This window comes from Anaerobacillus sp. ABA4_114 (assembly GCF_056159065.1).
Genome location: NZ_JBSWUM010000001.1, coordinates 1,782,895 through 1,840,565 on the forward strand (window position 1 = coordinate 1,782,895; position 57,671 = coordinate 1,840,565).

61 protein-coding genes, 8 tRNA genes, 1 pseudogene and 1 riboswitch (1 of these 71 running past the window's edge) are annotated in these 57,671 nt (G+C 38.4%); of the genes and pseudogenes, 59 read left to right on the forward strand and 11 right to left on the reverse strand.

The genetic code is table 11. The features are described from left to right. The 5 genes from ACXAEY_RS09000 to ACXAEY_RS09020 form a co-directional block, all read left to right on the forward strand. Nucleotides 1-537, forward strand: the end of a protein-coding gene (locus tag ACXAEY_RS09000; protein ID WP_474811447.1) for a pyridoxal phosphate-dependent aminotransferase. Its footprint begins 657 nt before the window's first position; only the last 537 of its 1,194 coding nucleotides appear in the window; the start codon falls outside the window, past its left edge; it ends in the stop codon at nucleotides 535-537. A gap of 114 nt (nucleotides 538-651) precedes the next feature. Beyond that, nucleotides 652-1,944: an asparagine--tRNA ligase gene (gene asnS, locus ACXAEY_RS09005; protein WP_270179020.1), complete on the forward strand. Its 1,293-nt coding sequence runs from the start codon at nucleotides 652-654 to the stop codon at nucleotides 1,942-1,944. Nucleotides 1,945-2,100: 156 nt separating this feature from the next. Continuing rightward, entirely contained in the window at nucleotides 2,101-2,814 is a 714-nt protein-coding gene (locus ACXAEY_RS09010; RefSeq protein WP_474811450.1) for a DnaD domain-containing protein, read from the forward strand. A 64-nt stretch (nucleotides 2,815-2,878) separates the two neighbouring features. Further along, nucleotides 2,879-3,541, forward strand: coding sequence for an endonuclease III (gene nth / locus ACXAEY_RS09015; RefSeq protein WP_474811452.1), 663 nt, complete (start codon nucleotides 2,879-2,881; stop codon nucleotides 3,539-3,541). After that, entirely contained in the window at nucleotides 3,531-4,037 is a 507-nt protein-coding gene (locus ACXAEY_RS09020) for a YpoC family protein (protein ID WP_270179017.1), read from the forward strand. The genes nth and ACXAEY_RS09020 overlap by 11 nt, the downstream gene beginning before the upstream one ends. A 19-nt stretch (nucleotides 4,038-4,056) precedes the next feature. On the opposite strand, the gene ACXAEY_RS09025 is transcribed toward ACXAEY_RS09020, so the two are convergent. Both ACXAEY_RS09025 and recU read right to left on the reverse strand, forming a co-directional pair. Next, a complete protein-coding gene (locus ACXAEY_RS09025; protein ID WP_474811454.1) occupies nucleotides 4,057-6,744 on the reverse strand; it encodes a PBP1A family penicillin-binding protein in 2,688 nt (895 codons plus the stop codon). Between the two features lie 75 nt (nucleotides 6,745-6,819). Next, the gene (recU, locus tag ACXAEY_RS09030; RefSeq protein WP_474811456.1) at nucleotides 6,820-7,428 is read right to left on the reverse strand and encodes a Holliday junction resolvase RecU; all 609 of its coding nucleotides are present in this window, start codon (nucleotides 7,426-7,428) and stop codon (nucleotides 6,820-6,822) included. A 94-nt stretch (nucleotides 7,429-7,522) separates the two neighbouring features. Between recU and ACXAEY_RS09035 the strand changes: the two genes are divergently transcribed. The 5 genes from ACXAEY_RS09035 (at nucleotide 7,523) to ACXAEY_RS09055 (ending at nucleotide 10,695) form a co-directional block, all read left to right on the forward strand. Then, the gene (locus tag ACXAEY_RS09035) at nucleotides 7,523-8,485 is read left to right on the forward strand and encodes a DUF2515 family protein (RefSeq protein WP_270179014.1); all 963 of its coding nucleotides are present in this window, start codon (nucleotides 7,523-7,525) and stop codon (nucleotides 8,483-8,485) included. Nucleotides 8,486-8,819: 334 nt separating this feature from the next. After that, nucleotides 8,820-9,326, forward strand: a complete 507-nt coding sequence (locus tag ACXAEY_RS09040) for a MerR family transcriptional regulator (protein ID WP_474811459.1) — start codon at nucleotides 8,820-8,822, stop codon at nucleotides 9,324-9,326. Between the two features lie 111 nt (nucleotides 9,327-9,437). Then, on the forward strand, nucleotides 9,438-9,797 hold the full coding sequence (locus ACXAEY_RS09045) for a YppE family protein (RefSeq protein ID WP_474811461.1): 360 nt from the start codon (nucleotides 9,438-9,440) through the stop codon (nucleotides 9,795-9,797). 91 nt (nucleotides 9,798-9,888) lie between these two features. After that, a complete protein-coding gene (locus ACXAEY_RS09050; protein WP_270179011.1) occupies nucleotides 9,889-10,137 on the forward strand; it encodes a DNA alkylation repair protein in 249 nt (82 codons plus the stop codon). 54 nt (nucleotides 10,138-10,191) lie between these two features. Further along, nucleotides 10,192-10,695, forward strand: a complete 504-nt coding sequence (locus ACXAEY_RS09055) for a hypothetical protein (protein ID WP_270179010.1) — start codon at nucleotides 10,192-10,194, stop codon at nucleotides 10,693-10,695. 49 nt (nucleotides 10,696-10,744) lie between these two features. On the opposite strand, the gene ACXAEY_RS09060 is transcribed toward ACXAEY_RS09055, so the two are convergent. Continuing rightward, entirely contained in the window at nucleotides 10,745-10,948 is a 204-nt protein-coding gene (locus ACXAEY_RS09060) for an alpha/beta-type small acid-soluble spore protein (protein ID WP_270179009.1), read from the reverse strand. A gap of 172 nt (nucleotides 10,949-11,120) precedes the next feature. On the opposite strand from ACXAEY_RS09060, the gene ACXAEY_RS09065 reads away from it, so the two are divergent. Both ACXAEY_RS09065 and ACXAEY_RS09070 read left to right on the forward strand, forming a co-directional pair. Then, a complete protein-coding gene (locus tag ACXAEY_RS09065; RefSeq protein WP_270179008.1) occupies nucleotides 11,121-11,285 on the forward strand; it encodes a hypothetical protein in 165 nt (54 codons plus the stop codon). Nucleotides 11,286-11,447: 162 nt separating this feature from the next. Continuing rightward, complete coding sequence (locus ACXAEY_RS09070; RefSeq protein ID WP_474811465.1) at nucleotides 11,448-12,650, forward strand: D-alanyl-D-alanine carboxypeptidase family protein; 1,203 nt, start codon at nucleotides 11,448-11,450, stop codon at nucleotides 12,648-12,650. Nucleotides 12,651-12,698: 48 nt separating this feature from the next. Here ACXAEY_RS09070 and ACXAEY_RS09075 read toward each other — a convergent pair whose 3' ends face one another. The 7 genes from ACXAEY_RS09075 to kynU all read right to left on the reverse strand — a co-directional run bounded on the left by ACXAEY_RS09075 (nucleotide 12,699) and on the right by kynU (nucleotide 18,199). Beyond that, on the reverse strand, nucleotides 12,699-13,613 hold the full coding sequence (locus ACXAEY_RS09075) for an NAD(P)/FAD-dependent oxidoreductase (RefSeq protein ID WP_474811467.1): 915 nt from the start codon (nucleotides 13,611-13,613) through the stop codon (nucleotides 12,699-12,701). Nucleotides 13,614-13,623: 10 nt separating this feature from the next. Next, nucleotides 13,624-14,166, reverse strand: a complete 543-nt coding sequence (locus tag ACXAEY_RS09080) for a 5' nucleotidase, NT5C type (RefSeq protein ID WP_270179005.1) — start codon at nucleotides 14,164-14,166, stop codon at nucleotides 13,624-13,626. A 455-nt stretch (nucleotides 14,167-14,621) separates the two neighbouring features. Continuing rightward, on the reverse strand, nucleotides 14,622-14,780 hold the full coding sequence (locus tag ACXAEY_RS09085; protein ID WP_270179004.1) for a YjcZ family sporulation protein: 159 nt from the start codon (nucleotides 14,778-14,780) through the stop codon (nucleotides 14,622-14,624). A gap of 106 nt (nucleotides 14,781-14,886) precedes the next feature. Further along, a complete protein-coding gene (locus tag ACXAEY_RS09090; RefSeq protein ID WP_474811470.1) occupies nucleotides 14,887-16,266 on the reverse strand; it encodes an alanine/glycine:cation symporter family protein in 1,380 nt (459 codons plus the stop codon). Nucleotides 16,267-16,377: 111 nt separating this feature from the next. After that, nucleotides 16,378-16,635, reverse strand: a complete 258-nt coding sequence (locus ACXAEY_RS09095; RefSeq protein ID WP_270179002.1) for a spore coat protein — start codon at nucleotides 16,633-16,635, stop codon at nucleotides 16,378-16,380. Between the two features lie 13 nt (nucleotides 16,636-16,648). Next, the gene (locus ACXAEY_RS09100; RefSeq protein WP_270179001.1) at nucleotides 16,649-16,834 is read right to left on the reverse strand and encodes a hypothetical protein; all 186 of its coding nucleotides are present in this window, start codon (nucleotides 16,832-16,834) and stop codon (nucleotides 16,649-16,651) included. 63 nt (nucleotides 16,835-16,897) lie between these two features. Beyond that, nucleotides 16,898-18,199: a kynureninase gene (kynU, locus tag ACXAEY_RS09105; protein ID WP_474811473.1), complete on the reverse strand. Its 1,302-nt coding sequence runs from the start codon at nucleotides 18,197-18,199 to the stop codon at nucleotides 16,898-16,900. Between the two features lie 144 nt (nucleotides 18,200-18,343). Here kynU and ACXAEY_RS09110 point away from each other — a divergent pair. The 15 genes from ACXAEY_RS09110 (at nucleotide 18,344) to ACXAEY_RS09180 (ending at nucleotide 28,139) form a co-directional block, all read left to right on the forward strand. Next, a tRNA-Leu gene (locus ACXAEY_RS09110) sits at nucleotides 18,344-18,428 on the forward strand. Nucleotides 18,429-18,436: 8 nt separating this feature from the next. Then, a tRNA-Arg gene (locus tag ACXAEY_RS09115) sits at nucleotides 18,437-18,513 on the forward strand. A 22-nt stretch (nucleotides 18,514-18,535) separates the two neighbouring features. Next, nucleotides 18,536-18,612 (forward strand) — tRNA-Pro (locus ACXAEY_RS09120). An 11-nt stretch (nucleotides 18,613-18,623) separates the two neighbouring features. Beyond that, nucleotides 18,624-18,700: transfer RNA gene (locus ACXAEY_RS09125), tRNA-Met, on the forward strand. Between the two features lie 14 nt (nucleotides 18,701-18,714). Continuing rightward, nucleotides 18,715-18,799, forward strand: a tRNA-Tyr gene (locus ACXAEY_RS09130). A 3-nt stretch (nucleotides 18,800-18,802) separates the two neighbouring features. Further along, nucleotides 18,803-18,877: transfer RNA gene (locus ACXAEY_RS09135), tRNA-Gln, on the forward strand. 4 nt (nucleotides 18,878-18,881) lie between these two features. Then, nucleotides 18,882-18,955, forward strand: a tRNA-Gly gene (locus tag ACXAEY_RS09140). A gap of 83 nt (nucleotides 18,956-19,038) precedes the next feature. After that, nucleotides 19,039-19,112 (forward strand) — tRNA-Arg (locus ACXAEY_RS09145). 181 nt (nucleotides 19,113-19,293) lie between these two features. Continuing rightward, nucleotides 19,294-19,376, forward strand: a riboswitch (ZMP/ZTP riboswitch). 39 nt (nucleotides 19,377-19,415) lie between these two features. Continuing rightward, the gene (locus ACXAEY_RS09150) at nucleotides 19,416-20,261 is read left to right on the forward strand and encodes a bifunctional 5,10-methylenetetrahydrofolate dehydrogenase/5,10-methenyltetrahydrofolate cyclohydrolase (protein WP_474811475.1); all 846 of its coding nucleotides are present in this window, start codon (nucleotides 19,416-19,418) and stop codon (nucleotides 20,259-20,261) included. Between the two features lie 126 nt (nucleotides 20,262-20,387). Beyond that, the gene (locus tag ACXAEY_RS09155) at nucleotides 20,388-21,128 is read left to right on the forward strand and encodes an SDR family oxidoreductase (RefSeq protein ID WP_474814776.1); all 741 of its coding nucleotides are present in this window, start codon (nucleotides 20,388-20,390) and stop codon (nucleotides 21,126-21,128) included. A 368-nt stretch (nucleotides 21,129-21,496) separates the two neighbouring features. Further along, entirely contained in the window at nucleotides 21,497-22,987 is a 1,491-nt protein-coding gene (locus ACXAEY_RS09160; protein WP_474814778.1) for an AbgT family transporter, read from the forward strand. 21 nt (nucleotides 22,988-23,008) lie between these two features. Further along, nucleotides 23,009-24,193 (forward strand): M20 metallopeptidase family protein, encoded by a 1,185-nt coding sequence (locus ACXAEY_RS09165; RefSeq protein WP_474811477.1) that lies wholly within the window; start codon nucleotides 23,009-23,011, stop codon nucleotides 24,191-24,193. Beyond that, complete coding sequence (locus ACXAEY_RS09170) at nucleotides 24,190-25,509, forward strand: amidohydrolase (protein ID WP_474811479.1); 1,320 nt, start codon at nucleotides 24,190-24,192, stop codon at nucleotides 25,507-25,509. The genes ACXAEY_RS09165 and ACXAEY_RS09170 overlap by 4 nt, the downstream gene beginning before the upstream one ends. Next, entirely contained in the window at nucleotides 25,503-26,750 is a 1,248-nt protein-coding gene (locus ACXAEY_RS09175) for a M20 family metallo-hydrolase (RefSeq protein ID WP_474811481.1), read from the forward strand. The genes ACXAEY_RS09170 and ACXAEY_RS09175 overlap by 7 nt, the downstream gene beginning before the upstream one ends. A gap of 84 nt (nucleotides 26,751-26,834) precedes the next feature. Continuing rightward, entirely contained in the window at nucleotides 26,835-28,139 is a 1,305-nt protein-coding gene (locus tag ACXAEY_RS09180; RefSeq protein ID WP_474811483.1) for a hypothetical protein, read from the forward strand. A gap of 24 nt (nucleotides 28,140-28,163) precedes the next feature. Here the strand turns inward: ACXAEY_RS09180 and ACXAEY_RS09185 are convergent, their stop codons facing one another. Beyond that, nucleotides 28,164-29,231, reverse strand: coding sequence for a DUF3900 domain-containing protein (locus ACXAEY_RS09185; protein WP_270182356.1), 1,068 nt, complete (start codon nucleotides 29,229-29,231; stop codon nucleotides 28,164-28,166). Nucleotides 29,232-29,452: 221 nt separating this feature from the next. On the opposite strand from ACXAEY_RS09185, the gene ACXAEY_RS09190 reads away from it, so the two are divergent. The 32 genes and pseudogenes from ACXAEY_RS09190 to ACXAEY_RS09345 all read left to right on the forward strand — a co-directional run bounded on the left by ACXAEY_RS09190 (nucleotide 29,453) and on the right by ACXAEY_RS09345 (nucleotide 57,506). After that, entirely contained in the window at nucleotides 29,453-30,940 is a 1,488-nt protein-coding gene (locus ACXAEY_RS09190; RefSeq protein ID WP_474811485.1) for a UDP-N-acetylmuramoyl-L-alanyl-D-glutamate--2,6-diaminopimelate ligase, read from the forward strand. Nucleotides 30,941-31,043: 103 nt separating this feature from the next. Continuing rightward, the gene (locus tag ACXAEY_RS09195) at nucleotides 31,044-31,646 is read left to right on the forward strand and encodes a trimeric intracellular cation channel family protein (protein WP_270182355.1); all 603 of its coding nucleotides are present in this window, start codon (nucleotides 31,044-31,046) and stop codon (nucleotides 31,644-31,646) included. A gap of 321 nt (nucleotides 31,647-31,967) precedes the next feature. After that, the gene (locus tag ACXAEY_RS09200) at nucleotides 31,968-33,737 is read left to right on the forward strand and encodes an ATP-dependent nuclease (RefSeq protein ID WP_474811488.1); all 1,770 of its coding nucleotides are present in this window, start codon (nucleotides 31,968-31,970) and stop codon (nucleotides 33,735-33,737) included. Continuing rightward, a complete protein-coding gene (locus tag ACXAEY_RS09205) occupies nucleotides 33,730-35,370 on the forward strand; it encodes a UvrD-helicase domain-containing protein (protein WP_474811490.1) in 1,641 nt (546 codons plus the stop codon). The genes ACXAEY_RS09200 and ACXAEY_RS09205 overlap by 8 nt, the downstream gene beginning before the upstream one ends. A 52-nt stretch (nucleotides 35,371-35,422) precedes the next feature. Further along, on the forward strand, nucleotides 35,423-36,106 hold the full coding sequence (locus ACXAEY_RS09210) for a hypothetical protein (protein ID WP_474811492.1): 684 nt from the start codon (nucleotides 35,423-35,425) through the stop codon (nucleotides 36,104-36,106). 624 nt (nucleotides 36,107-36,730) lie between these two features. After that, nucleotides 36,731-37,165 (forward strand): YhfM domain-containing protein, encoded by a 435-nt coding sequence (locus ACXAEY_RS09215; protein WP_474811494.1) that lies wholly within the window; start codon nucleotides 36,731-36,733, stop codon nucleotides 37,163-37,165. Between the two features lie 1,005 nt (nucleotides 37,166-38,170). Beyond that, nucleotides 38,171-38,521 carry a hypothetical protein gene (locus tag ACXAEY_RS09220; RefSeq protein ID WP_270182336.1) on the forward strand — a complete coding sequence of 117 codons (351 nt, stop codon included), beginning with the start codon at nucleotides 38,171-38,173 and terminating at the stop codon, nucleotides 38,519-38,521. Nucleotides 38,522-38,666: 145 nt separating this feature from the next. Next, nucleotides 38,667-39,455 carry a GNAT family N-acetyltransferase gene (locus tag ACXAEY_RS09225; protein WP_474811496.1) on the forward strand — a complete coding sequence of 263 codons (789 nt, stop codon included), beginning with the start codon at nucleotides 38,667-38,669 and terminating at the stop codon, nucleotides 39,453-39,455. Nucleotides 39,456-39,611: 156 nt separating this feature from the next. Next, nucleotides 39,612-39,857: a hypothetical protein gene (locus ACXAEY_RS09230; RefSeq protein WP_474811498.1), complete on the forward strand. Its 246-nt coding sequence runs from the start codon at nucleotides 39,612-39,614 to the stop codon at nucleotides 39,855-39,857. Nucleotides 39,858-40,100: 243 nt separating this feature from the next. Continuing rightward, the gene (locus ACXAEY_RS09235; RefSeq protein WP_474811500.1) at nucleotides 40,101-40,667 is read left to right on the forward strand and encodes an ATP-binding protein; all 567 of its coding nucleotides are present in this window, start codon (nucleotides 40,101-40,103) and stop codon (nucleotides 40,665-40,667) included. A gap of 63 nt (nucleotides 40,668-40,730) precedes the next feature. Continuing rightward, the gene (locus ACXAEY_RS09240) at nucleotides 40,731-40,973 is read left to right on the forward strand and encodes a hypothetical protein (protein ID WP_474811502.1); all 243 of its coding nucleotides are present in this window, start codon (nucleotides 40,731-40,733) and stop codon (nucleotides 40,971-40,973) included. 113 nt (nucleotides 40,974-41,086) lie between these two features. Next, on the forward strand, nucleotides 41,087-41,362 hold the full coding sequence (locus ACXAEY_RS09245) for a hypothetical protein (RefSeq protein WP_474811504.1): 276 nt from the start codon (nucleotides 41,087-41,089) through the stop codon (nucleotides 41,360-41,362). A 526-nt stretch (nucleotides 41,363-41,888) separates the two neighbouring features. Next, the gene (locus tag ACXAEY_RS09250; RefSeq protein WP_474811505.1) at nucleotides 41,889-42,161 is read left to right on the forward strand and encodes a hypothetical protein; all 273 of its coding nucleotides are present in this window, start codon (nucleotides 41,889-41,891) and stop codon (nucleotides 42,159-42,161) included. A gap of 179 nt (nucleotides 42,162-42,340) precedes the next feature. Beyond that, nucleotides 42,341-42,604 carry a hypothetical protein gene (locus ACXAEY_RS09255; RefSeq protein WP_474811507.1) on the forward strand — a complete coding sequence of 88 codons (264 nt, stop codon included), beginning with the start codon at nucleotides 42,341-42,343 and terminating at the stop codon, nucleotides 42,602-42,604. A 126-nt stretch (nucleotides 42,605-42,730) separates the two neighbouring features. After that, nucleotides 42,731-43,174, forward strand: a complete 444-nt coding sequence (locus ACXAEY_RS09260; RefSeq protein WP_474811509.1) for a hypothetical protein — start codon at nucleotides 42,731-42,733, stop codon at nucleotides 43,172-43,174. Nucleotides 43,175-43,765: 591 nt separating this feature from the next. Beyond that, on the forward strand, nucleotides 43,766-44,011 hold the full coding sequence (locus ACXAEY_RS09265; protein WP_474811511.1) for a hypothetical protein: 246 nt from the start codon (nucleotides 43,766-43,768) through the stop codon (nucleotides 44,009-44,011). Nucleotides 44,012-44,279: 268 nt separating this feature from the next. Further along, the gene (locus ACXAEY_RS09270; protein ID WP_474811513.1) at nucleotides 44,280-44,675 is read left to right on the forward strand and encodes a hypothetical protein; all 396 of its coding nucleotides are present in this window, start codon (nucleotides 44,280-44,282) and stop codon (nucleotides 44,673-44,675) included. Between the two features lie 275 nt (nucleotides 44,676-44,950). After that, nucleotides 44,951-45,418: a DinB family protein gene (locus ACXAEY_RS09275; RefSeq protein WP_474811515.1), complete on the forward strand. Its 468-nt coding sequence runs from the start codon at nucleotides 44,951-44,953 to the stop codon at nucleotides 45,416-45,418. A gap of 80 nt (nucleotides 45,419-45,498) precedes the next feature. Next, nucleotides 45,499-45,866, forward strand: a pseudogene (locus ACXAEY_RS09280) (HIT domain-containing protein). Nucleotides 45,867-45,932: 66 nt separating this feature from the next. Beyond that, the gene (locus ACXAEY_RS09285; RefSeq protein WP_474811517.1) at nucleotides 45,933-47,168 is read left to right on the forward strand and encodes an aminopeptidase; all 1,236 of its coding nucleotides are present in this window, start codon (nucleotides 45,933-45,935) and stop codon (nucleotides 47,166-47,168) included. A 194-nt stretch (nucleotides 47,169-47,362) separates the two neighbouring features. Then, nucleotides 47,363-47,512, forward strand: a complete 150-nt coding sequence (locus ACXAEY_RS09290; RefSeq protein ID WP_474811519.1) for a hypothetical protein — start codon at nucleotides 47,363-47,365, stop codon at nucleotides 47,510-47,512. 739 nt (nucleotides 47,513-48,251) lie between these two features. Next, the gene (locus tag ACXAEY_RS09295) at nucleotides 48,252-49,772 is read left to right on the forward strand and encodes an AbgT family transporter (RefSeq protein WP_474811521.1); all 1,521 of its coding nucleotides are present in this window, start codon (nucleotides 48,252-48,254) and stop codon (nucleotides 49,770-49,772) included. Between the two features lie 747 nt (nucleotides 49,773-50,519). Continuing rightward, on the forward strand, nucleotides 50,520-51,002 hold the full coding sequence (locus ACXAEY_RS09300; protein WP_474811523.1) for a hypothetical protein: 483 nt from the start codon (nucleotides 50,520-50,522) through the stop codon (nucleotides 51,000-51,002). 135 nt (nucleotides 51,003-51,137) lie between these two features. Next, nucleotides 51,138-51,533: a hypothetical protein gene (locus ACXAEY_RS09305; RefSeq protein ID WP_474811525.1), complete on the forward strand. Its 396-nt coding sequence runs from the start codon at nucleotides 51,138-51,140 to the stop codon at nucleotides 51,531-51,533. 522 nt (nucleotides 51,534-52,055) lie between these two features. Then, a complete protein-coding gene (locus ACXAEY_RS09310; RefSeq protein ID WP_474811527.1) occupies nucleotides 52,056-52,298 on the forward strand; it encodes a hypothetical protein in 243 nt (80 codons plus the stop codon). Nucleotides 52,299-52,695: 397 nt separating this feature from the next. Beyond that, nucleotides 52,696-53,124: a DUF4362 domain-containing protein gene (locus ACXAEY_RS09315; protein WP_474811529.1), complete on the forward strand. Its 429-nt coding sequence runs from the start codon at nucleotides 52,696-52,698 to the stop codon at nucleotides 53,122-53,124. Between the two features lie 300 nt (nucleotides 53,125-53,424). Beyond that, complete coding sequence (locus ACXAEY_RS09320) at nucleotides 53,425-53,844, forward strand: rhomboid family intramembrane serine protease (protein ID WP_474811531.1); 420 nt, start codon at nucleotides 53,425-53,427, stop codon at nucleotides 53,842-53,844. 144 nt (nucleotides 53,845-53,988) lie between these two features. After that, a complete protein-coding gene (locus tag ACXAEY_RS09325) occupies nucleotides 53,989-54,378 on the forward strand; it encodes an NUDIX hydrolase (protein ID WP_474814780.1) in 390 nt (129 codons plus the stop codon). An 80-nt stretch (nucleotides 54,379-54,458) separates the two neighbouring features. Next, complete coding sequence (locus tag ACXAEY_RS09330) at nucleotides 54,459-54,860, forward strand: VOC family protein (protein WP_474811533.1); 402 nt, start codon at nucleotides 54,459-54,461, stop codon at nucleotides 54,858-54,860. Nucleotides 54,861-55,075: 215 nt separating this feature from the next. Then, a complete protein-coding gene (locus ACXAEY_RS09335; protein WP_474814783.1) occupies nucleotides 55,076-56,335 on the forward strand; it encodes an L-lactate MFS transporter in 1,260 nt (419 codons plus the stop codon). 69 nt (nucleotides 56,336-56,404) lie between these two features. After that, nucleotides 56,405-56,908, forward strand: coding sequence for a GNAT family N-acetyltransferase (locus ACXAEY_RS09340; RefSeq protein ID WP_474811535.1), 504 nt, complete (start codon nucleotides 56,405-56,407; stop codon nucleotides 56,906-56,908). 142 nt (nucleotides 56,909-57,050) lie between these two features. Beyond that, a complete protein-coding gene (locus ACXAEY_RS09345) occupies nucleotides 57,051-57,506 on the forward strand; it encodes a GNAT family N-acetyltransferase (protein ID WP_474811537.1) in 456 nt (151 codons plus the stop codon). The last annotated feature ends 165 nt before the right edge of the window (nucleotides 57,507-57,671 follow it).

A 57,671-nucleotide genomic window follows, 5' to 3' on the forward strand; every position in this document is an offset into this window, starting at 1 on the left:
CAGCTTTCAGACGAGTTAAAAGAGCAAACGGTCGTGATCAACGGTGTTTCGAAATCTCATTCGATGACAGGTTGGAGAATTGGATATGCAACAGGAAACAAACAGATTATCAAAGCGATGACGAACCTTGCTAGTCACTCTACTTCTAATCCAACGTCTATTTCTCAGTATGCAGCTCTTGCCGCTTATGAAGGAACGCAAGAACCTGTTGAGACGATGAACAAAGCATTCGAAGAGCGACTCAATATCGTCCATGAACGGTTGAGTGACATCCCAGGGTTCACATGTGTCAAACCAAAAGGTGCATTTTATCTTTTCCCGAATGCAAAGGAAGCTGCTAGAATGACTGGATTCGATTCAGTCGATGCATTTGTTAAAGGGTTATTGGAAGAAGAAAAAGTAGCGCTCGTTCCTGGGTCTGGGTTCGGATCACCAGATAATGTGCGTCTTTCGTACGCAACGTCATTGGATGTTATCCTTGAAGCGATCACGCGTATCGAACGCTTCGTGAAGTCAAAACAAACGTCTGCTGTCTAATGTTGTTCCACACGCTTAGGACAGGTATAATACAAAGTGATGATGAAAAAGAGGCTATGGAATAACAAAGTGTTTAGCCCGCACGTTTTTATATAAGTTGGAGGGAAATAAGTAGTGAAAACGACGATTTCAAACGTAAGTAAAAAAGTCGAACAAACAGTTACGATCGGAGCTTGGCTACATAACAAGCGTTCTAGTGGAAAGATTCAGTTCTTACAGCTTCGAGATGGAACTGGATTTATTCAAGGCGTTATGGTAAAGAAAGAAGTCTCAGAAGAAGCGTGGGAAGCTGCTAAAGGACTTACCCAAGAATCTTCTGTATGGGTTACTGGAATCGTTAGAGAAGACGATCGTTCACAATCCGGGTATGAATTAACAGTAACGGATATCGAACTGATTCATGAAGCTGTCGATTATCCGATCACACCGAAAGAGCATGGAACAGAATTCCTAATGGACAACCGTCATCTTTGGATTCGTTCACAGCGTCAGAATGCGATCCTTCGTATTCGTAACGAAATCATTCGAGCAACTTACCAATTTTACAATGAGAATGGGTTTGTGAAAATCGATCCTCCAATTCTTACAGGTAGCTCAGCTGAAGGGACAACAGATCTCTTCCATACAAAATATTTTGAAGAGGATGCGTATCTTTCTCAAAGCGGTCAGCTCTACATGGAAGCAGCTGCGATGGCGTTCGGCCGAGTTTTCTCATTCGGACCTACGTTCCGTGCAGAAAAATCAAAAACACGTCGCCATTTGATCGAGTTCTGGATGATTGAACCTGAGATGGCATTTATGGACCACGAAGAAAGTCTTGAAGTACAGGAACAGTATGTGAGCTTCCTCGTGAAGTCTGTTCTAGAAAACTGTCAGATCGAGCTAAAGACACTTGGTCGTGATGTATCCAAGCTAGAAGCGATTCAAGCGCCATTCCCTCGTATTTCTTATGACGATGCGATTTCTCTATTGAAGGAAAAAGGATTTACAGATATCGAGTGGGGAGAAGACTTCGGTGCACCACACGAGACAGCAATCGCAGAAAGCTTTGAAAAACCTGTGTTCATAACGAACTATCCAAAGGATATCAAAGCATTCTATATGAAACCTGATCCAGAACGCGAAGAAGTTGTGCTTTGTGCTGACTTGATCGCTCCTGAAGGGTATGGAGAAATTATTGGTGGAAGTCAGCGAATCGATGACCTTGCTCTTATGGAGAAGCGTTATGAAGAGCATGGCTTAACTGACGATGCTTACAAATGGTATTTAGAACTACGTAAATATGGATCTGTTCCACATTCAGGCTTTGGACTAGGTCTTGAGCGAACAGTAGCTTGGCTCTCAGGCGTCGAGCATGTTCGTGAGACGATTCCATTCCCTAGACTTTTAAACAGATTGTATCCATGATAAACTAGCAAAGGGACGCTTCTTTCATATTTGAAAGGAGCGTCTTTATATGAAGTGGTTGCCGAATTTTTTCAACGTTTTAAGGGAACGAAACCAAGGGTTTTCACCCCATCACAAAATGCCGGCATGCTATAATGAAAGGTAGAGGTGGATGGGATGAAGAAAGAACACATTATTGAATTGTTAAACGGGGGACATGTATCCATACCGAGGCTCTTATTAACTCATTATTCAACTGTAGGACTTCATGAAGAAGACTGCTTCTTTTTGATCAAGTTACATGCCTTTATCGAACATGGTAATTCATTTCCTACCCCTGAAGAACTTTCAGCAGAAATGACGTATACCCCACAAACGTGTATGGATAAGATTCAACAACTCATGCAAAAAGGTGTTTTAACAATCGATGAACATCGAGATAAAGAAAAAGGCTATTATTCAGAAGCCTATTCGCTGCTCCCATTATGGGAACGAATTTTTACGAAATTAGAGCAACAAGAAGCGGAATCGAAAGCTGAAAAAAATGCTCAAAACGAAGAAAGTTTGTATACTCTTTTTGAACGTGAGTTTGCGAGGCCTCTATCACCTATCGAATGTGAAACACTTTCCATGTGGATCGATGGAGATAAGCATGATCCTGAACTTATAAAAGCTGCTCTAAAAGAATCCGTTCTTGCTGGAAAATTAAACTTCAGATACATCGATCGCATTTTGTTCGAATGGAAACGGAATAACGTTCAAACGATCGATCAGGCAAGGGCGTACGGAGAGAAGTTCAGAAAGCATCAATACGATAAGAAAACATCATCACCGAAATCTGACAATAGATCGAATACAAGTGCTCCGATATATAATTGGCTCGGAAAATAAAGATAAGGTGGGGAAACGGGAGCGAACCTCCCGTTTTTTTATATGAATGGAAGGATGGATATCGTTGTTAACAAAGCCACAGATTCGTACTGTATTAGATTCCATGGGAGAAATGTTTCCAGATGCACACTGTGAGCTTCATCATACGACACCGTTTGAGCTTGCGATTGCGGTCGTACTATCGGCACAGTGTACGGATGCTTTAGTAAATAAAGTAACGCCAGGCCTTTTTGAGAAATACAAGCAGCCTGAGGATTACGTGGATGTCGAGTTAGAGGAATTAGAAAGTGATATTCGGAGAATAGGGCTTTTTAGGAACAAAGCAAAAAATATCAAAAAGCTGGCTCGAATGGTGATCGAGGAATATGGTGGACAGCTTCCACAAGATCGAGATGAACTAATGTTGCTACCAGGAGTAGGCAGGAAAACGGCAAATGTCATCGCTTCAGTTGCCTTTGACCTGCCAGCGATAGCGGTTGATACTCATGTTGAGAGAGTTAGTAAGCGTCTTGGGATTTGTCGCTGGAAAGATTCCGTTCTTGAAGTGGAAAAGACGTTGATGAGAAAAATACCAAAAGATGAATGGTCCATCTCTCATCACCGTTTCATTTTCTTCGGAAGATATCACTGTAGAGCTCAATCACCTAAATGTGAAATTTGTCCCTTACTAGATTTATGTAGAGAAGGGCAAAAACGAATGAAAAAGGTTGCACGGAATGGAAAGTAAAGGTCTTCCTAAAGCCATTCATCACCCTTTATTCTTTGCTGATTCTGACTGGCATGAAGAGATAAAACATACCACCAAACGAAACCCTTTCTTTTATGAAGTGCAGGAGTTTCTCGGACAGAAAGACGAGCGACCATGGGATTCCCCTACATCGCATCTCAAGGAGTATTTCGAGCAATGGAAAGACGTTGAAGAAACGATAAGAGCTTTCTTCTCAAGCAGAAAGAAAAAAGAAGCGAGCATCGAGATGGTTTTTCAAATTGGCTACTTGATGGAAGCTTTATTTTGGCTGAATGGAAGAAGAGCGTTGGCAGGGGAGTGGCAGGCAACGATTCGTTCCCTTGAAATCTCACCGATCAATGGGGCAGAACGCTTAAACTATGTGATCGATCATTATGATCATTACACGTCTTTTGTACAATTACGAGAACTTATTCATGACCTTCATAAAAAGTGGATGAAAAATGAAGCCATAAAGAAAAGCCAATCGGATTAAAAACCGATTGGCTTCTTTTTTAGTTATTTCCAGGTATGAGGTCAGAAAGGGAAGATGAATCGTCTTCAGGCTTTCGGCTCTCACTATCATCTGATTGACCATTGCCTTGGCCACCATTGTTTCCGCTGCCGTTACCTCCGCCATTTCCGCCTTGGTTCCCATTACCTTGTTCGTTACCGGAACCTTCGTTGGAACCTTCATTAGATCCTTCATTACCTTCGCTGCCAGAGTCATTTCCAGAGCCATTGCCTTCGCCTTCGTTGCCCTGGCCTTCACCGTCTCCATCGCCTTCGCCTTCGTTTTCACCTTCACCTTCGCCGTTTTCTTCATTTTCTTCTTCTTCAGGTTCAGGCTCTTCCTGAGCAGGAACAGTGACTGACGTTTGTGCAGGCTTAGATGTGACACCTGTATCAGAAACGATTGCCGTTACTTTAAACGTAAATTCGCTTCCAGCTGATACGTTGTCGATTGAAACGGCCGTATTGCTCGACTCTGAAATCGTTGCATACTCTCCGCCATCGACGCTCATTTCTACTTTGTACGTGTAGTCTTTATCTCCGCCAGGTTTCCAAGAAACTGAAATGCTGTTCGATGCTTCATCGTATTGAGCAGATAAGTCTTTTACACCTTCAGGCTGTTGATATTTATCAGACGTTTTCTCTGGTGTATTACCTTTTACAAATAGTTCATAAACGATCTGGTCTTTTGGTGTGTAATCACTAGGGAGTAATCCCGTTTCTTTTTCTACACCAACTTGGACAACAGAATCAGGTTTTTTAAAGTCAGCAGTCTCGACACCTTGAGAAACTCGTTGCATGATTTCTCTAAAGAGAATTTTGGACGTATCGTCTTCTCCTTTGCCAGAATCAAGGTAATGGCTATTAGGAGAGTTAAACCCAGTCCAAACGGCCATCGAGTACTCTGTTGTATATCCTGCAAACCATGCGTCCCTTGTGATTCCTGAAGTCGGGAACCCTTTCGATTCGACAACGTCTTGAGGATGGTTCGTCGTACCGGTTTTTCCTGCTAAAGGTAAACCGGAAATGTTTGCATCCGTACCCGTTCCGCTTTTCACAACTGTCTTCAGCATATCTGTGATCATATATGCCGTGTAATCATTCATCGCTTTAACGGATTCTGGCTCGAGGTTAATTTCTCGACCGTCTGGGAACACAACTTTTCTTACTGTGTGCGGTTTGTTGTAGTTACCGTTGTTTCCAAATGCAGCATAAGCTCCTGCCATTTCGAGTGGGGAGGAACCGAATGTACCGATCGCTGCAGTTGGAACCATGTCAGATTCTTTAAGGCCTAGCCCAAGTTTATTAGCGAACTCTAGAGAAGGCCCTTCGCCAACTTCAGTAAACGTGTTGACTGCAGGGACGTTGTAAGACCACTGCAACGCTTTTCTCATCGATACTTGACCGCGATATTTACGGTCCCAGTTTCGAATGTTTGCGCCATTTATTTCTAGCTTCTCATCCTTAATCGATCGACCAGTCGACCATTGCATGTTGTCGATTGCAGGACCGTAAGAGATGATCGGTTTCGCTGTAGATCCTGTTTGCAGATTGTCTGTCGTCGCGTAAGGAATGACGCTTTCGTCTTTACGCGTTTCGCCGATCGCACGAACAGAGCCTGACTTCGTATCGAGCAGAACAAGACCTGATCTCATGTTTTCGTTCGTATAGTTGTAGTTTTCGATCACATCATTCGTAATTTCTTGTGCATTCGTGTCTAGCGTAGTATGAATCGTTAAACCGCCAGAATAAATATCTTTCTCAGATATATCTTCTCTTTCTTGCAATTCTTTCACAACACGATCGATGAACACTTTATACTGCTCAGTGGATTTGTCGTTGTTACTTTGAACGACCATGTCACTTACTTTTATCGCACTATATTTCTTAGCTTCTTCTGCTGTGATCACACCTTGCTTTTTCATCAAGCTAAGCACAGTGTTACGACGTTCTTCTGCGACTTCAGGGTGATCGAACGGGTCGTAAGCTGTCGGACGCTGAGGTAGTCCAGCAAGTAGTGCTGCTTCTCCTGGAGTCAGCTCATCTTGAGTGATGTTCTTATCAAAATAAGTTTCTGCTGCATCAACAACGCCCCATGCGCCGTTCCCAAAATAGATTTTGTTCAAATACATTTCAAGAATTTGATCTTTCGTATACTGTTGTTCCAACTTGATGGATAAGTAAGCTTCTTGAACTTTTCGTTCCAATGATTTCTCTGAAGTTAAAAGGGAGTTTTTGATCACTTGCTGTGTGATCGTACTCGCACCCTCTGCACCAAATCCGTCTTTAACGTTTGCGAGAACTGCTCCCCCTATACGACGAGGATCGATACCAAAGTGGTCATAAAAACGCGTATCTTCAACAGAAACAAATGCGTTTTTAAGAATATCAGGAATTTCATCTATCTTCGCCACTTCACGAGATTTGCTTCCAGCGAGCGTTTGCACTTCTTCATCATTACGGTCTAGAATCACAGAAGATTGTGGGTTGGCTAACGCTTCTGGATCCAATTCCGGTGCATTGTTGATGTATGCGACCGCTGTGATTCCTCCTATGGTTATCCCGATGAGAAGTAACACAACGAGTGATAGAAGTACTTTTTTAAACGTTCCTTTTTTTCCTTTTTTCTTTTTACTTTCTTTTGGGTTTTTCATTTTACGTCTTTCTTGACGAGAGTTATATTCACTCATGCATATTCCTGCCTTTCAAACCAATACTCTTTATAGGATTCGATACAATCCCGTATTTTATGAATGCGCTAAATTCTAGCTTTGATTGAAATACATTTTATCAATAATCTTCATATAGTCAATGCGTGGTTGGAACGTATAGGGGATCTTGATCCCGTCCTTCTCAATGTCTTCTTTTTTAATCGATTTTCTACCGCCATTTTTCATTTCGGTCCAGTGTTGAAACAAATGTGTGGCATCATAGAAGAATACCTCATCAGATGTTGAGAAACGCAAAATAATGAAACAGATTCCTGATTGTTCAATCACCTGTTTCATGTGTGAAATTTGATGCTCGTGAAAGTTATTCAATGGGAAAGAGGTTTTATTCTTCGTTTCTTTCGCTTCAAAGTCGATATACCTTCCTTTGTAGACACCATTATAATCCGTCGTGGAAGCCTGCTTAAAATAGGCTTCTTTGATAACTGCAGCACTCCGTTTTGGATAATCAACGTTTACAATTTGCACAGGAGTCGGCTTTTTATGAATAACTGCCTTACCGACCGAGAGATAATAAGTATTGCTCTTGTTAATGTCTTCTTCAAGGGTCATTCCTCGATTGCTGTAAGACTTTTGTTTCTGACTCGCAAGCTGATTCTGAGCCGAAGGGACATACGGCTTTCCGTTCGGATATCGAATCGGCAACATAACCATCCTTTCTGTAGAAGCTACTTCAACTATTCTACTCTAATTATAACGTCTTGCACGACTAAAATGTTTCAAGCAGGTGAAAAAAAGATTGAAAGCAAAGAGGGAGTTAAACGAAAAAGAAATCTTAGAAATTAAGAAACTTGTAGCGGAAGGAAATACGGATAATATTTCACGTACCGTATTTTACGAGAGATTTTTTAGAAGTCATCCCGAGATAAAGTGGGCTTTCTTGGCGTCGATGGTGTCTAGAAATGCAGGGTGGAGCATGGCTGATCTTAAAGGCGAATGGTTTCCGAAAATTATCTCACAGGAAAAGATAGCAGCCCTTTTGCTTACATATGAACGAGCGAACTGGACGATCTTCGAGGACGCTTTTCCACAGTTAGTTTTATATGCATTGAGCAAGCAGTATCGATGCTCGATGATGTCATATTTAAATGATTTTCATGTTTCGCGTTTTATGCAACAAGAGTGGGAGACGTTTTTTACAACTAGAGACGAAGAACGCTTGATGAGAGCTTTGATCATCAACGAGCAGCATGTTATAGAGAAACCGGTTCTTTTGCATCACTCTCTTCAGAAAAAGGTGTTTCATTCGTTTCTATTCAACGTCCAGGAATGGTTCCACTACAGTACAGTTCTTTTTCCCACTAGAAGAGGTCAATTATACGGGCTGACTGTTAAGGGTTTTCGACATACGAAAAATAGAGTGGAACTAGGCAAGAAATTAGCTAAACTGTTGTTCCATCCTGACTATTTTCACCTGTTCTATGACTTTTCGACACACACACCTCCAACAGGTAATCGCTATGATTATGAGAAATACATGGGAAAAGAGAAAGAAGGGCGCATGCTGAGAGAAGTTTTACCGATCATCACACATCACCAGCGGGAAAAAGTCGAATGGTTTACAAGTAGAAGAACCGTCGCGAAGATGTTGAGAAAAGAAGTAGAGCTTAACCCATTCGATCTTACGGATTGGTATGAAAAGAAAAGAAGTCAGATCAAAATCGTGGTAGAGCTTGAAAATGTCATAAAACCTAGGGGATGATCCCCTAGGTTTTAAGTTGAAGGACGGTTGGGTCCTTCTAATTTTTTGTTGCCATATCCAGGTCTTGTTTCCTCTTGTGAAGGCTGTGCGTTTCTTGCAGGTTTTTGCAACTTGCGTTTTTTTGTCATGTCACTACACCTCCTGTCATTTAGTTTGAGCAGAAGTTACAAAATCATTCTGCAGAGTGTCGAAAAAGTTCCGCTTTATCAGTAAAACACTACCTTTGCCGAAACGCTTCTAGTTTTGTCATTGAAGAAGGCGTTTTCAAGTATAGGACGAATTATACAATTACAAAACAGGCGGAAGCCTTCATTAACAGAAGGGATGGGATTTCATGTTGTTAAAAACAAAGCAGGTTTCTGATCAACTTGGTGTGAATCCTACTACTGTTCAAAGATGGGTTAAGTACTTTGATTTAGAGTGTGATAAAAACGAGCTAGGTCACTTTTTATTTAGCGAGGAGACGATTGAAAAGCTGAAGCATATTCAGGAGGAGCTGCGCAGCGGACAATCGATGGAAGGGATCAAAATGACAGATACAGAAGATGGTGCGAAGAAGTCTGCTCCTAAAATGGTATCTCAGGAAAAGTTTGAGCAACGGCTCGATCGATTCTCCGTACGCCTTGAACAACTTGAAAGGCAGTTAGAAGAAAAAGCAAACGAAGTGATCACCGTACAAGTTCTTCAGCACCGCGCAGAGTTAGATGAACTACTTAAGAAAGTGACTCGTATCGAAGAGAAGTTGATGGAACTTGAAGAACATACGTCTATTCAGGAAGCAGTAGGCCAGTCGACAGGAAAAGTGAAGCGTCCCTGGATCATGAGTTTATTTAGTTTCTAATAAGGAGCTAAATCAATATGCTGGCCTTATGTCCATCTTGGATATAAGGTTTTTTGTTTGTGATTGAAAGCGGCTTTGTGTGTTAGGATAGATAAGATGGGAGTGACTGTCATGAATCAGAATTTAATTTCTCTAACAAAACAATTGATGGAAATAACTGAAGAAGCGAGGCTGCAATACGTCAATCGGACGCAACTCGAAACGTATGAAGTGGATTTTTATGGAGAAGTAAAGCCATTCGCTGACCGTGCCTTAGCTATATTGAAAGAGTGGGAACCACTAGCAAGGGAATGGGTAATGGAAAATAAGCCAAAATACCTCTATCCGATTCAAATAAAAAATACGTATGAAAACCTCGAAATGGTTTCTGTCATTGCCTGGCAAAAAGATACAGGTCCAAAAAAGTTTAATGAGAGAGTACAATCGATCGAATATGTTCTTGAGAAACTGATCGAACAAGCAGATGAGTAACTTCATCTGTATGTTATAAAAATTTCACGTACTGTATTAATTGTATATTATTCCTAATTTCATGGATACTAATGAAAAAGGGAGTGACAGCATGACAGCTTACTTATGTCCGAGATGTAAAACGAATCGTTCGAGGTTTAACAAACTAGAGCAAAAGGTGACGTCAGTCAAAATGGACCCAGAAACGGGAGAAGTAGTATCTGTAATGGAAGAAGGAGCTATGGACCCTTTTCACATGGAATATAAAGGACCAGAGTATCGCATTCAGTGTGCAACGTGTGGTGAAATTGGAGACGAAGAAACATTTGTTCAATTTGCGCGATCGCACCCAAGAGGGTAATTGAGATACGCCTCCCAAAATCATGGTATAGTAGGTAGACTGGGAGGTTAGGATATGTTCGATCCAACAATTTATGAAAACGTAAAAGTTGTCCTTGAAGGTGAGTTATACGATCGAGATCTAGACGGTGAAATCACGATAGCGAATCGTAGTGACCTTGTCGATCTCGCAACTCTATCAAGGACTTATATCGTAAGCTTCGAAGAAAACTCAACTGTTTTGAGTACGATCAATCTTCATGCGAGCCTTGAAAGTTTTAGTGCAGAGCAGCTTGAGCTCGATCATATCATGCCTGGGTGTGAATTGAAGCTATGTTTTGATCTAACGATGAGTAAAGAATCTAAGTGTGATGAGATTTACAAGATAATCAAAGAAATATGGGGAGATCGTCCATATGTTAATCAAACGCTATCTTATAAATATCGTCAGGAAGCAACGATTACGAACCGAGTCGAATTAGAATTCAATCGAAAAATAAACGAAGATCAAATAAGTGATCTCACTACCATTGTCGATTATACCATTCGAACTGCAGCAGAGTTATCGACTATAAAGTGAAAAAGGCGGATAGCATCCGCCTTTTTCTATCCATACTTTTCAGTTGATGTTAGTACTTTCCGCCGCCAAGCTGTTGTTCAGCCATTTGGACAAGACGCTTTGTGATTTCTCCTCCAACAGAACCGTTAGAACGAGAAGTGGAGTCAGGACCAAGCTGTACGCCAAATTCTCTTGCAATTTCATACTTCATTGAATCTAAAGCTTGTTGTACACCAGGGACTACCAAGTTATTTGAGCTATTGTTATTTGCCATGTTGTACACCTCCTTGCACCTTATCATGTACTTAGCGGCCTGAGGTTATCCAAAAATAAAAATGGTAGATAATGGTGTATTAAGAATAATATTTTGAATATTCAAAGGATTTTAACGAATTGGAGTCGAATAGTACATACTAGCTTGGTAACAGCATATTGGAGGGAAAAACATGGATCGGTTCATTCGAAAATCAGGTATTTATCAAAACCTTGAAAAACGAAGGTGGGAATATTGGCTCGTATTGACTGAAGAAAATAAGATTCTCGTTTCCTGGCTATGTTGGACAGCTCCTCAAGAGATCTATGAGCAGTGGAAGCTATCGAATGTATCTTGAAAGGGTAAAACTGATTTTAATTTAAAAATTTTAACACAATGATTGTTGTTCGCGTTCAAGTGTTTCTTTTATAATGGTATAGGTGAGTCTATTGTACTAGACAGTGGATGAGTCGAGTGTACGAACTCTTTTTAATACCATTTTAAAGAAAGAGGAGCTCCTATGATCGCAAAACAATGGTGGTTAATACTATTTGCCTTAACATTACTATTTAGTGTTTTTCCACAAACTACCTTAGCAGAAGAACCAAACATAACAAGTGAGACAGCAATACTTATCGATGGAAAAACAGGTCAAATTTTATATGAGAAAAACAGCGGTCAAGTCATGTACCCAGCTAGTATCACTAAGATCGTGACAGCGATCCTTGCTATCGAGTCTGGAAACTTAAATGATTCTGTAGAAGTTAGCAGCGAGGCTCGGCAAGTTGATGGAACGAGAGTGTACCTAGCTGAGGGAGAAACGGTTCCTTTAGAAAAGCTCGTTAAAGGGATGATGGTCAACTCAGGTAACGATGCTGCTGTGGCGATTGCGGAGCATTTAAGTGGCAGTGTCGATGCATTTGCTGATGAAATGAATGCATTCGTTAAGGATGAGTTAAACCTTCAAGATACGAATTTTACGAATCCACATGGACTATTCAATGAAGAGCACGTAACGACAGCAAAAGATATGGCAAGAATTACTCAATATGCGATGCAGAACGATGAGTACCGTTCGATCGCCTCCTTAAAAGAGATGGAATGGAGTGGCGAAGAATGGGATACGACGCTTATCAATCATCATCGCTTGCTGTTAGATCATGATTACGTTACAGGTGGAAAAAATGGCTATGTCTCAAAGTCTGGATTCACACTCGTAACGAGTGCTGAACAAGATGAACGTGAATTGATCGCTGTAACGATGAAAGCGAATAGTAGCAATACAGCCTACCAAGATACACTTAAGCTGCTCAACTACGGCTTCAATGCATTTACTCCAGTGGTGTATGAAGAAGGAAAGAAAATCGGAACGATCGGCGATACAGATTACATGCTATCGAAAGAATTAACACTTTTGAGAAACAACGATGAAGAAGTCGAATTAACGATTACGGACGAGGGTGTCATGGAATCTAGTATAGGTTCGATCACCTCGTTATTAGATTCATCGCTCTTATCGGCGAAGTCTCTTAACGATTCCTCAACGCCTGTTGCTGATGTCGAGACTTCAGTCAATAAAACGAGTGGTGAGGAATCCACAAGTAATGAGTGGCTGAATCTTGCCATACTAGTCATCGGAATCGGGATGTTTATGGTTATCTTACTTGCTTTGATCTTGAGCAAGAAATCTTCTCACCGTAGAAGATCACGATCGTTTCCTTAATCGCATCGAAAAAGCCTGCAGTGCTACCTGCAGGCTTTTTCATATCGTTCACGTTGTACTTTCTAAATACAGAGATAAGCTTTTTACAGCGGTCATGCCCTGACCTGTAGCAGACGATATACTCGACAATAGAGGCCGTGTACAAACATCGCCTACCGCATAAACGAAAGGTAACGATGTCTGACCCGTCTTATCGCACACAAGATAGCCTTCTTCATCTGTTTCTAAACTGTCTAAGAAAAGATGTGTGTTTGGTTCTACACCAATTCTAATAAAAATACCGTCTACTTGACTCTCATACGATCGTTCCTTCCTGTCATAGAACAATTGCTTATTCGAGCTATCGATCTTTGTCACCACCGCATCTGTTAAGACGTCGATCGAAGGGTGTGCTAATACCGGATCCCGAAATTCATTTCTAGCCCTAAACGTAGTGGAGCGATGAATCAATTGAACAGTCGCACCTGCTTCTGCAAGAAGAAGAGCACCTTCAAAAGCTCGATCGCCACCTCCGATGACTGCTACTTTCTTTCCCTTAAAGCGATCTCGGTCTCTCGTCGCAGAATACACTTCATTTCGGTCGATCATTTCCTGCTCGCCAGGTATGCTGAGCTTCTTAGGAGATGAACCTGTCGCGATAACTAATGATTGAAAGGCGTATGTGTGAGAAGTTGTATGCAATAATTTGTTGATAAAATCAATCTTTTCGATCGCCACATCCGTACTTAGCTCGCAGCCTAGAGTTTTTACGTGGTCGACTAATTGTTCTTGTAGTGCAACACCACTTTCCAACATGACAGCTGGATAATCAATGATTTTATTGTTGATCGAAAGGAGCTGCCCTCCTAGTTCATTATTGGATTCTAACAACACATGATCCAGTCCTAAGCGCTTTGCCCATATAGCTGCAGAAATCCCTGCAGGTCCTCCTCCGATTATGATGAGATCTTTTTTTTGGAGCAACTTTTTTTCCTCACTTTCTAACAGAAAGCCAATTCTCGAATTCAAGCCAACTTTTTACACGCGGAACGTCAACATCTTTGTTGTACGGGTAATCCATGGCGATCGCCGTTCTACCAGTGTTTCGAAATGCTTCAAGGTTGTGGGGGGCATCGTCTAGTAGCAAGTCTCCGCGAATCATCTCTTTACGATGTGTAAAGATTAGGTTTCTCTTACCGATAAAGGGAAGGTGCTTTTCAACCCATAATTCTTTTTCAGTGTATGCGTATGTACGGCTACTCGTAACGATCAAGAGCTCATAGCGTGAAGATAACCTCTCAAGCACTTCGATTGCGTTCGGGAGAGGAGTCAAAGAAAGAAACAAGCCTGGCTCGTCCAGATAATCATATATCTTTACACCACATTCTTCTTTAACGTAATCCTCTGATCTCCAGCATTTTAGCTTTTCAACATTTAAATTATCTTCGTAGTCACGGTTGTAGCGTTTATGCCATTCAGTCATTAAATCGCATATAACTGAATCCATATCGATCAATAACGTATTCAAACTTTTCACTTCCTTATACCTCGTTCTCATTTATCATATCAGTCCTTTGTATACCTTACAATTTATATAAAAAAGACAGGAAGTAATCCTGTCTTCCAGATCGTTGAAAGCTTAAAAAGTTGCGCTCCCTATAACGTAGGAGTTTGAATCCCTCTTGCTTTCCTGTGGACGAACGCTTGAGCCTCAAATCGGACAAGAACGGTCCGCTCTGAGTCTCAAACGCCCGTTGGACCACTGGAGTCAAGAGGGATTCACTCCTACTAGAATTCATTCTTACAAACGTTAAACTTTCCGACCAATTATGTTATGACATGTTTCTACTGTCATTTTGAGTCAGTTCATTCTTTGATTTACAAGTGGATAAATTATTTATGCGGAAAGAGATCGTCTTGGAGCGTTTAACGAATTTCTCTTAAGACTTTCGCTACAATCTAAAAAGACAGGAGCGAATCCTGTCTTCTTCCTTAATATTTCACAAAAGCTGCGCCAACGATGATGAGTAAGATAAACAGCACGACGATTAAGGCAAAGCCGCTGCCGTTGTTACAACAATAGTAAGGCATACTTGCTCCTGCCACCTGGTTGTATGGCTCATTTGGATATGGTGCATTTCCATAATTCATAGTTGTGATCCCCCTTAGTATCTCTTGCCCTATCACTATATGTATCCGTCTATAAATGATGTGGGCAAGAGCGGAGGGAAGGGGCAGTTTTTAGAAAAGTACCCAACTAGCCACTGAACGTATTGTCCTTACTACGTTGCTGTAAGAAGTTGTTTCGGTAGTCATCTGTAAGTTCTTTCACTTCCTTACTGAGGAATAAGATGGCGATGACGTTAGGGATAACAAAGAGTGCTAACGTGAGATCAACTAGTTCCCATACGAACTGAAGGCCACCGATTGCTCCGACAAATACGGCACAAATATAAACCACCCTCATCACTTTAGAAGCTTTAGACCCGTATAGGTATTCTGCTTGTTTCTCTCCATAGAAGATCAGGACACCGATGGTACTAATGACAAAGATGAGAAGAAGGGAGGATACGAAAATTGGGCCCCACGTTTCTCCCATCAATCCAGCAAATGCGTCAGAGACCATATCCGATGCATTAGAAGGTTTCACATCCTTCCACGCTCCAGATACGAGAACGGTGAAAGCTGTAATTGTGCAAAGAACGATCGTATCAATGAAGACACTAAATATTCCCCAAAGACCTTGTCGGCTAGGGTGTGGTGTGTGAGCAGCGGAGTGTGCGATCGAAGCAGTTCCCATTCCAGCTTCGTTCGAATATAGTCCTCTCGCAAGGCCCCAACGGACTGCTGCAGCAAACCCAGCACCTGCAAAGCCACCTGCTGCAGAAATCGGTTGGAATGCATGGACAAAAATCAGCTTCATCACTTCAGGAAACTGGTCGATGTTGATCACCATCACACCGATAGCGCCTCCGATGTAGGTTAGGATCATAAACGGTACGATTTTCTCTGCAACAGATCCTATTCTTTTAATTCCTCCAAACACTACGATTGAAATAAGAATCATCAGAATGATACCCGTCAACCAGGTAGGGAGACCGAATGATCCTTCGGTTAAGGTAGAGATCGAGTTTGTTTGTACCATGACGCCCGGTATAATTTCAATCATTAGACCGAATGCAAAGAGCCATGATGCGAATTTCCAGTTAAGTCCTTTACGTATGTAATACATTGGCCCACCAACATAAACCCCATCTTTGTTTTTTTCTCGATACTTGATACCCAACACGATCTCAGAGTATTTCGTCGACATCCCGATGATGGCAACGACCCACATCCAAAAGATCGCGCCTGGTCCACCGAACGCAATCGCAACCGGTACGCCAACAATGTTTGTAGCTCCCGCAGTAGATGCTAGAGCAGATGTGAAAGCCTGAAATGGCGAGATCGTTCCATCGCCTTTGTTTTTTTCGAAAATTTTACCGATCGTATGTTTCAAGGTGTGGGGGAAGAAAATAATTTGAAAAAAGCCGAGTCGGATGGTTAAAAAAAGCCCTCCTCCTAAGAGTAAAATCATCATCGGATAGCCCCATATGAATCCGGAGAACTCCGAGATCGCATTAAGAATCGTTTCCATTCTAATCGCTCCCTACGAATATAGTGTATAACTTTAATATCCAAAAATAGGGAATGTGAAACTTAGTCTAAGGAACAATAAAAAAAACAGCCGGGTCAAACCGGCTGTTTATTATTGAGGCTGTTGGCCGTTAAGCTGATTCTTAACGTGCTGTACTTCTTGCATCTGCGCAGGTGCTGCTGGCTGATAGTACCCTTTTTGTTTTGCGTAGTGATAAAGGTTATACTGCCTTTGTTCATCAGTATTTCTTATTTGTTGAAGCGTCTGACGCAGTTGTTCGTTATCACATTGTGAAATAACACTACCATAGTTGATCAGGCTTCCATTTAGAGCTGACAAGTAATCGTTGACCATATCCTTCTCATTCATTACTTTCTCCTCCTTAACCTAAAAAAGACATAAGCTGTTGTTTTGTATTTCTTGCATCTTGCGCATCTTTTTGCAGCATTTGCTTTAGTTCAGGACAAGTACAAGTTTGGGCATACGTATCAAGTTTATTTGCCAGCGTGTCGTGACCACCGATCATGTGGCGAAGGTTCTGCAACTCCAATTCATTCAACTGTTCCATAAAAGTCCCTCCTTCTATTGAATCAATCTTAATATTGAATGTTGAGGGACTTTTTATACGCGTTTACGCGATGATGTTTCGATTGTTTGTGAATTGCTCATACTCTTTAGTAGCCATGATTTCTTCTAATATATGTACAACGTTCCACACATCTTCAAACGACGTATATAACGAGATCGGTGCAAGACGAATGACGTTTGGAGCTCGAAAGTCAGGAATCACGCCTTTGTTTTTTAACGCTTTGCAAATTCTAGCAGCTTCGTTATGTTCTAAACAAACATGGCCACCACGGCGATGGTCCTCTGCAGGGTTAGCTATAGTGAAGCCAAAGCGATTCAGTTTTAAAGCCGTTAACTCCATTAAGTACTTCGTGAGCTTTAACGACTTTTCTCGAATTTGTTCAATGCCCGCTTCAGAAAAAATTTCTAACGAACCAATCAATGAAGCCATGCTGAAAATATGAGGTGTCCCGATTTGAAATGCTCCAGCGGTTTGTGCATGATCAAGGTCATGACTCATATCGAATTGAACGTCTTTCTTCGAGCTGAACCAACCTGCAAGGCCTGGTTTCTTTCCTAGGTGTTTTTCATGGACATAAAGACCGCCGACACCACCAGGGCCACTGTTTAAGTATTTGTACGTGCACCATACCGCGAAGTCAACGCCCCATTCGTGTAAGTGATGAGGGATGACACCGACGGAATGCGCAAGGTCGAACCCTATTATGATGTCTTTATTATTTGCTGCTCGAGTTATTTTTTTGATGTCGAGTAATTGACCGCTACGATACAAGACAGAAGGGAGGAGGACTAGTGCGACTTCGTTCGTCATCTCCTTAATAATGTCGTCTTCATCAATCGTACGACCATCTGAACTTTGCACCTGAATGAGATGTTCGTCTGGTGATAGTCCGTGAAGCTCTAGCTGTGCTTTTATTACATAGATATCTGAAGGGAAAGTGAGTGAATCAGCGATGATCTTCGTTTTCTTATCATATGGCTTGTAAAACGTTGTTAGCATTTGATGGAGGTTAGTGGTGATCGAACCTGTTGTGATCGTTTCGTCTTCTTTTGCTCCGATAAGGGGCGCAGTCATCTTGCCAAGCATTTCTGCCATATAAAACCATGGTTGCTCCGCGTCTGTCCAACCATTGATTCCATGCGTTTTCCAATCGTCAATCGATTGGAGTAGAGAAGCTTCAGCTCGTTTTGAGAGAAGGCCAAGTGAATTGCCATCCATGTAGATGGAATGGTCCGGAGTATAAAACTCATTTTTGAAGTGGCGTAGAGGGTCTTTTTCGTCTAGATCTTTTGCATAATAAATGGACTGTGGTACACTCAATTTACTCAGCTCCTTTAGTATCATAATCGTATGGTAAAGAATGAGAAGCTGTCAACGCTTACATAGCCCGATATGAAAAAACTAAATGTTTTTTTGAAATAATGATTGACGTGTTTTGGCTTAGGGTGTTATTATATTAATTGTCGCTGAAACGGAACAAAACCACATGCGGGTGTGGCGGAATTGGCAGACGCGCTAGACTTAGGATCTAGTGTCTTACGACGTGGGGGTTCGAGTCCCTTCACCCGCACCAGAATAGATGCGCCCGTAGCTCAATTGGATAGAGCGTCTGACTACGGATCAGAAGGTTAGGGGTTCGACTCCTCTCGGGCGCGCCATTACATAACATAGCGATGAAATCGGGAAGTAGCTCAGCTTGGCAGAGCACTTGGTTTGGGACCAAGGGGTCGCAGGTTCAAATCCTGTCTTCCCGACCATCACATAGCGTGGCGGTGTAGCTCAGCTGGCTAGAGCGTACGGTTCATACCCGTGAGGTCGGGGGTTCGATCCCCTCCGCCGCTACCATATAATTAAATAGTGGAGGGGTAGCGAAGTGGCTAAACGCGGCGGACTGTAAATCCGCTCCCTCAGGGTTCGGCGGTTCGAATCCGTCCCCCTCCACCATTTTGGGCTATAGCCAAGCGGTAAGGCAACGGATTTTGATTCCGTCATGCGCTGGTTCGAATCCAGCTAGCCCAGCCATTTTGCGGGTGTAGTTTAGTGGTAAAACCTCAGCCTTCCAAGCTGATGTCGTGGGTTCGATTCCCATCACCCGCTCCATTACATAATTTTAATTAAGACTTTTCCAAGAATGGAAAACGTGGTATACTAACTTTCAGTTATCGTATCACACATACTACCATGCGCCTTTAGCTCAGCTGGATAGAGCAACAGCCTTCTAAGCTGTGGGTCAGAGGTTCGAATCCTCTAAGGCGCGTATCTCAAAACCTCTGAGTGGTTACACCACTCGGAGGTTTTATTTTGTGAGTGAAGATAATGACGAGGAGTTCAAAAAGGCGAACATTCGCGTGAAAAATCAACCCATTATTAATTTTTGCGTATATTCGCACTCGTATCTCTTGATTTTCCCGCTTAATATGCTACTATATCCGTAGAAACCTTATTGCAGTAACTGACGACAAATGTGGAAGTAACCACAAGGGAGCTGTAATGAATAAAGCCGGTCGTCTGGGCGAAGAAATAGTGATATTTCTTAACACTGTCTAGGAGGAATGAGTTCATGTCAGAATCCAAATTATTAGATGGAAAAGCAGTTGCAAATCGTGTGAAAGAACAGCTTAAAGAAAGAGTGGAAGCACTTAAAACACAAGGTGTTACGCCCAGCCTCGCAACGATCCTTGTTGGAGATGATCCTTCCTCTGAAACGTACGTGCGAATGAAGGGGAATGCATGTGAACGTATAGGGATTGTATCAAAAAAGATTCATCTGCCAGAGGAAACAACCACCGAAACGTTGCTTGAAACCATAGAAGAACTGAACCGCGATGATGCTGTCCATGGTATTTTGCTTCAGCATCCTGTGCCGTCTCAAATCGACGAACGCCTTGCATTTGAGACGATCGCGATCGAGAAAGACGTCGATGGCGTGACGAGTGAAGGGTACGGACAGACTGCTCTAGGGTTTGGTACATACCCATCTTGTACCCCTGCAGCAATTATGAAGATTATGGAAGACTATGACATTAATCCTGAAGGTAAGCATGCGGTCGTTGTAGGAAGAAGTCCTATCCTTGGAAAGCCCGTTGGTGCTCTTCTTTTAAATGAAAATGCTACAGTCACGACTTGTCATTCGAGAACTGTTAACTTGGCAAAACATGTTAGTCAAGCTGACATCGTAGTTGCCGCTGTAGGAAAGCCAGAGTTCATCAAGGGTGAATGGATCAAAGAAGGAGCGATCGTTCTCGATGCTGGTTACAACAAAGGCAATATCGGTGATGTCGAATACGAAACAGCAAAAGATAGGGCGTCAGCAATTACTCCTGTTCCAGGAGGCGTTGGTCCTGTTACGATCGCGATGTTATTAAAACATACGGTAGATGCTGCAGAAAAATCTGTAATTAGCTAACGAAAAACTCGGGTATGATCCCGAGTTTTTTTATGTAGGAAAGCACATTTCATGAGCATTTTACTAATTGGTTTGGGAATACTGTGTTAGTCTCGTAATGAAAGATCATTAGTGAAGGGAGCATGAATAATGAAACTAGAAGGTAAAGTTGTACTCGTTACAGGCGCAAGCAGCGGAATAGGTGAAGCAATCGCACGCCATATAGCTGATGAAGGAGCTAACGTGGTACTTGCTGCACGTCGAGAAGAGAAGTTAACTGATCTCGCTCAGTCTTTAAATGATCAATCGAACGGAAAAGCGCTCGTAGTGAAAACGGATGTTACCAAAAAAGAAGACATGGAAAACTTGGTTAAAGAGGCGAAAGATACATACGGCAAAGTTGATATGATCATTAACAATGCTGGTGTTATGCTACTTTCGTTCATGAAGAATGATGAAGTGGATCAGTGGACTCAGATGGTAGACGTAAACATTAACGGTGTTCTTCACGGTGTTCACGCAGTCTTACCAGACATGCTGAAGCAGGAGAGCGGCCACATCGTCAATGTTTCAAGTGTTGCTGGACACGAAGTATTTCCTTCTAGCAGCGTCTATAGTGCAACGAAATACGCTGTTCGTGCATTATCGATGGGACTCGAAAAAGAACTTTCGAAAACAGGAGTCCGCGTAACAAACATCTCTCCAGGTGCAGTGGAATCTGAACTTACAAACCATATAACTGACGACGAAGTGCTAGAAATGTTTAAAGATCGAGCAGCTACGATGAAGAAGCTTCAAGCTGATGATATCGCACGTGCTGTCGTTTATGCACTAACACAGCCTGATTACGTTAACGTTAATGAAGTGGTTGTTCGACCTATGCAGTAATAGACTGGCGAACGTAAGCTTGAATCCAATGAGAATCATTGGGTTCTTTTTTTGTTTCCGAAAACTTCCAAAAAATCCTTGAAACATCGTATATCAATAATAATGGCTATCCGAATCCCGCATTTAATCCAAATATATCAAAATTCGACCAAAAAATTTAGGTGCTCGATCGCTTGATATAAAGAGGTTTTAAAGAAAAGGTTAGATTTCCTCTCACTTAATTTTCTGAAAAATACTTTAATTATTACAGAAAGTGCGTTAGTGTAACTATTAACGGAATAAATAAGGAACGTATCCGAAAATAAAGAGGGGGAATGGCCTTGAGCTTTAATGACCAGAAAGATAGCTATGAAGTTGAAAAGAAATCGATCGTTTCAAAGGTACTTGATGGCGTGGAGCGAGCAGGTAATAAGCTGCCTCATCCATTTATGCTGTTCGTTTATTTATCAGTTGGAATTATCTTATTGTCGTTCGTTGTAAGTATGTTCGATGTGGAAGTGGTCCATCCAGGTACGAAAGAGGAAGTGGCGATCAAAAGCCTCATGTCTGGTGAGGGTCTTACGTATATCCTGACTTCCATGTTATCGAACTTTACTGAGTTTAAGCCGCTTGGACTCGTGCTAGGAATGATGCTCGGAATAGGATTGGCTCAAAAAGTCGGCTTAATTCAGACGTTTATGAAAAAAACGATTATCAATGCACCACCACGTTTTGTAACATATGCGGTTATCTTTACAGGGGTATTAGGAAACCTTGCCTCAGATGCAGCTTTTATTATCGTACCGCCGATAGCAGCGATGGTGTTTTTAACGCTTGGGAGGCACCCGATAGCAGGTCTCGCTGCTGGATTTGCAGGAGTTGGTGCTGGTTTTACAGCAAATATTATTATCGCTGGTACAGATGCTTTACTCTCTGGTATCTCAACAGAAGTTGCCAAAAATATCAGTGATGACCTTGTCGTGACACCAGTAGATAACTGGTACTTCATGTCGTTCTCAGTCATCATGCTGATGGTTGTAGGTGCTTGGGTCACGGAGAAAATAGTTGAACCAAAACTAGGAAAATACGAAGGAGAAGTAACAAAAGAATTAGAGAAAGTAACGGACGTCGAATCGAAAGCATTAAGGAATGCAGGGATTGCTGGTGCAATCTTTCTTACTATCCTAGCGTTAGCAACTTTTTTACCAGGTGCGCCATTAAGTAATGAAGACGGCGGATTGATTCCTTCTCCATTCTTAGACGGTATAGTTCCGATCATCTTATTTATGTTTATCACAGTTTCAGTTGCCTATGGCGTTACAGTTGGCAAGATAAAAGGAACAAGTGATGTTCCACGCTTCATGGGTGAATCTATGAAAGATATGTCTGGATTCATCGTGCTTATTTTCGCGGCAGCGCAGTTTATTGCCTACTTTAATTGGAGCAATATCGGTGTTTGGATTGCGGTATCAGGAGCAGAATTCCTACAAAGTATCAATATGACAGGATTACCTGTCATCGTAGGTTTTATTTTCTTAACAGCCATTTTGAATCTATTTATATTCAGCGGATCTGCTCAGTGGGCGTTGATGGCACCCGTATTTATACCGATGTTTGCCTTATTGGACTTCAACCCAGCGTTCGTACAACTTGCCTATCGGATCGCCGATTCTTCAACGAATATCATTACACCGTTAAATCCTTATGTACCAATGGTCCTTGCATTTATGAAAGAATACGATAAGAAAGCAGGGTTCGGTACGCTGTTCTCTGTCATGCTACCGTATACAGTCGTATTTCTTATCATATGGACAGCGATCTTTATTGTGTGGACACTACTTGGACTTCCGATTGGACCAGGAATTCACATGAAACTATAAATACTACTTGGAGTTGATGGTATGAATTTTGAACTGAGCAACAACCGTATACAAGAAATCATTGAAATGAGAAGACATCTTCACAGAAACCCTGAAGTTAGTGGAGAAGAACGAAATACTGCAACGTTTATTTGTAATAAATTGAGTGAATATGGCATCCCCTTCGTCTCAGGAATCGCTGGGAATGGAATCAAAGGTATTATCGATGGAGGGAAGTCCGGTCCAACTGTAGCATTAAGAGCTGATATTGATGCACTTCCAATCGATGAGAAAACCTCTTGTGAATTTACGTCTACTACCGATGGTGTTATGCATGCATGTGGACATGATGCCCATACCGCTATGTTACTTGGAGCTGCGAAACTATTAGTCGAACGAAAAGAAGAGATAAGCGGCAAGATCTTATTAGTGTTTCAACCTTCAGAGGAAGATGCGCCAGTTGGAGGATCGCAGCCGATGATGGACGATGGCTTGTTTGAAGATGATGAGCCTGATGTTATATTCGGACAGCACGTTTGGCCAGACCTTCCTGTTGGGCAAATCGGTATATCTGATCGAGAGATGATGGGGGCATCTGATCGGTTTAAAGTTACGTTTAGAGGAAAGGGCGGGCATGCTAGTATGCCGCATCAAACGACTGATGCCATTATCATCGCTAACACTGCAATCATGCAACTTCAGTCGATCGTTAGTCGAAACATCGATCCTCTTCAATCAGCTGTATTGACAGTGGGTAAGATCGAAGCGGGGTATCGCTATAATGTTATAGCAGATACAGCTGTGATAGAGGGCACGATTCGCACGTTTGATCCATCTGTGAGGAAACAAATGAAAGAGCGTTTTTATCAAGTGATCGAAAGCAGCTCCGCTTCGATGGGTGGAGAAGCGATAATCGATTATGTTGAAGGATATCCAGCTACCATTAATCATGAGCGTTGGGCGAAACGAGTAAGGGAAACGGCAAGAAAACATTATGGAGAAGAAGCTGTTCCTTCTGTTAACCCATCTCTTGGAGGAGAGGACTTTAGCAGGTATTTACACCGGTATCCAGGAGCGTTCTTTTGGTTAGGGGTTATGCCGGACAGTGGGAAGCCGTTTCCACTTCACGATCCATATTTCGAATTGAATGAAAAAGCTCTATCGATTGGCGTGAAGATGCTTGCTAACGTTGCAGTCGATGCATTAGAGGAGCTGAAAGTAACGTGAGTAATACGTCTACTATCGAATTGAGTAAAAGGGAAGAGAGTAACCTGATTTCATTACGCAGGGATTTTCATTCATACCCTGAATTAGGTTGGACTGAATACGTAACAACTTGGAAAATTGCTAGTGCTCTTAATAACCTTTCGTTTTCTTTGTATACCGGTCATGAATCGCTCGAGCATAGTGCGAGAATGGGTCTTCCGACACCTGAACAAATCGTCTCTGAAGAAGAACGAGCGAGAGCATATGGTGTCCCAGATGACATGATGAAAAAAATGGCTGACGGTTGTACTGGATTAGCAGCTGTGCTGGATACCGGGAAGGATGGACCGCACATAGCTCTTCGATTCGATATCGATGCCTTACCGATTCAAGAAGATCGTTCAACTGATCACTTTCCCATTCATCAAGGCTTTGCATCTACTCGTGACGATGTGATGCATGCGTGTGGCCACGATGGTCATACAGCAATCGGAGTTTTTCTTGCTAAGTACTTAGATGATATAAAAGATCAACTGAATGGTAAAATCACAATCTTGTTTCAGCCTGCAGAAGAAGGCGTTCGAGGTGCCAAAGCGATGGTTGAAAAAGGATTGCTTGATGTAGTTGATTATTTTTTAACAGGCCATCTTGGAATCATAGAGGAACGGAAAACAGGAGAAGTAACCACTTGTACGGGAGGCTTCCTTTCTACTTCAAAATTTGATATCGAATTTAGTGGAAAGAGTGCACATGCTGGAAAAGAACCTGAAACAGGGAACAATGCGCTCTTAGCAGCAGCTTCAGCAGCACTTCACCTTCATGGAATATCCAGGCACAGTGATGGTGCCACAAGAATAAACGTGGGGACCCTAAATGCTGGCCGGGGAAGGAATGCAATACCTGATCGAGCAAATATGGAAGTGGAAACAAGAGGTGAATCTTCAAACCTAAATGACTATATGGCAAGAGAATTGGAACAAATCGTTCACGGAGCTGCTCACATGTATAACGTTAACGTTACTAGTAAATTGATGGGGCACGCATCTTCTGCTGAGAGCGATTCAACATTGTCCGAAGTAGTACAAACTGTTTTGAGACACTCGAATTGCGTTCATACGGTACATGATTTCGGAGAACTAGGTGCTTCTGAAGATGCTACGCTTATGATGGATAAAGTGAGAAAAGGCGGAGGAAAAGCGGCTTATCTGTTATTTGGAGCAGAATTAGCCGAAGGACACCATCACTCATCATTCGATTATGATGAATCCGCATTAAGGATTGCGTTTGAAACATATCTAAACACGATTTTGAAACTTCAGGGGGAGTATAGATGTTAAAGGTCGATGAACAGTGGTTATCTGATATTACTTATCAGGTAAATTGTACAGATACCTTGCTTAAAGAAGAAGGGTTCACAAGGCTTGGGTTCAGTAAAGAAGAAGAAAAAGCGATTCAGCAGTTTACAGAAATCTCAACGAACTTAGGGTTGCATACTAGACAAGATGAAGCGGGGAATGTGATTGCGAAATGGGAAGATTCTGATTCTAAAGATGCTCCCATTGCGATCGGCTCACATCTTGATACAGTAAAACATGGTGGTGGCTTTGATGGAGCTGCTGGTGTCATTTGTGCTCTAAGTGCAATCAAAACCCTTAAAGAGAGCGGTTTTACACCATCAATCCCAATCGAAGTAATTTGCTTTAGGTCTGAAGAGTCGTCAAGGTTTGGCGTCTCGACAATCGGTAGTAAAGCAATGGCTGGACTCCTTGATAAAGAGGCGATCAAGGATGTGAAGGATGAGGATGGAACAACGGTACAAAAAGCTGTAGAAGAAGTTGGGTTAACGTGGAGCAATTTTGAAAAAGCCGAACGAATGGAATCAGAGTTACAGCAATTTATTGAACTTCACATCGAGCAGGGGACGAGAATTGAACAAGCTGGCTCTTCGTTTGGAATTGCACGCGCAATTGCTTGTCCAGTAAGGTTGTCCATTGAACTTTCAGGAAAAGCGGGTCATACCGGAACGACTCCGATGGATAATAGACGAGATGCTCTATGTGCAGCTGCCCCTTTAATTTCTTACGTTTCTGAAGAGGCAAGTAGACGTTCTAAAGCAAGTGATTATCCTGTAGTGGCAACAGTTAGTACGTTAACTGTTGAACCGAACGTGATGACAATAATACCTGACACTGTTCAGTTAGGAATCGATATAAGAAGCGTTGATGATGAGCTAAAGAGAGAGCTCGCAGAAGATATTGAGAAGAAAATTATTTCACTTGCAAATGAAAGCGGAGTAGAATGCCGTGTTGAAACTCTAGTTGATGACGATTCAGTATTTCTTGATCCAGATACGTTAGCAAGCTTAAAACAAGTGGGCGAAAGTCTTGGATACAAAGGATTTGATATGGAAAGTGGAGCTGGTCACGATATTATGAATATGGCACACAAATGGCCGACGGGACTGCTTTTCATTCCGTGTAAAGACGGGGTGAGCCATCATCCTTCAGAATTTGCGAGCCAAGAGGATATGGTTATGGGTGCTGAAATCATAACCCATTATTTAAAAAATGAAGCTTAAGATCAACCCCTTCTAAGTGGAAGGGGTTTTTTCTAGTATAGAAATCTTTGGTATAGTAAAAGAAAAGGTGTTGGAGGGTGTGCGATGAGAACGAAGCTTGGAATTCTCGGACCGGAAGATTCGATCATGAGAATTAAAGAAGTAGCAGAAAAAATGACAGACCTTGACGTACTCTATTTTCCTTATGAGCACGCCGCACAGTCAGAATCGATCATAAGGGAAAATAATCATAAGATCGATCACTGGTTTCTGTCTGGACCTGCCTTGTATCACTACTTATTAAGAAAAAACTTGATTAATGAAGAGAATGCCAGCTTTCCAGACCTTTATGGAGCAAGTTTGATGGGCTCTATCGTTGAAATGATGACAACATCCCACACCTCGATCAAACGGGTAAGTCTAGATACCATTCAAAAGGCTGAAATGGAGAGGGTAAGAAGCGAGTTTGCTATCGAAAAAATAGCTTTCACTTTATATGGACAGCAAGAATTTCTGCCTGCTGAAGATGTCATCGCTTTTCATAAAGAGCTTTACGAACAAGGCAAAGTAGATGCGGTGATGACGTGCATAAAAACCGTTCATCTTAAAATGAAGGAACTTGGGATACCGTGTTTTCGAATTTCACCTTCTCGACTTAGTATCGAGTTAGAACTCAGATACATAAGGGAGTATGGTCAGGCGAACTGGTATAGGAAATCTTCTCTTGGTATTGTTGGTGTAGAAGTAAATGCCAAAAGCCTTCACCAAGAGCAACAATTTTATTCCTATAAGATCAAACAGCAGATTTTAGACCTTAAACGATTACTATTAAATTTCTCTGAGCAAGTTCAAGGCTCATTCGTTGAAGTTGGAGATGGCTTGTTTTTTATCTATTCTACAAGAGGAGAGCTTGAAGTCAGAGATGATCATTTCTTACCAGCAGTCGTTCTAGATGATATGGAAAAACAAACAGGATTGTCTGTTCATCTTGGTATCGGTTATGGCATGACTGCATGGGGCGCCGAACAAAATGTAAGACATGCCCTTCGATTATCGAGTAATGATGAGGAAAAACAAGCTGTCCTCGTTGATGAAGAGAAGAAAGTAACGCTCTATAAGAACGATGAACGTGTTAGCTACCAAGAACGAATTCTCGGAGACGAATGGAATGAGAAACTAAAAGAAGCAAAGCTCAGTCCTGCAGTCGTGTCGAAACTTTCTTCCTATTACCGTCACTACGGCAGAGAAGCTGTTACGGCAAATGATATAGCAGGATGGTTGAAGAGCTCCGATCGAAATGCGCGTAGAATCTTAATGGAATTAGAGCGGTTAAACTTAGCAGCAGTAAAAGGTGAAGAGGCTGCCGGTCAGAGAGGCCGGCCAAAGAAGGTTTACGAGCTTTACATATAAATTAAAGCCAGCAAATGCTGGCTTTTAAGATTCATTCTCACTCTTTTTATAGATTCGCTCCACGACTTCCTGAAGCGAATCGGGCTTATGAAACTCGATTGGAGAGAAGCCTTTTTCAAACGTAATCGAATCGGCTTCGATCGCAAGTACATATTTTCCGTTCACTTTCGCTAAGTGAATACTTTCTCCAAAATCAGACAGCATCGCTTTTACAGAAACATGATCGAGCTTAAGCTTCCATTCTACGTCAGGAGATTGTTCCACGATCTGCGAAGTAGCTTCCACTACTTGCTCTGTGGTAAAGTGCTCTTGTAACTCTCTCTTAGGACTCGCCGCCCATTCTTCCATCACCTGTTCGAACTGTTCTTTTTCTTCGCTTTCTGGTTGGAACGTTTCTTGAATGTGGTCCTGAACGATATCCATGGTTTGTGTTTTCACGATTTCGGGCATCGATTTTTCATATTCGACCCACTTTAAGAAGTCTTCGAAATACCTAGCGTGTGAGGACTGGTGAACTTTAACTTCGGCGCTATCGATCATGCCCTCTTCTGGCATGTAGGGGTATTGAACGGATTTCATGTTTTTTGTTGTAATGGCCATCTCGATATTTTCTATTAACGTATCTTCGTTAGTAATTGTTGCCACTTTCGGTTCGAAGTCACATTTCATTATAAAAAGGAACGGGTCGTCGAATAGTTTAGTGAGCTTAGCGGATGCGACAATCAACACGCCGCCTCGAATCGCGCTCGTATCAAGATACATTTGGACGATTTGATCTGCTTCTGATTCAAAATCATCAGCCGTTTCAGAGTATCTTGCTCTGTGGAATAAATTAAAATTCGGATTAGATGTCAATTCATGACCAGGTTCAACCATAAAACGACCGATTTTAGTAGGAGCTCCTTCGGATTTTGCGTGACGATCAACTTTTCTTTTTGTGATTTTCGCAAGCTCTCCATCTAAAAAAGATTTAAGGGGGCTATCGGTATATGTAACTTCATCTAGCGTTTGAAAATGTTTATACTGTGCTTCTTCATTTTCCTTCGGACCTTCTACGAGGTAAAAGGATAAATAGTTCATAGAAAATTCCATTTTATCACCTGTTTTCTTAATACGTTAATCAAGTATAGGCAAGGAAAATACATACGTCAATTGCTGAATCCAGTAATTTCTTGATATAGGCTGCTCGTCAGTTGTAAACCATAAGCATAAGAATGTTTAACCCTATAAGGAATAGGGGAAATAACGTTTAAATATGCAATATAAAATTTTATTTTTAAAAGCAATATTTGACAGAAATGTGAGGCTACATGATGAATATACAATTTGACCTAATCAACGCTCGGATAAAAACCGTATATGGACCAAGCACTCAGAACATACAAAAACTTACTTTTCATTCGAAAAATGCGACTGAATCTTCTTTGTTCTTTGCGATAAAAGGAGAAAATCATGACGGTCACTTGTATATTGAAGATGCAATAAAAAGTGGAGCAGTTGCTGTAGTAGGAAGCGATTCATCTCTATTAAAAAGGTTTACGGAGGAATATACTGAAATAACGTTTGTAGATGTTGAAGATGTGCGCATCGCCATGGCTTATTTTTCAAAACACTTTCATAATAGTCCAGATGAACGGTTGAAGACAGTTGGCATTACAGGGACAAATGGCAAGACGACAGTAGCTGCATACGTAAGGTCGCTGCTAACTCTTCTAGGTATGCCATCGGGTTCGATCGGTACGTCAGGTATTTATACTTCGAAACATAAAATCCCTTACAAGAAGAGTACCCCGACTACCCCAGAATCAGTCGATCTTCATCAGATTTTCCATGATCTTCTCGACGCAAATGATTCGGCGGTTGCGATGGAAGTTACATCGATCGGTCTAGATCAGAAGAGAGTTGCAGGCGTATATTTCGATGTAGCGATTCATACGAACTTATCTGTAGAGCATCTCGAATATCATAAAACCTTCGAGAACTATAAGGAATGTAAACTTCAGCTGTTTCGTCAAGCGCATTCAGCAGTCATCAATGTGGATGATGAAGGCATGGGTCAAGATCTCTTAGATTTGTTTAACGGTCCTACCGTGACATATTCGTTGATGCCTGAAACAGAATCAGATTTAAAAGCGGTTGATATCAAGCATAGCGATGCAGGTACGACCTTCACACTGCAAGTCAATCAAAAGGCGTACGAGGTTTATGTGCCAGTGTTTGGAGAGTATAACGTCGCTAACGTATTGTCAGCGATCGGAACTGCAATGTTGTTAGGCTATAATATCCCTCGGATTCTTCATGTGCTGACAAAGCTTGAAAGCCCCGAAGGAAGATTTCAAATTATCGAAGTACCACCTAATCAAAAAGTCATTCTAGATTACGCTCATACTCCTGTTGCATTAACGAGGCTCGTGGAAGAAGTTCGTAAGTTAAAGCACAGCCGATTAATCGTAATGATTGCAGGGATCGGAATCAGAGACTTTGAAAAGATGCCTAAGATGGCAAAAGCAATCGATGGGAAAGCGGATGAGATTATCGTGACGGTCGATCATCCAGGACACCATGACCCTTCGATTATCGTTGATAAAGTGATGACGGGTTTTAGTGACCCTCGGGCAACTCATATTCACCGCACAAATACAAGAAGAGAAGGCGTGCTTAAATCACTGGAACTCGGTGGTGAAGGAGACATTATTCTACTTACAAGCGGTTGTATCAATGGAGCTCAAATCGTGAAAGGGAAGGAAATCCCCCATTCTGATGAAGACATTATTCACTCGTACTCATACATGACATCGTAACCCTCCTACGTGAGGGTTTTTGTGTGAAAAAAATGTAGTTGAAATAATCATGAAGGTAACGTACAATTTTATCTTTGAGATTGGTTAGAAGGGACGTAATGGAGTGACCTGGGAAATACTAAACATTATTGGAACAATAGCATTTGCGGCGAGTGGCGCCCTTGTAGCCCTAGAAGAAGAATTTGATTTTCTTGGTGTAATCGTTCTTGGACTTGCGACTGCATTCGGTGGAGGAATCATCCGTAACTTATTGATCGGCGTTCCCGTCCCATCGATATGGGAGCAGGATAGGCTCATCATAGTAGCCATCGCAACGATTCTCATCTTATTCATTCTTCCTGCTTCTTGGATTAATTATTATTGGGAAAAATGGGGAAGTTTCTTTGATGCGATCGGCTTAGCTGCATTTGCCATTCAAGGTGCACTCTATGCAGAAAGTATGGGCTTGCCATTCATAGCGGCTATGGTTGCAGCTGCAATGACAGGAACTGGTGGAGGAATCATCCGCGACTTACTTGCGAGAAGAAAACCAACTGTCCTCCAAAAGGAAGTATATGCCGTTTGGGCTATGATGGCAGGGCTCTTGATCGGCCTTGGCTATCCACAAGGATTAACTCCTCTCATGATCTTGTTCGGCATGATCGTCTTCTTACGAATGCTTTCTTTAAGACTCGGTTGGAAGTTACCTTACCGAACGCTTTCGTAACGATAAGTTAGCTTGTAAACGGAAAGTGATCTAGAACTACAGAGCTCGCATATATATAAAAGCGCCGATTCGATTCGGCGCTCTTTTTTTGGCGTTTAGCAGAAGTAGAATACTTAACAAGTATGAAAAACAGTGATTTTTTTAAAGTTTGTATAGTACAGAGGAAAGTTTCAGGGGTGAAATATATGGTGAAATGTAGAAGTGGAACTTCTGTTAAAGGGCAGGATTGTGGAAGACTCTGTTTCGAGATAATTACACTGTTTTTAATCTGAGTTGAACTGTATAATGGATTAAAAATGGAAAAATTATGGGGGTATATGTATGAAAATTGAATGGGTTAATCTTAAAGGATTCAGAAACTTTCAAGATGAAACAATAAATTTCGCTAATCAAACCTTGGTTATTGGAGCTAACGATGTAGGGAAGACCAATCTAATTTACGCTTTGAGGATACTATTTGACAGAAGTTTAAGTGACACCGATTTAGACCTTAGCAATGCTGATTATAATGTTTACAGCAAAACAAATGAAATTGAGATAACAGTAAAGGTGTCAGATGTGGTGGAGGATTGCCTAATTAGTACTTTTAAAGGTGATATAAGAGATAACCACTTAATTATACAATACCGAAACCAATTAAATGGAGAGTATAGCATACATACAGGTCCTGATTTAGAATCATTAGAACTCAAAAATTCAAGGTTTTACATTAAAAGATTGAATATGGAGTACGTGAATACGAATAGAGATTTGACATCCTATATGAAAAGAGAGAGGAATTTTATACTTGAAGATTCAAAATTAAGTCTCAATGAGATTGAAAATGAAGAAGACAATAAAAATATTGAAGAAATGGGCAAGAGTCTGGAAAGTGTAAATAGCAGAATTGATAATCTCCACTATGTGAAAGGCTCATTAAGTCATGTTAATAATGAATTAAAGTATTTAGCAATACATAATGAAGATAAAGATTTAGGTTTCGTAACCCCGAGCTCTGATATTACAAAAATGTTGAGTAATATGGAATTAACATATACAACCGAAGATGAGTTACTCACTATCGGTGGAGATGGTAGGAATAATCAAATATTTTTAGCTACTTGGGTAGCTAGACAAAAGAATAAAAAGAGCCTGGAAAAAGTAACCTTCTTTGCTATCGAGGAACCCGAAGCACATCTTCATCCTCATCAACAGAGAAAGTTATCTAATTATTTGCTAGAAAATTTCGATGAGCAAATTTTTATTACTACACATTCTCCCCATATAGCTTCAGAATTTCGACCGGATAAGATTGTTAGACTTTATACTCACCAAAAGCATACAAAAGTTGCAAAGGGGGGGTGCAGTAATAAGTTAAAATTAGATTTTGATGATTTTGGTTATAGGTTAAATGTAATAACATCTGATGTGTTTTTTGTGAATGGAGTTTTTTTAGTTGAAGGACCATCCGAGGAGATTTTTTATAAGGCCTTGGCAAAAGAGTTAGATATCGATATTGATAGACTTAACATTTCAATTATTCCGGTTAACGGCGTAGGGTTTAAACCTTATATTAAAATTTGCTTAGCATTAAATATCCCATTTGTGCTTCGGACTGATTCTGATATTTTTAAAAAGACTAAAACTATCAACGGTGATAAAGAAGAGTTTTACTATAACGCAGGGATCTCTCGGATTATGGGAATCTATAATGATTTATTTGAGGAAAGTGGTTTGTTGAAATATTGGAATGATAATAGTGAACATAATGAATGGGATATTTCATTAGGAAAAGATCACAAACCAGAAGAAGCTATACAGCTTGAAGATCATATTAGATATCATATCAATTTTGACGGGCTCTTTTTATCAGAAAATGATTTAGAGAACGATTTAATTAATAGTGAGCTTTATGATTCTCTTTCGGTTTTTTATGGAACTACCAATAAAAATAGCATTCTCAATAAAATGCAGGATGCTAAGGCAGAGAATATGCTAAGTTATCTAAGAGACCACTTTAAAGAACTAAAGGATATAAATGATAATAGTATAACTAGCCCTCTAAAAAGCATAAAAATATTAGCTGAGAAGGTTGCGCGTGGAGATGATTAAGAAACATACTCCAAATCAAGAACAGCAAAATATAATAGACGTTGAGGGAAACGTTGTTGTAACTGCTAACCCCGGTAGTGGTAAAACTTTCACAATTGTTGAAAAGGTTAGCGTGATTATAGAACAGCTATTAGATTATCAGGGGATTATAGCTATTTCATTTACCCGAAAAGCCAGTAAAGAATTAGAACTAAGGTGTAAAAAAAGAGGTATAGATATAAGGGGATCTTTTTTTGGAACAATTGACAAATTTTATCTTACAGAGATTATTTATCCTTATGCTAAGTTCATAACAGGTTCAAAAATAGAGCTGGAAGTCAGGAGCTCAATTGAAGAGTACCCTGAGTATAGAGAACTGTTAGGTCTCTCATCAAGTACTGGTAATGAATATTTGAACCAGTTGCTTCTAAAATCCCTAAGTGAAGGCCACATTTTTCTTGAAATATGTGGAGAGATAGCCCTTTATATAATGAATAATGTAAAAGAATGTAGGTCATACTTGCGTGCAAGGTATACTCATATATTCATTGACGAGTATCAAGATTGTGGAGAGGTACAACACAAAATTTTCAAAACTTTGGTTGATAATGGAATGGTAGGAGCTGCTGTTGGGGATCTTAACCAAGCTATTTATGGTTTTAGTAATAGATATTCTAAGTATCTATTATCTTTGATAGAAGATCAGAATTTTACTCATCTTCAAATTAGTAAAAATCACAGATGTCATCAAACTATATCAGAGTATTCTTTAGCATTATTAGGTGTTAGAAACATATCATTGTCACAAGAACCAAGAGTAAAAAAGATAAATATTGAGGGAACAGATAAAGATATAGCCAAAGCCATTGATCGTGAATTACCAAGGTTAAAAAGAGAATATGGTTTAGTGAAGAATAGTGATTTTGCTATCTTGTGTAGAGGAAACGCATCTGCCAAAAGAGTTTCAAGTTTTCTAAATACAGACAATAAACTATTTGAAGACACTCCACTCGACAGAAGTAATTCTCGTTGGGGGATATTATTTAATGATATATTATCTTCTTTTTTTTCTTATAAAGCATCCCAATCCACCATTATCTATTTTGTAGAACAGTATATTAACGAAGAAACAGATAAAAAGAAATTTACTAAAGCACTAGAAATGATAACTTCTTTATTTTCTTTAGAAGATTATGAGTTGAAAAACAATTATAGTCTTTTAGAGGAAATAGCAGAGTTGATTTACCCTGGTTATTATGAAGAGACGATTTGCACAACCGTTCAAAATATTTTAACAGATGATTTGAGAATTTCAAACTTCAAGCCTGCTACAGATAACCAAGTGAATATTATGACCATCCATAAATCTAAAGGTTTGGAGTTTAATTTTGTCTTTTTATTAGACACCTATAAATATATTTTACCTCCTGAGCATAGAAATGCCACACTAGAAGATTTTGAGCAAGCTTTGAATTTACATTATGTTGGAGTAACAAGAGCAATCGAAGCTTGCTATATTGTTATTTCAACCTGGAGATACAGGGCATATAGAGATGATTTTGTTAACGCCGAAGAGTCTCCGTTTCTTTATACCAATAATGTAGCAAATTTAAGGGAAAATATTTTTTGGAATATTGAATCAGACAAAATGTAAAGTTAGTAACTAATTCATATTAAAGTCTTCAGGTATAAAGGAGGTGGGGTAAATGACGAAGGAACTTACAGTTAATGAGTATATAAAATTTTTGCGAAGAGCATTAAATTTAGTGAAAAATGAATACTACGGTAATGAACATTGGATTGAATCGATGATTAATGGTGCTGAACTTACTCCTTCAAAACAGCAATTAGAGGAGATAATAATTCCTCATCTTAGTAAGCACTATGAGAGGGTCTTTTGCTATGAGCTTTATCATCAGTTACGAAAAATCCTTGAAAAAGAGCAAGGAGATTTAAATCAGAAAGTGATTTTACAAGCCGAGCTTCAAAAAAAACAAATAAGTGATGAAGTTGAAGATTTATTGGGTATTTCCAAATTAGACAGAAGGTATATTCCTGATTTCCTTATACACGAACCACCGAGTTCTTCTAATCAAAACTTAATTATAGAAGTAAAGGCGAATCCAGATCTAAGTTATATTGATATGTTAGATGACATTAAGAAAATGGATCAATTCATTAGCAGGTATGAATATAAAAAAGGAGTCTTCATAGCTATAAACATTTCTGAAGAAAGATTAAATAATCTTTTATCTGATAATAAATTGCTTAAACGGTTTGAAAGTGATATCGATAATCCCGAGAATATTTTGCTTATGTTTAAAGAGTCATTTGAAGCTGAATTACTACATAGAAACTTAATGGGATTGGTGGAAAAGAAAGGTTTATAGATCGCTATTTATAAAATTTTGGATTCTGATATTTTTATAACTAACTAAATGTTCAATAAAATGTGTTGAACCAAGTCTTCCAGATAAGGGAGCTTATTCGTAATCCAAATAAGCTCTTTTCTAATATAAAATAAAGATTGAGTTAGGTTAGTCATAGGGGTTGATATATTTAGGATGGAGTTGTGGTTAGCTAAGGATGAATTGGAAAAAAGGGCAACTGAGGGGGGCGATCTTGTATACTTTAATTGAACATACACCATTGTATATCTTTGTAATCTTAACGCTAATTAGCGCCATTTATTTAACATATTATGTTGGAAGGAAATTCAAAGGAATTCTAATTTTTAAAGTTGTAGCGGTATTATTTTTTCTAAGTATACCAGTAATGCTTTTTTTTTATAGAGATATTCCCTGATGCAGCATCTTTTATGCTTACATATATTCTGCCTTCACTAGGAATAATGTATTTAATTCTGGGGTATTATAACAAGTTTCTTCTTAAAAGAGAGAAAGAGAATACGATCTGGTAACAAAGCTGTAGACGTTTGGTAGTGTTAAGTATCTTGTTCAGCTAACGGGAGCGTTGATTTAAAAGGGTTGGTGGAAGAACTAGGAGGGCATTTAATGAAGAAAAATCTATTGATTACGATGCTACTTTTAATAGCTCTATGCGCCTGTTCAACTAACGAATTAGAAAATGTTGAAACAGTAAAAGCGAGCTATTGGATTGGAAATGAAAAATCTCCAGGAGAAGTAGAGTTTGATAAGAACCAAGAGGTAGGAATATTCATTGATGCTACCACTAATGCAAAAGAATTGGATGAACAAAAGTTTATTAAAACCCCTCCGTTATTAACCTACGATCTTATTGGTGAAGGAAGCAATAATAAATCATTTCATCTATGGATTATTGAAGATGGAGAAGGGTTCATACAAAGTCTTGTTCCAAAAGAAAGTCAAACTTACCGATTGGAAGAAGATACAGTAAAACATCTAACAAACATTTTAGAAAAGCATGAGAACGCTCCCTTTCTAACAAAGATCGAGTTCGAGGATTAAATTTAATTTGAAGTATTCCTTTAAAGGGAGCAAATGCTAAATACAAAGACTCTTCAATTGACGTAGCAACTGATGAATAAGGATTAATTGGAGGGAATTGAATGAATATAAGATATAAAATTAACATTACTCTTGGTCTAATCACATTTGTTGTTTCATTCTTCTTCTTATTCTATAACTCCATATTCTTAGAGCAAGGAATGGATGGAGGTTCTTGGACTTTTTTGACATTAATGACACTGGGTCTATTGTTAGCTTATTTTCCTTTTTATTTAGTTCGCAACAAGAAGTAGATTGTTTCATTATAGGGAGCGAATCCATAATAAATATCTTTCCCTTTTTATATCTCTTTAAATAAGGAGTAAAACAATCAAAGAAACTAAAGAGCGCGCGTATTGGATAAGAAGCGAGCGCTCTATTTATAATTTTGATAGGCTATAACAAAAGGGGGGGAAAAAACATAAACAATACATTCTATCCCAGCAAATGGGTTGGGCTTATCCCCTGTATGATAGGGTTGCTTTTTTTAGGGTTGATGCTAACAATGACAGACTCTGAAACGACTCTCTTTGGGTGGTTTTCATTTGGAGTGTCAATTATATCTTTCCTGTTAATAGGGATTTTCCATTTGAGAGGGAAAATGCAAAAAATAATATTTACTAGTGAAATCTTTAAAATAAGAAATCTACTAGATAAAGATTTGCAATATAAATGGGGAGAAATAACTTATATCACCTATACCCGAAAGTACCTGAAATTGATACCTGTGTGGATCATCATAGGAGTAACAGTATATAGTTATAAGCAAACTACTTTGGTCGGCTACAATAATAAGCAATTTATTTCTGCACTTATTACATATGCTTCAAATGCAAGAATAAACGAAAGTGTAAATAAAAGAATAAAGAAATTCAAGAAGTAAGATAAAGGTCATATGTAATTAAAGGGAGTAAGCGCGGGATAGCTAGTGCAAGCTTCTCGAACAAGTAGTAAGGGGCTGACAAAATGAAGAGCTTCATTCCTTTGTTTTTGGTTATTACTATCATACTAGCCTCTTGTAGCAAAGATCCGTTAATTACAAAGCAATATACTGAAGCTAAGGTAGTTAACATTAATTCGGGTGAGGTTTTGTATGAAACTAACAATCAAAATCGAGTTGAAGAAATAATTCGCCAGATAAATACTTCTAAGAGAACAGACACCTGGGATGCCATAGGTTCAAGTTATATGCTGGTTTTGAAAAATGGGGAAGATACTCTAGAAGCCACATACTATAATGGCACTAAACGGGTTGGTGAAGTATCAGTAAATGGTTACCACGTTAATACTAGGTTTAGGTTAATGGATGAATTCTAATCGTTAAACAATCGGGAGCTTTAATGAATAACTAAGGGAACTTATTTTAATGAGCTTCCCTTTTTTAGGTACAATAAAGGAGATAGGAACAAAATAGTATTGAAATGAAATATTGGATAAAAAACCAAGAATAGGCGGAATATAAATGGATTTAATGAAACAGATAGAAGAGCTTGATTTTGCACTTTTACAGTCCTTTTCAAATAAACAAGATCAACCTTGGGGAGTTCTGTTTTGGAACCAGGACCAACCAGAATATTATGATGCAAACCATGCTCATTTGAGTGAACAACCTGATGACCCCGAAAAAGTTATCTATGAGGTTACTTCATTTTATAAAGCGATGAATATTATTCCTAGGTTTTATTTATATGGACTGGAGTCAAAGTCAAGCTTTATTGCGCTATTAAAAAAGAAAGGTTTTCACTATGAAGAGTTTCCGCAGCCGATTCAGCTATGGAATAAAGAAGTAATACAGTTACCATTCAATAAAAATGTAACAATAGAGAAAGTAGACTTAAAGAATTATAATGATGCCTTATGGGTAGAGTGTCAGATTAATGAATTTGGAGGAAGAGTAGTTCGTGAAAAGGCGTTAGAATCTGAGTTTAACGATAATCGTTATAGTCATTACCTTTTAAAATATAAAGGGACACCTTGTTCTACAACATGCTTGTTTGTTCATGGTAATCAGGGGAGAGTAGAGAGTGTCGCGACAATCGAAGAATATAGAGGAAAAGGATTAATCGGCTTTTTGTTACAACACGTGCAAAGTGAATCTCAAAATTTACGGCTAGACAAACTATGGGTTCACCCGATTAGTGAACAAGTTGAGAAAGTTTATAGTCGCTATGGTTTTACTACCATACTTACATTACAAACCGGTCATGCTTATTTAGGTGGAAAAGGGATTAGAGAGATACAAGGACGATGAGATATTCGAGGAAAGGTGAATTGAGGGAAGAGGTTAGGTAATGGAGATGATAGCTTACCAAAAGCCTCTACTCCTTATACAATTCAAGGAGCCTTTTCATTGAGACGGTAATTTCTGCTGTTCCATGAATGGTGAGTTTATACAGGGGGAGTGCAAATGCAAAAGGTAGCAAAATACGTGAGTATCAGTTTGTTTGTAATCGCAGGTCTATTGTTCTTGGTGGGCTTATTTATTGATTATTCCTTTTCGCAGTACACAATGTTGTTTTTGGCTCCATCTATCATAGTTCATGAGCTCTTACAGATGCCTGCAAAGGGAAAAAGAAGGATATATTCATTTGTTTATATTAGTGTTGCTTCTCTAATATTTGGAATCGCAGTGTTAGAATTATTCATTGGCTGAGGGGGATTCAGGAAGTAAGAAGGAATAAATTAAGAAATTAGCAATAGGAAAGAAATGAATTATCTCCTCTTAAGAGTAACTTTTAAAGATTCTGTTTAAAACATACCGAAACCAAGTCTTCATCAAACGGGAGCGTTGCTCCAGGAAGAATAAATTAAATTAATATAATTCCAGTGCAGTTTAAGGAATGTTCGAAACTAAAATGTTTGGAAAGTTTGAATTTGTATGAAAATAGGAGGCGCAATGAAACGGTTAGTTATTATCACAGTAGGTAAAACCCATAGTGGAAAAACTACATTTGCAACAATGTTAGAAAGTAAGTTATCCAATTCTTTTATAATGGACCAAGATAATAATGCGGAATTTTTAAATACATATTATAAGAGTTTACTACCAAAGCAAGGACCTAACACTTTGAAGCATTCTATTTCAAGAGTAATAATTAATTATGCTATAGAGTACACAGATTTTCATATTATTGCTAGTAGTGCTAATCGTACAAGAACAGGAAGAAAATATTTGCTCGAAGAAATATATGATTACAATGTATTTCTTAGTGTCATTGTTCATTTTGATATTCCTGATGAAATTCTTCATAATAGAGTAGCTAAAAGTCAACGAAGTACCAATATACTTAGAGGAGCTTATTCTAACTTTGAGGAAGTACTAATTAGTCAACAGAGTGGGTCTATGAATAAGGATGTCGTAGATCCAGAAGAAGGAGAGGCAGATTATTTATTTGTAATTAAAGATAATAAGGAAGTTGAATCTGTAATTAAAGAAATTGTTCATTTAGTCAAACAGTTATGATTGATTTTTTATTCTAATATTAAGTTAAAGGGAGCAGGAGTTGAATAAGAGTAGTTTTCTAAATTGGAGGAAGAAAAGACAGAGGAAGACTTTAAAGAATTTCAAGATCGGATTAATTTGGATGAAGAATTCAACTTCTATTATAAAAATGAAGAATATTGGATAAGTCGAAATCTTAATGAGTGTTATCTAACAAAAGTTAAAGGGTCTATAACTCAAATCTTCGAAACATCAGAAGAACTTTTTCTAAAAGGGAGAATTGACGGAAAACGCTTATCAAAAATATATGAGGAGATAGTATGGTAGCTATTATTCTTATTCACTTAACGGGAGCTATGCTTTACTACTTTTATGTGTTCAAACAAATAAAAGAATTAAGATATGGGATGGAATATAAATAAAAGGAGGAGGGTTGCAAAATGAGCAAAAGAATTAAAGATCGTATTATCTCTGCACTTGCTTATGGAGTCACTTCTATTCTTTTCATATACTTCATATACGGGGAAATAAAATGGTCTATTGTATTAGGATTAACGATAAGTGGTTTTATTCTTCCAGAAACAGGAAAGTTAGAGCATAACACAAATCGTAAAAACCTTTCGTTTTCGTTTAGTAGTATCTCGACTTTGAGTTTTAAACAAAAGGGAGCTTATCCTATGTTTGATAAGCTCCTTTTTCTATGTAATAAAGATTGAGTTTGTAATTAGAGTTTGAAATAATTTTTAAGTAAGTAGTGGAATGGAGAAGTAAGTTTAACACTAAAGCAGTTAAGGAGATTGAATTTGTATACTGTAATTGAACATACACCACTTTATGTCTTAGGAATCATATCTCTTATTACTACCATCTATTTAACATATTTATTTCGAACAAAAGTCAAAGGAATTTTAATTTTTAAAGTTATAACGATATTACTTTTCTTAAGTGTGTCATTAATGGCTATTTTAGTAGAAATATTCCCTGATGAAGTATTCTTTATGTTTAAATATATATTCCCTCTACTAGGTACAATTTTTATTCTTCTTGGGATATATAACAAAATTTTGCTTAGGAGAGACAAAGAGAATACTAAATGGTAACAAAGATGAAAGTGTTGAGTATTGTAAAAATGTTGTTCCACTAACAGGGAGCGTTAATTTAGAAAGGGTTAGGATCCTTATAATAAAGGTGCAGTTTTATCAATAGGTGATACTATCTTATTATGGATAGGAGAAAAAATAGATGAAATACTTAAGTTCTATGCTGCTTCTTTTTCTACTATTAATGTTGGGTGGATGCATCGGTTCAGAGCCTAAAGTTTCAGAGGAAAAAGCGAAATCAATTGTTATGGACCACGGCTCTGGAGACTTAGGCAGAGTCGAAATAATATCAGTAATACACCAAAAAAGTACGTATATTATAGAATACGAAAATGTGGAAAATTGTGAGAGAGGTACTCTACATATAAATGATCAAAGTGGAAAAATAAAAAAAGGTGAAGTCTCAATATGTTGATGGGTTTTGTCGCTAAAAGTTTATCCATTTAAGGAATCGATTGTACAATATTAGCAATCTTCTTTACTAACGAAGGGGATACTTGAAAACTTATATTGAAACTTCACAGAGGAATGTTCGTACTACATACTAAAGGACTTTTTGGTATGCAATGATTATAAGAAGGAGGGGGTGCTAAATTGAAGAACAAAGATATTCTTCTTGGTATGAATATATTGATCCTAAGTATCGTACCCATAGCTGTTTTCTCATCAATGATGTTCCTTAATGGATCACAGTCTATCTTAGTGTTATGGGCTTTTTTAATTTTAGCAACGATATTATCCATACTATCTTTTAAGAGACAAAAGTTTCTTGCAACATTATCACTCATTATCTTATTGGGCACAGCCTCTCTTATAATCTTTGCTGCAATGATGGCTGGAATGTCTCCTAGTTCTTAATTTGGGAGTTAATAGTGAAATAAGGAGCTGTCGATGTGGCAGCTCCTATTGTGTTAAAGAAACAGCAGTCAATAATAGTTTTAGTTTTATAAGAGAGTAAAGCCACTTTCTACAAAGGAGGTCTAAATGAGAGGAAGGTTTATTTTCTTTATCAGTATTTTATTATTACTGGTGGGTTGTACTAACATCGGTTCGAATGAACCAATAAATGAGGAGAAACGAGTATATGATTTTGTTTTATCAGTCAAAACAGATAAGGGGGTCTATGAGAATAGGGATACAATTGAGGTTTCTTCATATTTTAAATTTGTTGGAGAAGAAATACAGTTCGACAAAAAGCCCCAAATATCAATTTTCATAGCCAATAAAGAAAATGGAAATGTTGTGAAACAAGTAGATTTTAATGACATTCAAAAGGTAATGAAAAAGGGAGATGAATTTTCTCAAACAATTCAAAGCTTTAAACTCCCTAGAGGGAATTATCGATTATATGTAGGAACGACTCCTTTTAGAGTGGGGCCAGCTAGCTATTTAATAAATACTAATCCAAGAGAATTTAAAGTAAGGTAGTTCAGCTAAAGGGAGCGAATCTTTAATATTTATTTTAGAAAAGAGGATATAGGATGGGTATATTTTTCAAGAAGATGTCTGAAAAGGAAACGAACCATTGGAGAAAGGGATGTATTTTAGGGTTTTATGCCTTCTTAATAACTTTGTTTATGAACCAAACATATTTCTATTTTTTCAATAGTTACTTCTTTTCAAATTTCGTTATTTTTTGGATTGGGTTGATATCAGCATTTGCATGGTCTTTAATTTTAAATATTAATTTTGATAGTGGAAGGAACACTAGAATGTGAAACATCTGTAGGTTCTAGCGATTGGTTTTAGTTACATATTCTCTTCAATATCTCGAAATCAAGTCTTACGTAATTGGGGGCGAATGTTCAATAGATCATTCGCGCTTTTTTTATATAATCACAAAAAATATCGAGGCAATTAGCTATTTAACTAGCGGAACAGGGGAGTTGAGGACTCTTTTACGAGGTTAAATGACAGGTTCGAATCCAAAATTGATTCTTTCGTATACTGTTTTTCAAACCTCAATTTATGTGTTAGTGTTCTTAAATGAAAAATATATAGAAACTAGGGGGATTGGCATTGAACAATCGTGGTGTAGGGGTTCTATTAATCGGGTTATCTCTATTGACAGGAGTCATTACATACTCAGTAGGTGAGTTGATCATAGCAATTAAGCAATCTGCTGCACACGTATCTGCATCGGTTTCTGGAGCAAACGGACCTGCCGTGGGTTGGGGCGGAAACCCATTTCTATCAGAGATGCCAGTGCTGACTATTGCAAGTAGTATCATTTTAGGGTTAGTCCTCCTAATAAAAAGAAATTAAGTGCGTTTGTATGGATGGTGTACAATTTGAAAAATGGAAATTATATAAAAGATACTCCAATGTAAATCTTTTTTGAACAACTATCCTGAGGGATTTATCAAAGCTGGAGGTACCCTAAGTTCAAGTAATCCAGGTGTCCCTCTAATGTCGATAATATTAATCTTTAAAACCGCTTTAATAGGTGTATGCATAATCAGAAAGTAATAAAATGCTTAAACAATAGAATTCAATGCGAAGGAAGCAAACTTCTAAAAGTTAGGAGGCTATAATGAATTTACGATGGCGCTATCTTGTCTATATAACTGGATTTATCGTATTATTAATCATCATAGGTGAGGTGAAGGACTATCTGGATAACATGCAGCGAGGAACATTCAATGTATTTCCATGGTCGATTTTAGCTTTATTAAGTTATTTACCTATTGGACTATATCTTGGAATCCCTATATTATTACACCAGTATAAAAAGCCTGGAAAGTGGAGGGTGAATTTGCAGAAGCTAACTATTATTTGTTTACCATCACTTTATCTTGCTTTTTCCTGGTTTATCCCGACCTCTATCCTCCCAGCTTTTCTTTATCACAGTTATGAGGAACTAAGTCTTGGTGGCATTATTGCTACAGGATACATACTCACTACGAGCTTTACCAAAGAAAGTAATTAAAATAGAAATGAAATCTCAGTTGAAAAAGTTATAGATTAATCTTCATAGCTGTTCACAAAAAAATTTCACTCAACAATAGGGAGTGTTATGTAAGCGATGAATAGCAGGGATCTTAAAAGTAACAAAGGGAACTCCTACAAAGTTGGAGTTCCCTTTTTATGTCTAGAGGTCGTTAGCTTTGACTTGATGGAAAACAAGACATCGCATATTAGAGGAATATAAGCTTAAGGACAGAAGGTTAAAGAAGCTTTATTAATTGAGAAGGGGAAGTGAGCATGATGTCTAGTATCATTTTAGAACAATTTAAGAAGGTAAGAAGCTGGAGTATTGGAGAGGCAGAGAACCTGAGTGAGGATATAGTAAATGTTCAACCAGAAGGGTTCAATAATACGATTAAATGGCACCTGGGTCATATTATTACGGAAACTGAATACTTTTTGTTTGAACTTACTAGCCTGGAAGTAAAGCTACCAAACACATACAATGATTTTTTTGCGCCGGGTACAAAACCAGCGGATTGGGAAGGAGAAGCACCTCTTTTGTCTGAACTAGTCTCATCACTTAAAAGCCAGTTAGAACGAGTTAATCAAATCTCTGAAGAAAAGCTATGTCATGTGTTAGAAAAACCTATACATGGATTTAAAACGGTTGCAGATAGTGCATCTTTTTCAGCCTTGCATGAATCTCTTCATTTGGGTCAACTATTATCAATGAAGCGTATAATTCATTATTCTTCAAAGTGATCAGGGTATTTATAGAATTAAGGATTAGTACTTTTTTTGTTCTAGAATTGGGAGTGTTGATCTAAAAGGAATATTACGAAATGGAAAATTTAAGGATTGAGATTAGGAGATTATTAATCATTAAGACTAAAGGTTTTTATTGTGATGAAGTATTAAGTAGTAAGACTCAATTGGAGAAAGTACTAGAGACAGAAAAAGGACTAGCCTATCATCACACAAAGGCGTTTTATAAAGTATATAATGTTGCTAACCCTAAGAAACTCATTTCATCTTTAATTACATTGGAGGAAAGTGATAATAGATTATTGCTTGAACTATTGAGTAATTAGAAAAGTAGCTGCTATGGTCACAGAAGAAAACGAAGCTTGTAGTGTTATTACAAATATAGGTAACTATCAATATAAAGCATCTACATTGGCATATTGTATCCGGTAACCCTTTAGGTTAGTTATAAATAAAAGCGAAACTCTCTAATTAGTTGTGTTTCTCTAATAACAGAAAAGAGGATGGTTGGATGAAAAATGATTTGAAACGGTTAGAAAAATACGCTGCTATTACGGTAGAAGTAGGGTTGAACCTTCAACAGGGTCAAACCCTCATTATTGATGCCCCCATCCATGCCTCAGAGTTTGTACAGCAGGTAGTCAAAGTGGCTTATGATAAGGGTGCAAAATACGTAATGGTCGAGTATACAGATGAACAAGTTTTGTTAACCAAATATGAAAAAGCTCCAGAAGAGGGATTAAAATACTACCCAGAATGGAAAGCAAAGGGGTACGAGGAGATGGCCAGAGAAGGTGCAGCTTTGTTAAACGTTTTTTCTCCGAACCCAAATTTGTTAAAAGACGTGGATCCTGAGCGTGTCTCTATCGCACAAAAAGCAATTGGAGAAGCACTCCGTCCGTTCACTTCTTATCAAATATCGGGGAAAATGAACTGGTGTATTGTAGCTGTCCCATCAAAAGAATGGGCTAAACAGGTGTTCCCTGATCGTTCAGATAGAGAAAGTATGCAACTGCTCTGGGATCAAATTTTTGAAGCGACACGCATCAATACAAATGATCCAGTTGAGGAATGGAAGAAACACGTTGAAATGATGAATAGCTCTGTACGCTTTCTAAATAATAACAACTTCAGAAAACTTCATTATAGAGCGAAGAATGGAACCAATTTTTCTGTTGAATTACCTGAATTACATAAGTGGATGTGTGCGAATTTCACAAGTGGAAGCGGGATCTCTTACGTTCCAAACATACCAACGGAAGAAGTGTTTACGGTTCCGAAGAGAGATGGTGTGAACGGTGTGATAAAAAGCTCTAAGACTTTAAACTACAATGGCTTTTTAATCTCTGATTTTTGTTTGACTTTTAAAGAGGGGAAAGTAGTAGATTATAGTGCTAAAAAAGGTTATGAGGTGCTTAAATCAATCTTAGAAACGGATGAGGGTGCAAGGTATTTAGGTGAAATAGCACTCGTTCCACATAACTCACCTATTTCTAATTCAGAGCTTGTCTTCTATAATACATTGTTTGACGAAAATGCCTCCTGTCATGTTGCCCTTGGCAATGGTTTGCCTATAGCGTTAGAGGGTGGCCCAGATATGAATAAAGAAGAACTAGCAAATCAGAACTTAAATGAGAGCCTAATTCACGTTGATTTTATGTTTGGTACCGCAGACCTTGAGATTGATGGCGAAACAGAATTAGGTGACATCGTTTCGATTTTCCGAAATGGAAACTGGGAATTTTAATTTGAGTCTTCTAAAGCCGGTCTATGATTTAATCTAGTCCTGCTTAGTATTCAACAGAAGGGAGCATTTCTTTAGAAAGTAGAAGAACACTTTTTTGTGAAATAAGAGTTCATAATAAAGATTATTGCTGTAAAATAAGGTATATTATATTGTTGAATAGATTCTCTTGTAATTGAAGAAAAGTGGTGAACAAAGTGGGAAGATACCAATTAGATAACAAAGGTAAGGTAGCTGTGACAAAATTTCATGAAAAACAGACGACTACCAAATTTGATAGAAAGAATCATCTTGAAAAAATACGTGCAGAGTATTTAAAAAAGAAGCAACAACAGACAGATAAATAATATGATGGATAACATAGGAAGATTAAGTTCTTCCTATGTTTTTTTATGAAATGTTTTATATCGATATCTTTTGCAATCGGGAGCAATTGATCAAGTACCAAATAAAATCTGCTTTGGTTAAGAGTGCCTGACCTCGCTGCTATATAACTGTGAAAGATTAGGGGTCGTGGATCGATATTGTGATTATTAAGTTAATAACCGAATTAATAGAAGAGTCCATCCTATGAAGGGTTAGGGCTCTTTTTTGGCAGGAATTAGGTGGAATGACCTTGCATTATGGTGTAAATACTTTGAAAGTGTAATTACTATTTTTGTAAGTAACGCAATGAACAGAGAGCTGACGAAAGGGAGCATTGATATCTTGTTGCTTTCAATCCCGGCGCAAGCGCATTTCGATTGTGATATACAATACACGAACTAAACGAAGAATCACTAAAATTTTCAGAAAGAAAATCGTTGAATGTGATTCATTTGAAAGACCTGTTTGAGGGGAAATTTTCTCCTATAATAGTGCCTGACATCCACGGCATAATCCCTTTAAAAGATCGTGGGTCATGCACCTTCCTCCGTTCCTCATACTTCTTTTGTGTTTTTTCGTAATAATAGGAATTTTATATATTTTTGTAAACGTCTTCATTTGTATCGAGTATGCTTTATACTAAAAACGACAGCAATAGACAAAAACGGCTGCGGTATGAATATTCATTGCTGTTTTACAACAAGAGAGGAGGAAATTGTATTGATTAAAAAACGTAAAGGAATGTTTCAAAAAGGATTGGATGCCATTGAATATGTAGGGAATAAGCTGCCCCATCCAATTACACTATTTGCTATCTTAGCACTACTGGTTGTCCTACTGTCTGCTATCGTTTCTAGTTTTGGGCTGAGTGTAGAGCACCCTGGGGAAGAAGGAAAAATTGTTGAAGTAAACAACCTCCTCAGTGCAGAAGGTATTGAGTATATTTTCTCCAGTATGACTGATAACTTTATTGGATTTGCTCCGTTAGGGGTCGTTCTAGTGACAATGCTTGGGATTGGAGTAGCCGAAAGAACCGGACTGATTAGTGCATGCTTACGTGGTTTTGTGCTTTCTGTTCCAAAATCATTGATCACTTATGGACTTGTATTTGCAGGGGTTATGTCCAGTGTTGCTTCAGACGCTGGTTATGTAGTATTACCTCCACTCGGGGCTGTTATTTTTGCAGCACTTGGCCGTCACCCATTAGCGGGACTTGCTGGTGCATTTGCGGGTGTTTCTGCAGGGTTCAGCGCTAACTTGTTTTTATCAGCGACGGACCCCTTATTAGGAGAGTTAACGATTGATGCTGCTGCGATCATTGATCCTGCCTATGCGGCGAATATGAACATAGCGATGAACTACTATTTCATCGTTGTTTCTGTATTCTTACTAACATTTGTAGGGGGATGGGTCACAGAAAAGATTGTCGAACCCCGTTTGGGACAATATAAAGGCGAATTCCGTGAAGATTTAAAGGGATTGGATGCTACAGAAAAGAAAGGTTTAAAATGGGCAGGTATTTCTGTCGCTGTAGCAACCGTGCTTGTTGCTCTTTTGATTCTGCCACCTGGTGCGCCTTTAAGAGGAGAAGATGGAGGGATCATACAATCTCCGTTTATGAGTTCCCTTGTGCCAATTATCACCATTCTATTCTTTATTCCTGGGTTGTTTTATGGCATCGCCGTCAAAAGTATTAAAAATGACAAAGATGTGGCAAACCAGCTTTCTGAGACGATGGCTTCCATGGGGATGTTCATTGTACTTGCATTTACTGCCGGACAATTTGTAGCTTACTTCTCAGAAACAAATATGGGACTCGTCATCGGTGTTTATGGCGCGGAATTATTAGAATCGGCCAACCTGTCAGGAATCCCATTAATCTTAGGTTTTATTTTAGTGGCAGCTACCATTAACTTGTTTATAGGCAGTGCTTCTGCTAAATGGGCAATGATGGCTCCGGTATTTGTACCGATCATGATGCAGCTAGGTTATTCACCTGAATTAACACAGATGGCCTACCGTGTGGCAGATTCTACAACAAATATCATTACGCCTCTAATGACTTACTTTGCTATCATTATTGCATTCGCTCAAAAATACGATAAAAACATGGGAATTGGGACTCTGATTTCTGTTATGTTCCCATATACGGTCTTTTTCCTTGTATCTTGGACAATCATGTTAATTATCTGGATGCTGACGGGCATTAATTTGGGACCAGGCTCTCCTATCCACTATTAATGAGTCAACCGAATACTAATCAAAGATCATTCGGTGTATGCTAATTCATTTGTTGAGCCAGGCATCTTTATTAAGAGATTAGTGTCACGGTATACATTAAATAAGAGAAATTATGAAAGAGAGCTAAAATTTTTAGCTCTCTTTCTTATATGTTGAAAACAACGTGAACCTTTCCCTCGAGTAACAAATTTCCACTTCAGTTCTAGTAAAGGTATTTAATAATGAGAAAGAAAAAGTTAATAACTAAATAACGTTTATACATTTATTGGAGGGGTAGTTACTGATTGTACTTACAGAAATTGGAGTAGGTGTTTTTTATTTAAATCAAAAAACGTATCTAAATCGGTTGTTCATGTAATGAGCTCATAGATTGGTCTTTGGAAGTGTTATTTCGATTTTAGGACACGAAACAGAAATTTGGATACTTTTCAAGATTACTGCGGCTCTGGTTCTCTCAGCGCTTAATTATTCCGCAAAATATATTAAGATTGAGTATGTAATGGGAGCTGAGGAATCTGATTTCGAAATCACATCAAGTGAATAAACTTTCGAGGAGGTTTAGATATGTCTTTCGGGAAAAGGTTTCTTGTTACATGCTTAATCTTAATGGTTGTAATGGGTATTGAATATATATTCTTGCCGGATAATTTAATAATTAAGGCAGTGGCATTAAGTTCGACTACTATGGTCGTTACAGCAGTAATCAATAAGAAATACCCTCTAAAAAAGAAAGCAAATTCCTAAATAATGTTTGTGACGAATTATGATAATAGCATTGCTAAAATGCAGATAGATATAAATGGGGAGACATTAGAACAAAATTTCACTCGTGGTGAAGACAAAGACAACATTAATGTTTCAGTGGATCAGCCGAAATTAAAAGAGTACATAGAAGAGGGTTACGGCACAATGCCTGATATCCAATTGAATGATGGCGATAGTCTCTCCGCAATGAAATGGACGACTGAAGAGAGAAATGAAATTATAAAATACTCAAACAACATATTAGCTAACTTAAAAGTAATAGAAGAAGTAGAGGAATATGAGAGACACTTAAAAGGTGAGAACATCAGTGTTGAATATAGGTCAGGGTTTGAATATTTTTTATTAACTGATGAAAAAAAGCCGCACAAAACAATTTATATTGGTACAAAGGACAATAAAGCGTATAAATTTGAATCTGATGAAGCGGATGTTAATAATCTGAATAGTTGGATGGAAAATTACTAATTACTTATTTGATTATTTATTAAAAGGGAGCGTATCTTTAAATAGATATGTTCCTTTTTTGTATAAGTGATGGATTTTTCAGAACTATTTTGAAATAATTGGTATTGGAAGAATAAATAAATGGAGGGATATATTTTGAAAGTTGAATTTACAGGTCATGAATTAAACCCAGGACACGATATGAAGAAATTATCGATAATGACGGCACAATGCCAAGTAGAGGAAATGCAAGATGGAGTCGAGGAGCAGAGGAAGATCCAAATCACTACATCAAATTCGTTGATCATTGCAGACAAACTCAACACTGCAGAGCCAAATGAGAGCAAGATGACGTTACTTGATAAGGCGCTATTGAAATCTGAGGATACTATGTTTCCTCTAATGAATGAAGGCAGCGTGACAAACTTTAACGGGATGCTTGTTTTGAGTAATGTAAAGATTGTCCCATTTGCTAATCCTGACAATGTCATTGAGTATGAAAGTTATGCTCTTTATACTGATCATATTATGGGGTTCGGTCTAACAGAGTAGTGGAAAAAGAAGTTTTGTTTTACTTCTTCCATAATAGGGAGCGAGTTTGTAAAAATGTACATTTGAAAATTACCTGTATATTTTCTAAGTATTTATTAAGTTTTTAGTGTTATTTTTTGGGAGATAACACTCTAACTAACCGGCCTCCTATAATAGGAGCCAGGATCATTAATATACTTACTAGAAATAAGCGTATTTCAAATATAGGTAAAGATAAGAATGACAATATTGGGTAAGAAGTCCAAAAAAGAATATAGAATATGATAAACAAAAACTTAACTCTTTGAAGAAATTGCTGAAAACGTCTATTCTTTGCTTCAATAAAGTATAAAGATTCTATTAATTCTCTAAGCGTTGATAGCTTCCTAAATTTATGTAGGAGTAAAGTTACCATTATGCTAATTGGGATAAGGGATATTATTAGTATTTTCATATTCAACTCCTAACTTTAGCAATTACATATTTACCTTATTATAACTCAATTGTTCTTGCCTGGTTAATCATGTAATGGCAGTTTGTAGGATGGATGAGTGGGTTGCTATCAAAATTAGCGAACCCGAAAGTTCGCCATATATGATGTGTGGAACATTGACTGAGCCTAGGTTTCAAAAAGTGATAGTTGGTAAGGGTGAAACTAATCTGGTTGAATTAGAAGGTGGAGTTAGAAGAGTGTGGTACACCTTAAGTGATCACTTTAATGTAGAAATAAAAGTAAAGGTAACCGATGGGACAGAAGAATTGCTGAAAAAGGAAATAAAAAAGTAGTTTTATACTAATAAAGAGAGCGCTTGCATAAAACGCTTATTCAGCAAGGAGGAGTATATTGAAAGTTTTGAAGATCATTCTTAATGTACTCATTCCCTTTATTATCATCTTTTTAGTGTTTTCAACTTTTATGGGATACATAGCTGAAAATATAAGGGGTTATTACAACTTCAAGTGGTTGGCATTAACTTTTATTCTGGGAGGATATGTCCTTCAATTTTATAAGTGGATGTACGGATTGACAGTAGTGGTGTTGAGTATCTATATATGGTTTTTGTTTTGATTTATTGTAGAGATTAGAATTCAATATTAGGGAGCGAAGATCTAAGAAGTATTACCTTTCCTTTTGTTTGATTAACTTACTAGTCATTACATTTTAATAGTAAGGGTTGATTAGATGAAGAAAATCATATTAACTATATTATCTTCATTACTACTTGGGGGGTGCAATTACACACCTTCTGATAGTGATATAGTTGTTGGTTTGGGAAGTGAAATCACTAACCTCACTGCCTTTGAATTATTCCTAGACAATGTTAAAGAAGGTAAAGAAGATAATATAAGAATAGTAAGTTATACAGATGAAGGAGACCCAATAATTAAAGATGTTAATTATGACGGTAGCTCCATTTATGCTGAGACAGATACAACAAGAGATAAGTTCGGAAGAAGTAGAGTTGAGAGGATATCTTGTAACTCAATTGACTTGAAAGTAACTGTAACTCCTGAAAAGAGTGAGGAATATTTTTTAAGTGAGTGCGAACCATCTCAACCCGGTGGGAACTTATGGTCACATCTCTTAACAGTTTACGATGTATCTAATTAAGCAATAGGGAGCTTGAAATTTAGGAAGATTACGCTCCATAAGGTTTCATACGAAAGTAATCAGTAAAAATTATTAGCTAATTAAGAGCAACAGAATAATTTCGATGCAGTCTTAGTTTATTAGTATCGTTTTAAGTGAATTACATGTAGCACTTTAAAAAGGGAAGTTGATAACATCACCATATTAAATATCCCTCCTGTGACAATGACCTTATTTATTATTTACATAGTTGTTTTTCTCTCAGATAAATTATGGAGCAATAAATTATCGAAATGGGGTACAGGAAAGAGTTTTAACTATATGAGTAAGGGAGAATGGTACCGTCTCATTACTGCTCCATTTTTTCATATGAATATCGTTCATCTTATGGGAAATGCTTTTGGAATTTTTTTCGTCGGATTAGTGCTTGAAAACAAAATTGGTAGCTTACTGTTTCTGCTCATTTATACATTTGGAAATGTAATTGCTTCCTTGTTATTTTCTATCTTTTCTTCATTTAATAAAGGAACAGGGGCTTCTCCCGGAATCTACGCATTGATAGGCTGTATCTTATATCTCTTTATACAAACTCCTGAACTATTCAATTTCCAATTAGGAACTTGGAGTACAAACTATATTATTTTCTATTTAATTCTTGGAAACTTTATAGGCTTAGGTGGAACTGTTTCCCATCTTGTTGGATTTTTGCTTGGAATCCTGATGAGTTTCTTTTTATTCTAGATATGTACCAACTGAGAAGGATTTCTGCTCAAATTTAGATTGAGTAGGATTGTGAGAGGTAAATATACGCGCTAACAAATATTCATATGAGGAGAAATTCTATTGAACAAAAGATAATTAGATAACTATTCACCGCCAAAACATATAGTCTCGGCTGCAGCTATTGTCATTAATGAACAGAGACAGATTTTATTAATCAAGGGACCTAGGAGAGGTTGGGAAATGCCAGGCGGACAAGTTGAAGAGGGAGAATCTCTAATTGAGGCTGCAATAAGAGAAACGAAAGAGGAAACAGGTATCGATATTGAAGTCGATAAATTTTGTGGGGTATTTCAAAATGTTCACGAATCAATATGTAATACATTGTTCTTAGCAAAATCAGTCGGAGGTAAAATAGCCACCTCACCAGAGAGTTTGGAAGTAGGTTTCTATCCTATTGAAAAAGCATTAAAAATGGTAACATATAAAAATTTCAGAGAGAGAATCGAATATTGTTTGAATGAAAGTTTACATCCATTCTATATAGATTTTTAAGGTGTGAGTACGACATTATAGTACTAACCATTATTCAATAATAAGGTTTTGAATTCTTAAATTAGAGAAGGAGGAATTTTGTGACTGAAGGTCTTCTTCATCACCTCGAAATCTATGTTTCAAATTTGGAAAGCTCGACATCATTCTGGAACTGGTTTTTGAAAGATTTAGGATATAGCCCTTATCAAAAATGGGATATGGGACAAAGTTGGAAGTTGGGAGAAACTTACTTAGTATTTGTGCAAACTGAGAAAAAGTTTTTAGATATTCCTTATCACAGGTGCAGGACAGGCTTGAACCACTTAGCTTTCCACGCTTCATCACGAGAAAGAGTAGACGAAATGACGGTGAAGCTTAAGGAGAGAGGTATAAACATTCTTTATGAAGATCAACACCCTTTTGCTGGAGGTAATGATTATTATGCTTTATTCTTTGAGGATCCGGATAGGATTAAAGTAGAGTTTGTAGCTCCATCTCCCTGACTAGAATCTTTAGTAAACGGTTGTGGAATTGCTAAGGGAACCCCTTGACGAGGGTTCCCTTTTTTAGCTTTACATATTGAAATACAATACCACTACATGACTTCGTGATTGTTTCAAATAATTTTAAATAGTTTGATTTTTCTAGTTACTCGTAGTATCCTGTCTTCATGAATCCGTTTACAAAGAAAGTGAAGGAGGTATATAATTTGAAAGCAATGAAAAACAGATGGTTAATTGCATTATCAGCTATTTCCATCCACCTTTCCATCGGAGGTGCCTATGCATATAGCGTATATACCACCCCCGTAAGTGAACAAATGGGTTGGACTCCAACTCAAGTAACGATTGCATTTACTATTATGATGGCACTGGCTGGGTCATCCGCAGCATTGTTTGGAAAATTTGTTGAAAATAATGGTCCCAGAAAATCAGCAGCTCTGGCTGGTGTTTTGTTTGGATTAGGACAAGCAGGTTCGGGGATTGCGATCGCAATTGAGTCACTTCCACTTTTCCTAATGGCCTATGGGGTAGCAAGTGGACTTGGACTTGGTATTGGCTATATTTCACCCGTATCAACTCTTGTCAAATGGTTCCCTGACCGAAGAGGGTTAGCAACCGGATTAGCGGTACTTGGTTTCGGAACAGGAGCACTCATTACAGCACCGGTTGCAGCTAACTTAATAACTTTAATTGGAATATCTAATACATTTTACATATTGGGTGCAGCTTACTTTGTATTTATTCTATTAGGTGCTTCTTACATAGCCCCACCCCCTGAAGGCTGGATGCCAGCTTCTATGAAACAAAATATGGCCTCTGGGAAAAAAGTTTATAAAAAGGACTTACAACAATTGACTTCAAAAGAAGCGGTTAAAACAAAGCGTTTTTGGCTGCTTTGGACAATGATGCTTATTAATACTACCGCAGGAATTATGATGATTTCAGTTGCTTCACCAATGGCCCAAGAAGTTGTAGGGTTATCAGCCGCTGCAGCTGCCACGATGGTCGGAATTATGGGTGTATTTAATGGCGGAGGTCGTCTTGGCTGGGCAACAGCTTCAGACTATATTGGCCGCCCCAATGTTTTTCTGATCTTTTTCTTAATACAAACTGTTGCTTTTTTCATGCTTCCGATTACATCAAACATCATCATATTCCAACTCTTAATATTCCTCGTTGTTACTTGTTACGGCGGAGGATTTTCTAATCTCCCTGCGTTTATTGGTGATTTGTTTGGAACGAAACAACTCGGTGCCATTCATGGGTATTTGTTGACAACATGGTCCCTAGGTGGCGTATTTGGACCTATGATTGTTTCTCAAATTCGGGCTAGAACCGATAGTTACACTCCTGTATTTTACGTTTTTCTTGCTTTAATATTATTAGCGCTTGTTGTGTCCATTCTTATGAAGTTAGACATTAAAAAGACTGAGAAGGATTTAAAACACCAACAAGAAGAAGCTGTTAATTATTAATTAGCAAACCAAAGTTGGATCGCGTCTTACCGACGAGATTCAACTTTTTATTAGAGATGGGATTGTCTATTGAATCGAAGTCTAGTCACTTTCCTTAGGAGTCTTCCAGATTGGATCCAAGCACACATTATTAGTGTAAGAGAATATCCAGAATTCAAGGAAAAAGCTATTAAGTACTTTCAAGATAAGTGGGCTAACGAATTCAGCATGAAAGTATATGAAGACAGTATAACTCACAGCCTTGAAACAGAAAGCCCTTTTCCTATTTGGTATTTGATGTTGCATTCTGATGAGATCATTGGCTGTGCGGGTCTCATTACAAATGATTTTATTAGTCGTATGGATTTATATCCTTGGATATGCGCTATTTATATTGAAGAAAGTTTTCGTGGGAATTCTCTTGGGAAAGAGCTACTTTTTCGTGCAAAAGAGGATGCTAAAAACCTTGGATACAATAAAACTTTTCTATGTACTGATCACATTGGATTATATGAGAAATATGGCTTCGATTATATAGGTGATGGTTATCACCCTTGGGGAGGTACCTCTCGAATCTATCAGTGTATCGAGTAAGATGAAATATGTATTATAGAATCATTACTAGATAAAAGGGAGCGTAGATCTAAAAAGGATTATGCTCCTTTTTGTTTAAATTAATAAGAGGGAAGTTATATTATAAAAATTTATTCATTTTGAAAAAGTAAAGGGGAAAAGTATGATTAGATTAGAAAAAATGAAAGCTAGTGAGTTTCAAAGTTATCTCAAAAAAGCTATTAAAAACTATGCAGGTGAACACGTAAAGGCTGGGAATTGGAATGAAGAAGAAGCAATAGATAAGGCAACCAAGGAATATGAAAGGCTTTTACCAGAAGGTGAAGAAACGGTAAATAATCACCTGTTTACAATACGTGATGAAGAGAAAGAAGTAGGTATGATCTGGCTTGCTCAGCGCACAACAGAAAAAGGATTTATTTTCGACATAAACATTCGAGAAGGGTATCAAGGACGTGGTTATGGGAAGAAAGCAATGAAAGAAATAGAAATTGAAGCAAAAAAATTAGGATTAAAAATTGTAAAACTTCATGTTTTTGGTCACAACCAAGTAGCTCGAGGTTTGTACGAAAAATTAGGTTATGTAGAAACAGATATCGTTATGGAGAAAAAGATATAAAACCTATATTCTATTTCATTATCAGGAGCTCATCCATAAAACGAAAGGCTCCTGTTATATGAAATAAATAGTGAGTTAAGATTTATATTTTGAAAAAAATATAATGAACATTACCTCAGAAAGCACGCATGAACGGATTCTGCTAGTAATTGGGAGTGATCACCT

Bases quoted from the DNA above. Each gene is read 5' to 3' on its own strand.
- ACXAEY_RS09010 (WP_474811450.1), top strand. From the start codon at position 2,101: ATGAAGAAAGAACACATTATTGAATTGTTAAACGGGGGACATGTATCC.
- ACXAEY_RS09020 (WP_270179017.1), top strand. From the start codon at position 3,531: ATGGAAAGTAAAGGTCTTCCTAAAGCCATTCATCACCCTTTATTCTTT.
- ACXAEY_RS09025 (WP_474811454.1), bottom strand. From the start codon at position 6,744: ATGAGTGAATATAACTCTCGTCAAGAAAGACGTAAAATGAAAAACCCA.
- ACXAEY_RS09040 (WP_474811459.1), top strand. From the start codon at position 8,820: ATGTTGTTAAAAACAAAGCAGGTTTCTGATCAACTTGGTGTGAATCCT.
- ACXAEY_RS09045 (WP_474811461.1), top strand. From the start codon at position 9,438: ATGAATCAGAATTTAATTTCTCTAACAAAACAATTGATGGAAATAACT.
- ACXAEY_RS09050 (WP_270179011.1), top strand. From the start codon at position 9,889: ATGACAGCTTACTTATGTCCGAGATGTAAAACGAATCGTTCGAGGTTT.
- ACXAEY_RS09055 (WP_270179010.1), top strand. From the start codon at position 10,192: ATGTTCGATCCAACAATTTATGAAAACGTAAAAGTTGTCCTTGAAGGT.
- ACXAEY_RS09060 (WP_270179009.1), bottom strand. From the start codon at position 10,948: ATGGCAAATAACAATAGCTCAAATAACTTGGTAGTCCCTGGTGTACAA.
- ACXAEY_RS09065 (WP_270179008.1), top strand. From the start codon at position 11,121: ATGGATCGGTTCATTCGAAAATCAGGTATTTATCAAAACCTTGAAAAA.
- ACXAEY_RS09070 (WP_474811465.1), top strand. From the start codon at position 11,448: ATGATCGCAAAACAATGGTGGTTAATACTATTTGCCTTAACATTACTA.
- ACXAEY_RS09085 (WP_270179004.1), bottom strand. From the start codon at position 14,780: ATGAATTATGGAAATGCACCATATCCAAATGAGCCATACAACCAGGTG.
- ACXAEY_RS09090 (WP_474811470.1), bottom strand. From the start codon at position 16,266: ATGGAAACGATTCTTAATGCGATCTCGGAGTTCTCCGGATTCATATGG.
- ACXAEY_RS09095 (WP_270179002.1), bottom strand. From the start codon at position 16,635: ATGAATGAGAAGGATATGGTCAACGATTACTTGTCAGCTCTAAATGGA.
- ACXAEY_RS09100 (WP_270179001.1), bottom strand. From the start codon at position 16,834: ATGGAACAGTTGAATGAATTGGAGTTGCAGAACCTTCGCCACATGATC.
- kynU (WP_474811473.1), bottom strand. From the start codon at position 18,199: ATGATACTAAAGGAGCTGAGTAAATTGAGTGTACCACAGTCCATTTAT.
- ACXAEY_RS09150 (WP_474811475.1), top strand. From the start codon at position 19,416: ATGTCAGAATCCAAATTATTAGATGGAAAAGCAGTTGCAAATCGTGTG.
- ACXAEY_RS09165 (WP_474811477.1), top strand. From the start codon at position 23,009: ATGAATTTTGAACTGAGCAACAACCGTATACAAGAAATCATTGAAATG.
- ACXAEY_RS09175 (WP_474811481.1), top strand. From the start codon at position 25,503: ATGTTAAAGGTCGATGAACAGTGGTTATCTGATATTACTTATCAGGTA.
- ACXAEY_RS09180 (WP_474811483.1), top strand. From the start codon at position 26,835: ATGAGAACGAAGCTTGGAATTCTCGGACCGGAAGATTCGATCATGAGA.
- ACXAEY_RS09185 (WP_270182356.1), bottom strand. From the start codon at position 29,231: ATGGAATTTTCTATGAACTATTTATCCTTTTACCTCGTAGAAGGTCCG.
- ACXAEY_RS09190 (WP_474811485.1), top strand. From the start codon at position 29,453: ATGAATATACAATTTGACCTAATCAACGCTCGGATAAAAACCGTATAT.
- ACXAEY_RS09200 (WP_474811488.1), top strand. From the start codon at position 31,968: ATGAAAATTGAATGGGTTAATCTTAAAGGATTCAGAAACTTTCAAGAT.
- ACXAEY_RS09205 (WP_474811490.1), top strand. From the start codon at position 33,730: ATGATTAAGAAACATACTCCAAATCAAGAACAGCAAAATATAATAGAC.
- ACXAEY_RS09210 (WP_474811492.1), top strand. From the start codon at position 35,423: ATGACGAAGGAACTTACAGTTAATGAGTATATAAAATTTTTGCGAAGA.
- ACXAEY_RS09215 (WP_474811494.1), top strand. From the start codon at position 36,731: ATGAAGAAAAATCTATTGATTACGATGCTACTTTTAATAGCTCTATGC.
- ACXAEY_RS09220 (WP_270182336.1), top strand. From the start codon at position 38,171: ATGAAGAGCTTCATTCCTTTGTTTTTGGTTATTACTATCATACTAGCC.
- ACXAEY_RS09225 (WP_474811496.1), top strand. From the start codon at position 38,667: ATGGATTTAATGAAACAGATAGAAGAGCTTGATTTTGCACTTTTACAG.
- ACXAEY_RS09230 (WP_474811498.1), top strand. From the start codon at position 39,612: ATGCAAAAGGTAGCAAAATACGTGAGTATCAGTTTGTTTGTAATCGCA.
- ACXAEY_RS09235 (WP_474811500.1), top strand. From the start codon at position 40,101: ATGAAACGGTTAGTTATTATCACAGTAGGTAAAACCCATAGTGGAAAA.
- ACXAEY_RS09245 (WP_474811504.1), top strand. From the start codon at position 41,087: ATGAGCAAAAGAATTAAAGATCGTATTATCTCTGCACTTGCTTATGGA.
- ACXAEY_RS09250 (WP_474811505.1), top strand. From the start codon at position 41,889: ATGAAATACTTAAGTTCTATGCTGCTTCTTTTTCTACTATTAATGTTG.
- ACXAEY_RS09260 (WP_474811509.1), top strand. From the start codon at position 42,731: ATGAGAGGAAGGTTTATTTTCTTTATCAGTATTTTATTATTACTGGTG.
- ACXAEY_RS09270 (WP_474811513.1), top strand. From the start codon at position 44,280: ATGAATTTACGATGGCGCTATCTTGTCTATATAACTGGATTTATCGTA.
- ACXAEY_RS09275 (WP_474811515.1), top strand. From the start codon at position 44,951: ATGATGTCTAGTATCATTTTAGAACAATTTAAGAAGGTAAGAAGCTGG.
- ACXAEY_RS09285 (WP_474811517.1), top strand. From the start codon at position 45,933: ATGAAAAATGATTTGAAACGGTTAGAAAAATACGCTGCTATTACGGTA.
- ACXAEY_RS09300 (WP_474811523.1), top strand. From the start codon at position 50,520: ATGTTTGTGACGAATTATGATAATAGCATTGCTAAAATGCAGATAGAT.
- ACXAEY_RS09310 (WP_474811527.1), top strand. From the start codon at position 52,056: ATGGATGAGTGGGTTGCTATCAAAATTAGCGAACCCGAAAGTTCGCCA.
- ACXAEY_RS09315 (WP_474811529.1), top strand. From the start codon at position 52,696: ATGAAGAAAATCATATTAACTATATTATCTTCATTACTACTTGGGGGG.
- ACXAEY_RS09320 (WP_474811531.1), top strand. From the start codon at position 53,425: ATGAGTAAGGGAGAATGGTACCGTCTCATTACTGCTCCATTTTTTCAT.
- ACXAEY_RS09335 (WP_474814783.1), top strand. From the start codon at position 55,076: ATGAAAAACAGATGGTTAATTGCATTATCAGCTATTTCCATCCACCTT.
- ACXAEY_RS09345 (WP_474811537.1), top strand. From the start codon at position 57,051: ATGATTAGATTAGAAAAAATGAAAGCTAGTGAGTTTCAAAGTTATCTC.